50 protein-coding genes, 4 tRNA genes and 1 pseudogene (1 of these 55 running past the window's edge) are annotated in these 57,239 nt (G+C 61.0%); 31 read left to right on the forward strand and 24 right to left on the reverse strand.

The features are described 5' to 3' along the window. Positions 1-467: 467 nt before the first annotated feature. The 6 genes from msrQ to CGA22_RS25525 form a co-directional block, all read right to left on the reverse strand. The gene (gene msrQ / locus CGA22_RS25500) at positions 468-1,088 is read right to left on the reverse strand and encodes a protein-methionine-sulfoxide reductase heme-binding subunit MsrQ (protein WP_041020667.1); all 621 of its coding nucleotides are present in this window, start codon (positions 1,086-1,088) and stop codon (positions 468-470) included. After that, positions 1,088-2,101 (reverse strand): protein-methionine-sulfoxide reductase catalytic subunit MsrP, encoded by a 1,014-nt coding sequence (gene msrP, locus CGA22_RS25505; RefSeq protein ID WP_041020668.1) that lies wholly within the window; start codon positions 2,099-2,101, stop codon positions 1,088-1,090. Before msrP ends, msrQ begins: the two co-directional genes overlap by 1 nt. 63 nt (positions 2,102-2,164) lie before the next feature. Next, the gene (gene pssA / locus CGA22_RS25510) at positions 2,165-3,022 is read right to left on the reverse strand and encodes a CDP-diacylglycerol--serine O-phosphatidyltransferase (protein WP_041020669.1); all 858 of its coding nucleotides are present in this window, start codon (positions 3,020-3,022) and stop codon (positions 2,165-2,167) included. Positions 3,023-3,166: 144 nt separating this feature from the next. Further along, the gene (gene ilvC / locus CGA22_RS25515) at positions 3,167-4,183 is read right to left on the reverse strand and encodes a ketol-acid reductoisomerase (RefSeq protein ID WP_024779611.1); all 1,017 of its coding nucleotides are present in this window, start codon (positions 4,181-4,183) and stop codon (positions 3,167-3,169) included. 44 nt (positions 4,184-4,227) lie between these two features. Next, positions 4,228-4,719, reverse strand: a complete 492-nt coding sequence (gene ilvN / locus CGA22_RS25520; RefSeq protein WP_003205610.1) for an acetolactate synthase small subunit — start codon at positions 4,717-4,719, stop codon at positions 4,228-4,230. A gap of 2 nt (positions 4,720-4,721) precedes the next feature. Further along, positions 4,722-6,446, reverse strand: a complete 1,725-nt coding sequence (locus tag CGA22_RS25525; protein ID WP_041020680.1) for an acetolactate synthase 3 large subunit — start codon at positions 6,444-6,446, stop codon at positions 4,722-4,724. Between the two features lie 400 nt (positions 6,447-6,846). Between CGA22_RS25525 and CGA22_RS25530 the strand changes: the two genes are divergently transcribed. Continuing rightward, positions 6,847-7,269: a DUF4124 domain-containing protein gene (locus CGA22_RS25530; RefSeq protein ID WP_041020670.1), complete on the forward strand. Its 423-nt coding sequence runs from the start codon at positions 6,847-6,849 to the stop codon at positions 7,267-7,269. A 6-nt stretch (positions 7,270-7,275) separates the two neighbouring features. Here the strand turns inward: CGA22_RS25530 and CGA22_RS25535 are convergent, their stop codons facing one another. From CGA22_RS25535 to mrcB, 3 genes are read right to left on the reverse strand one after another with little or no spacing between them, the layout of a single operon-like run. Further along, positions 7,276-7,605 (reverse strand): YqcC family protein, encoded by a 330-nt coding sequence (locus CGA22_RS25535; protein WP_055129265.1) that lies wholly within the window; start codon positions 7,603-7,605, stop codon positions 7,276-7,278. Continuing rightward, positions 7,605-8,324, reverse strand: a complete 720-nt coding sequence (locus CGA22_RS25540) for a tetratricopeptide repeat protein (protein ID WP_041020672.1) — start codon at positions 8,322-8,324, stop codon at positions 7,605-7,607. The genes CGA22_RS25535 and CGA22_RS25540 overlap by 1 nt, the downstream gene beginning before the upstream one ends. A gap of 16 nt (positions 8,325-8,340) precedes the next feature. After that, a complete protein-coding gene (gene mrcB / locus CGA22_RS25545; RefSeq protein WP_041020673.1) occupies positions 8,341-10,659 on the reverse strand; it encodes a penicillin-binding protein 1B in 2,319 nt (772 codons plus the stop codon). A gap of 140 nt (positions 10,660-10,799) precedes the next feature. Here mrcB and CGA22_RS25550 point away from each other — a divergent pair, with 140 nt between their 5' ends. The 3 genes from CGA22_RS25550 (at position 10,800) to CGA22_RS25560 (ending at position 13,272) form a co-directional block, all read left to right on the forward strand. Next, positions 10,800-12,356 carry an AAA family ATPase gene (locus CGA22_RS25550; protein WP_041020674.1) on the forward strand — a complete coding sequence of 519 codons (1,557 nt, stop codon included), beginning with the start codon at positions 10,800-10,802 and terminating at the stop codon, positions 12,354-12,356. Between the two features lie 91 nt (positions 12,357-12,447). Then, positions 12,448-12,789 carry a pentapeptide repeat-containing protein gene (locus tag CGA22_RS25555; protein WP_041020675.1) on the forward strand — a complete coding sequence of 114 codons (342 nt, stop codon included), beginning with the start codon at positions 12,448-12,450 and terminating at the stop codon, positions 12,787-12,789. A gap of 210 nt (positions 12,790-12,999) precedes the next feature. Then, complete coding sequence (locus CGA22_RS25560; protein WP_024779602.1) at positions 13,000-13,272, forward strand: TfoX/Sxy family protein; 273 nt, start codon at positions 13,000-13,002, stop codon at positions 13,270-13,272. Positions 13,273-13,489: 217 nt separating this feature from the next. Here the strand turns inward: CGA22_RS25560 and CGA22_RS25570 are convergent, their stop codons facing one another. Further along, a complete protein-coding gene (locus CGA22_RS25570; RefSeq protein ID WP_041020676.1) occupies positions 13,490-14,332 on the reverse strand; it encodes a ChaN family lipoprotein in 843 nt (280 codons plus the stop codon). Between the two features lie 152 nt (positions 14,333-14,484). On the opposite strand from CGA22_RS25570, the gene CGA22_RS25575 reads away from it, so the two are divergent. After that, positions 14,485-14,802, forward strand: a complete 318-nt coding sequence (locus tag CGA22_RS25575) for a Rieske (2Fe-2S) protein (RefSeq protein ID WP_041020677.1) — start codon at positions 14,485-14,487, stop codon at positions 14,800-14,802. Here the strand turns inward: CGA22_RS25575 and sfsA are convergent. Then, entirely contained in the window at positions 14,758-15,513 is a 756-nt protein-coding gene (gene sfsA / locus CGA22_RS25580) for a DNA/RNA nuclease SfsA (protein ID WP_041020678.1), read from the reverse strand. The genes CGA22_RS25575 and sfsA overlap by 45 nt on opposite strands. Next, the gene (locus tag CGA22_RS25585; protein ID WP_188258745.1) at positions 15,513-16,685 is read right to left on the reverse strand and encodes a pyridoxal phosphate-dependent aminotransferase; all 1,173 of its coding nucleotides are present in this window, start codon (positions 16,683-16,685) and stop codon (positions 15,513-15,515) included. Before CGA22_RS25585 ends, sfsA begins: the two co-directional genes overlap by 1 nt. Positions 16,686-17,035: 350 nt before the next feature. On the opposite strand from CGA22_RS25585, the gene dksA reads away from it, so the two are divergent. From dksA to CGA22_RS25660, 15 genes are all read left to right on the forward strand, one after another. Then, the gene (dksA, locus tag CGA22_RS25590) at positions 17,036-17,479 is read left to right on the forward strand and encodes an RNA polymerase-binding protein DksA (protein WP_024779597.1); all 444 of its coding nucleotides are present in this window, start codon (positions 17,036-17,038) and stop codon (positions 17,477-17,479) included. A gap of 208 nt (positions 17,480-17,687) precedes the next feature. Beyond that, on the forward strand, positions 17,688-18,578 hold the full coding sequence (gluQRS, locus tag CGA22_RS25595; RefSeq protein WP_041024895.1) for a tRNA glutamyl-Q(34) synthetase GluQRS: 891 nt from the start codon (positions 17,688-17,690) through the stop codon (positions 18,576-18,578). Positions 18,579-18,655: 77 nt separating this feature from the next. Further along, positions 18,656-18,832, forward strand: coding sequence for a hypothetical protein (locus CGA22_RS25600; RefSeq protein WP_003176118.1), 177 nt, complete (start codon positions 18,656-18,658; stop codon positions 18,830-18,832). Further along, positions 18,816-21,770 carry a sensor histidine kinase gene (locus CGA22_RS25605; protein WP_177329297.1) on the forward strand — a complete coding sequence of 985 codons (2,955 nt, stop codon included), beginning with the start codon at positions 18,816-18,818 and terminating at the stop codon, positions 21,768-21,770. Before CGA22_RS25600 ends, CGA22_RS25605 begins: the two co-directional genes overlap by 17 nt. Before the next feature lie 22 nt (positions 21,771-21,792). Then, positions 21,793-23,226 (forward strand): sigma-54-dependent transcriptional regulator, encoded by a 1,434-nt coding sequence (locus tag CGA22_RS25610; protein WP_041024897.1) that lies wholly within the window; start codon positions 21,793-21,795, stop codon positions 23,224-23,226. A gap of 816 nt (positions 23,227-24,042) precedes the next feature. Further along, positions 24,043-25,440, forward strand: coding sequence for a polynucleotide adenylyltransferase PcnB (locus CGA22_RS25615; protein ID WP_041024898.1), 1,398 nt, complete (start codon positions 24,043-24,045; stop codon positions 25,438-25,440). A gap of 3 nt (positions 25,441-25,443) precedes the next feature. Then, entirely contained in the window at positions 25,444-25,929 is a 486-nt protein-coding gene (folK, locus tag CGA22_RS25620) for a 2-amino-4-hydroxy-6-hydroxymethyldihydropteridine diphosphokinase (protein ID WP_041024899.1), read from the forward strand. A 365-nt stretch (positions 25,930-26,294) separates the two neighbouring features. After that, the gene (gene panB / locus CGA22_RS25625; RefSeq protein ID WP_041024900.1) at positions 26,295-27,095 is read left to right on the forward strand and encodes a 3-methyl-2-oxobutanoate hydroxymethyltransferase; all 801 of its coding nucleotides are present in this window, start codon (positions 26,295-26,297) and stop codon (positions 27,093-27,095) included. Further along, on the forward strand, positions 27,092-27,949 hold the full coding sequence (panC, locus tag CGA22_RS25630) for a pantoate--beta-alanine ligase (RefSeq protein ID WP_188258746.1): 858 nt from the start codon (positions 27,092-27,094) through the stop codon (positions 27,947-27,949). The genes panB and panC overlap by 4 nt, the downstream gene beginning before the upstream one ends. A gap of 203 nt (positions 27,950-28,152) precedes the next feature. Further along, positions 28,153-28,533: an aspartate 1-decarboxylase gene (gene panD, locus CGA22_RS25635; protein ID WP_007963888.1), complete on the forward strand. Its 381-nt coding sequence runs from the start codon at positions 28,153-28,155 to the stop codon at positions 28,531-28,533. A 351-nt stretch (positions 28,534-28,884) separates the two neighbouring features. Next, positions 28,885-30,549 (forward strand): glucose-6-phosphate isomerase, encoded by a 1,665-nt coding sequence (gene pgi / locus CGA22_RS25640; protein WP_041024902.1) that lies wholly within the window; start codon positions 28,885-28,887, stop codon positions 30,547-30,549. Positions 30,550-30,742: 193 nt separating this feature from the next. Next, entirely contained in the window at positions 30,743-32,680 is a 1,938-nt protein-coding gene (gene acs, locus CGA22_RS25645; RefSeq protein ID WP_041024903.1) for an acetate--CoA ligase, read from the forward strand. Positions 32,681-32,855: 175 nt separating this feature from the next. Beyond that, on the forward strand, positions 32,856-33,872 hold the full coding sequence (locus tag CGA22_RS25650; protein ID WP_041024904.1) for a class I SAM-dependent rRNA methyltransferase: 1,017 nt from the start codon (positions 32,856-32,858) through the stop codon (positions 33,870-33,872). A gap of 117 nt (positions 33,873-33,989) precedes the next feature. Further along, positions 33,990-36,923, forward strand: coding sequence for a DUF748 domain-containing protein (locus CGA22_RS25655; protein ID WP_041024905.1), 2,934 nt, complete (start codon positions 33,990-33,992; stop codon positions 36,921-36,923). A 1-nt stretch (position 36,924) separates the two neighbouring features. Continuing rightward, positions 36,925-37,221, forward strand: coding sequence for a DUF2845 domain-containing protein (locus tag CGA22_RS25660; protein WP_041024906.1), 297 nt, complete (start codon positions 36,925-36,927; stop codon positions 37,219-37,221). Positions 37,222-37,521: 300 nt separating this feature from the next. Here the strand turns inward: CGA22_RS25660 and CGA22_RS25665 are convergent, their stop codons facing one another. Together CGA22_RS25665 and CGA22_RS25670 are read right to left on the reverse strand one after the other, a co-directional pair. Further along, positions 37,522-37,875, reverse strand: coding sequence for a BON domain-containing protein (locus tag CGA22_RS25665; RefSeq protein ID WP_041023147.1), 354 nt, complete (start codon positions 37,873-37,875; stop codon positions 37,522-37,524). Positions 37,876-38,160: 285 nt separating this feature from the next. Next, entirely contained in the window at positions 38,161-38,565 is a 405-nt protein-coding gene (locus CGA22_RS25670) for a pilin (protein WP_041023155.1), read from the reverse strand. Between the two features lie 224 nt (positions 38,566-38,789). Here CGA22_RS25670 and pilB point away from each other — a divergent pair, with 224 nt between their 5' ends. The 5 genes from pilB to yacG are packed head-to-tail and all read left to right on the forward strand — an operon-like array spanning position 38,790 to position 43,418. After that, on the forward strand, positions 38,790-40,490 hold the full coding sequence (pilB, locus tag CGA22_RS25675) for a type IV-A pilus assembly ATPase PilB (RefSeq protein WP_188258747.1): 1,701 nt from the start codon (positions 38,790-38,792) through the stop codon (positions 40,488-40,490). A gap of 2 nt (positions 40,491-40,492) precedes the next feature. Next, entirely contained in the window at positions 40,493-41,710 is a 1,218-nt protein-coding gene (locus CGA22_RS25680; protein WP_041023149.1) for a type II secretion system F family protein, read from the forward strand. 1 nt (position 41,711) lies between these two features. After that, positions 41,712-42,581, forward strand: coding sequence for a prepilin peptidase (locus tag CGA22_RS25685; protein ID WP_041023150.1), 870 nt, complete (start codon positions 41,712-41,714; stop codon positions 42,579-42,581). Positions 42,582-42,591: 10 nt separating this feature from the next. After that, on the forward strand, positions 42,592-43,215 hold the full coding sequence (coaE, locus tag CGA22_RS25690; protein ID WP_041023151.1) for a dephospho-CoA kinase: 624 nt from the start codon (positions 42,592-42,594) through the stop codon (positions 43,213-43,215). Next, positions 43,212-43,418 carry a DNA gyrase inhibitor YacG gene (gene yacG, locus CGA22_RS25695; protein ID WP_024779578.1) on the forward strand — a complete coding sequence of 69 codons (207 nt, stop codon included), beginning with the start codon at positions 43,212-43,214 and terminating at the stop codon, positions 43,416-43,418. The genes coaE and yacG overlap by 4 nt, the downstream gene beginning before the upstream one ends. A 39-nt stretch (positions 43,419-43,457) precedes the next feature. On the opposite strand, the gene CGA22_RS25700 is transcribed toward yacG, so the two are convergent. Next, positions 43,458-44,144, reverse strand: a complete 687-nt coding sequence (locus tag CGA22_RS25700) for an energy-coupling factor ABC transporter permease (RefSeq protein WP_041023152.1) — start codon at positions 44,142-44,144, stop codon at positions 43,458-43,460. Positions 44,145-44,351: 207 nt separating this feature from the next. On the opposite strand from CGA22_RS25700, the gene CGA22_RS25705 reads away from it, so the two are divergent. From CGA22_RS25705 to CGA22_RS25715, 3 genes are all read left to right on the forward strand, one after another. Next, complete coding sequence (locus tag CGA22_RS25705) at positions 44,352-44,978, forward strand: DUF1780 domain-containing protein (RefSeq protein ID WP_003185538.1); 627 nt, start codon at positions 44,352-44,354, stop codon at positions 44,976-44,978. Between the two features lie 98 nt (positions 44,979-45,076). Further along, the gene (locus CGA22_RS25710) at positions 45,077-45,250 is read left to right on the forward strand and encodes a DUF3094 domain-containing protein (RefSeq protein WP_003185543.1); all 174 of its coding nucleotides are present in this window, start codon (positions 45,077-45,079) and stop codon (positions 45,248-45,250) included. A gap of 81 nt (positions 45,251-45,331) precedes the next feature. Continuing rightward, positions 45,332-46,630, forward strand: a complete 1,299-nt coding sequence (locus tag CGA22_RS25715) for an NAD(P)/FAD-dependent oxidoreductase (RefSeq protein ID WP_041023153.1) — start codon at positions 45,332-45,334, stop codon at positions 46,628-46,630. 366 nt (positions 46,631-46,996) lie between these two features. On the opposite strand, the gene CGA22_RS27610 is transcribed toward CGA22_RS25715, so the two are convergent. From CGA22_RS27610 to rluD, 9 genes and pseudogenes are all read right to left on the reverse strand, one after another. Then, positions 46,997-47,860, reverse strand: a complete 864-nt coding sequence (locus tag CGA22_RS27610; protein ID WP_370444523.1) for a methyl-accepting chemotaxis protein — start codon at positions 47,858-47,860, stop codon at positions 46,997-46,999. Next, positions 47,852-48,622 (reverse strand): annotated as a pseudogene (locus CGA22_RS27615) (MCP four helix bundle domain-containing protein); the annotation flags it as partial. The gene CGA22_RS27610 and the pseudogene CGA22_RS27615, both read right to left, overlap by 9 nt. A 148-nt stretch (positions 48,623-48,770) precedes the next feature. Next, positions 48,771-48,847: transfer RNA gene (locus CGA22_RS25725), tRNA-Pro, on the reverse strand. A 94-nt stretch (positions 48,848-48,941) separates the two neighbouring features. Next, positions 48,942-49,017: transfer RNA gene (locus CGA22_RS25730), tRNA-Lys, on the reverse strand. A gap of 5 nt (positions 49,018-49,022) precedes the next feature. Beyond that, positions 49,023-49,099 (reverse strand) — tRNA-Pro (locus tag CGA22_RS25735). Between the two features lie 7 nt (positions 49,100-49,106). Beyond that, a tRNA-Asn gene (locus CGA22_RS25740) sits at positions 49,107-49,182 on the reverse strand. A 310-nt stretch (positions 49,183-49,492) separates the two neighbouring features. Beyond that, positions 49,493-52,057, reverse strand: coding sequence for an ATP-dependent chaperone ClpB (gene clpB / locus CGA22_RS25745; RefSeq protein ID WP_139649803.1), 2,565 nt, complete (start codon positions 52,055-52,057; stop codon positions 49,493-49,495). Between the two features lie 450 nt (positions 52,058-52,507). Further along, positions 52,508-53,233, reverse strand: a complete 726-nt coding sequence (pgeF, locus tag CGA22_RS25750) for a peptidoglycan editing factor PgeF (protein ID WP_041021342.1) — start codon at positions 53,231-53,233, stop codon at positions 52,508-52,510. Beyond that, positions 53,230-54,192 (reverse strand): 23S rRNA pseudouridine(1911/1915/1917) synthase RluD, encoded by a 963-nt coding sequence (rluD, locus tag CGA22_RS25755; protein ID WP_041021343.1) that lies wholly within the window; start codon positions 54,190-54,192, stop codon positions 53,230-53,232. Before rluD ends, pgeF begins: the two co-directional genes overlap by 4 nt. A gap of 150 nt (positions 54,193-54,342) precedes the next feature. Between rluD and CGA22_RS25760 the strand changes: the two genes are divergently transcribed. The 3 genes from CGA22_RS25760 to CGA22_RS25765 all read left to right on the forward strand — a co-directional run. Then, the gene (locus tag CGA22_RS25760; protein WP_041021344.1) at positions 54,343-55,359 is read left to right on the forward strand and encodes an outer membrane protein assembly factor BamD; all 1,017 of its coding nucleotides are present in this window, start codon (positions 54,343-54,345) and stop codon (positions 55,357-55,359) included. Between the two features lie 125 nt (positions 55,360-55,484). Further along, positions 55,485-55,718, forward strand: a complete 234-nt coding sequence (locus tag CGA22_RS27225; protein ID WP_084213721.1) for a PP0621 family protein — start codon at positions 55,485-55,487, stop codon at positions 55,716-55,718. Next, a protein-coding gene (locus CGA22_RS25765) for a two-component system sensor histidine kinase NtrB (RefSeq protein ID WP_041021346.1) crosses the window boundary here: on the forward strand, positions 55,708-57,239 show its 5' portion. Its footprint extends 58 nt past the window's final position; only the first 1,532 of its 1,590 coding nucleotides appear in the window; the start codon lies at positions 55,708-55,710; its stop codon lies off the right edge, out of view. Before CGA22_RS27225 ends, CGA22_RS25765 begins: the two co-directional genes overlap by 11 nt.

Genomic DNA, 57,239 nt, shown 5'->3' on the forward strand with positions numbered 1-57,239 from the left:
ATGCTGATAATCTGTTGACTAGCAGTCTGACTCCACAAGCACCCACACGAATTGCTTGATTCAGTTGTTAAAGAGCGGTGGGTTGAGCCTTTCGTCTCAACCGAGGCGCGCATTCTACAGCGCCTTGCGTATCTGTCAAGCGGTTATTTTGGAAGTTTTCAAAGTTTTGCTTTTCAAAACCTCAACAACTTCAACCACTTGCGCTTTCGATCTCTCGTCAGCGGGAGGCGAATTCTACAGCGTTAGTCGCTGCTGTCAACACCTCTTTTTCACCGCTTTCGACCGAGAAGATCGAACCGTCAACCGAGCCCAATAACGCACCCTGCCGACTCCTTCCGGACTTCGATGAACTGAAGCCCTGCGCCGCCTTAAACGTCTAACTCATTGAAACTCAAGGAGTTTTCCGTTTCGACTGCGCCGGAAGTGGGGCGAATTATAGAGACTCAGAATCTGCCGTCAACCCTTAATTACGCTTTTGTTGCAGAAGACACTTTCTTACCCATCAAACGCGGGATCCGACGCGTAATCGAAGGAATCCTCAGCATCATCAAGACACCCCCAATGAAGGCGTAGATTGCCCACTCCTTCAGATCCGCCCGCACGATCCACAGCATGTGCAGCAACCCAAGTCCGAGGACCAGGTAAACCAGGCGATGCAGCTTCTTCCAGCGGATGCCGAGGCGCCGCTGGCTATAACGGTTGGACGTGACGGCCAAAGCCAACAAGCCGAGAAACCCAAGTACGCCGACGATAATGTACGGTCGCTTGCTCAACTCGACACCCAACTGCGACCAGTCGAATCCCAAGATGAAGGCCAAGTAGCTACTCAGGTGCAGCACCACATAGGCGAAGCACCACAATCCGAGTTGACGCCTGACCGCGATCCACCCCGCCCACCCTGTCAACTTCTGTAAAGGGGTCATGCTCAAAGTGATGAGCAGTAGGATCAGCGTACCCAACCCCAACCGATCCACCAGCACCTTGCCGGGGTCGGGGCCCAACGCATTCATCAACGCCTCGTAAAGCCAGAGCAACGGCCAGATCGCCGCCGCAACGAAGACGCCCATCCGCCACACTGGAAAACGCATCAGTAGTCCTTCCTCAGGTCCATCCCTGCATATAAAGAAGCGACTTCATCCTGATAGCCGTTGAACATCAATGTATCGCGTACATTGGGACTGAACAGTCCACTCGGCAGGCGCCGCTCATGCGCCTGGGTCCAGCGCGGGTGATCGACCGTCGGGTTGACGTTGGCATAGAAGCCGTATTCGTCCGACGCAATGCTTTGCCAGGTCGTCTTGGGTTGTTCGCTGACCAGACTGATACGCACAATGGATTTCACGCTTTTGAAACCATACTTCCATGGCACCACCAACCGCAGTGGTGCGCCGTTCTGGTTCGGCAACTCCCGCCCATACATGCCAACCGCCAGGATGGCCAGCGGGTTCATTGCCTCATCCAATCGCAACCCCTCTACATAAGGCCAGTCGATCAAGGCGAAGCCGGAGCGTTGGCCGGGCATGGTCTTCGGATCCTGCAGCGTTTCAAAACGGATGAACTTGGCCTTGGAGGTCGGTTCAACCTGCTTGAGCAGCGCAGAGACAGGGAAGCCGATCCATGGAATAACCATCGACCAGGCCTCCACACAGCGCAGTCGATAGATCCGCTCCTCCAATTGATAAGGCTTCATGAAGTCTTCCAGGGCGTAGCGCCCTGGCTTGCCCACCTCGCCATCCACCACCACGCTCCAGGGCTCGGTTTTCAAGGACCCGGCATTGGCCGCAGGATCGCCCTTGTCGGTTCCGAACTCATAGAAATTGTTGTAATGGGTTGCATCCTTGAACGGCGTAATCGGTTCATTCTTGACCGTCACCGCGCCCCACTGGGTCGAGGGTAGCTTCTCGGCAAACCAGGACGGCGCCTTGCCCGGCTCTACGTCAGGGTAGCGCGCCACATCGGCGGCGCTGGCCCAGCGCGGCAGGCTGCTCACGGCAAGGCCAGCCATGGTCGCTCCCAGCATCTGGCGACGGGATAGATAGAAGGATTCGGGCGTGACGTCCGATTCACGGCAGTCGGACGACTTGGGGATCTTGATCAGCATGACAACTCCGCAGTATTGGAGGGCAGGTGCACCAATAGACTGCGGAGTATGGGGGAAATTACATCACTCGGCGCTTTTGTGACGACGCAGGCGCAACAGATACTGAACCGGGCCGGACGCGGCGTAGGCAAGGAATACCAGCAGCAGGATGCGCGGCGGATCGCTGAAGACCACCGCGAACACCAGCACCACCGCCAGGATGGCCACGAACGGCACACGCCCTTTCAGATCCAGCTCCTTGAAGCTGTTGTACTTGATGTTGCTGACCATCAGCATACCGGCCGCCGCCACCAGCAGTGCCACCAGGAAGGACATCTTCGAACCCTGGATGCCATAGTCGCTGAACGCCCAGACCACCCCCGCCACGACGCCTGCCGCAGCCGGACTCGCCAGGCCGATGAAGTAACGCTTGTCGGCCTTGCCGACCTGGGTGTTGAAACGCGCCAGACGCAACGCGGCGCCTGCCACATAAATGAAGGCGACCATCCAGCCAACCTTGCCCATGTCCCCCAGCGCCCAACCGAATGCCAGCAGCGCCGGGGCCACGCCGAAAGCGACCATGTCCGACAGCGAGTCGTACTCGGCACCGAATGCGCTCTGGGTATTGGTCATGCGAGCCACGCGCCCGTCCAGACCATCGAGCACCATGGCGACAAAGATCGCAATGGCGGCGAAAGCGAAATAGCGGCTCGCCCCCGCGCTATCGCCAGCGCTCAACGCAGCCTGGGCGCTCATGGAACTGATGATGGAGTAGAAACCGGCAAACAGGTTGGCGGTGGTAAACAGATTCGGCAGCAGATAGATGCCACGATGCCGGACCTTACGGCCTTCAGCGTCATGACCTTCCTCGACGTGTTCATCGATGGGCAACATGCTTTCGGCGTCAGGAGCCTGGTTTGGCTCGTCGGGACGTTCGCTCATGGACAGTACCTTGCAACGGTGTGAAAAAATTCGACAGGCGTCTGGGACGACGGTTCGGCCGCAAACGATGCAGCTTTATACCAGAAGCCATCGCCCAAACGAAAAAACGCGGCCGAGGCCGCGTTTTTCGATCAAGTCCGCGACTCAGTTCTTGGCTTTGTCGACGATCTTGTTGGCGCTGATCCAAGGCATCATCGAGCGCAGTTGCTCGCCGATGATCTCGATGCCGTGGGCAGCGTTGTTGCGACGCTTGGCGGTCATCGAAGGATAGCCGGTAGCGCCTTCGCTGATGAACATCTTGGCGTATTCGCCGTCCTGAATACGTTTCAGGGCGTTGCGCATAGCCTGGCGGGACTCGGCGTTGATCACTTCCGGACCGGTCACGTACTCGCCGTATTCGGCGTTGTTGGAGATCGAGTAGTTCATGTTGGCGATACCGCCTTCGTACATGAGGTCAACGATCAGCTTCAGTTCGTGCAGGCACTCGAAGTAGGCCATTTCCGGCGCGTAGCCAGCTTCAACCAGGGTTTCGAAACCGGCTTTCACCAGCTCGACGGTGCCGCCGCACAGAACGGCCTGCTCGCCGAACAGGTCGGTTTCAGTCTCGTCCTTGAAGGTGGTTTCGATGATGCCGGTACGACCGCCGCCAACGCCGGCAGCGTAGGACAGGGCCACGTTCTTGGCGTTGCCCGAAGCGTCCTGGTAGATCGCGATCAGGTCAGGGATACCGCCGCCCTTGACGAATTCGGAACGCACGGTGTGACCCGGAGCCTTCGGCGCGATCATGATCACGTCGAGGTCAGCGCGCGGCACGACCTGGTTGTAATGGATCGAGAAACCGTGGGAGAAGGCCAGGGTAGCGCCCTTCTTGATGTTCGGTTCGATTTCGTCACGATACAGCGCGCCCTGGAATTCGTCCGGGGTCAGGATCATGACCAGGTCGGCGGCGGCAACGGCGGAAGCCACGTCAGCCACTTTCAGGCCATGGGCTTCTGCCTTGGCAACGGTGGCCGAGCCTTTGCGCAGGCCGACGGTCACGTCAACGCCGGAGTCCTTCAGGTTGCACGCCTGGGCGTGACCCTGGGAACCGTAGCCGATGATGGCGACTTTCTTGCCCTGGATGATCGACAGGTCGCAATCTTTATCGTAGAAAACTTTCATGAATTTCCCCTATATCCGGCCGTTCAGGCCATTCGCTAATTTGGTTAGATGCTCAGTACTTTGTCGCCACGGGCAATCCCGGTGACGCCACTGCGTACGGTTTCCAGAATCGAGGCAGTGCCGATCGATTGGATGAAGCTGTCGAGCTTGTCGCTGGTACCGGTCAACTGAACGGTATAGACGCTGGCGCTGACATCGACGATCTGCCCACGATAAATATCGGTAGTGCGCTTGATCTCGGCGCGCTGGGCGCCGGTGGCCTTGACCTTGACCAGCATCAGTTCGCGCTCGATGTGAGCACTTTCCGACAGGTCCACGAGCTTGACCACCTCGATCAGCTTGTTCAGGTTCTTGGTGATCTGCTCGATGATTTCATCGTGGCCCACGGTGGTCAGCGTCAGACGCGACAAGGTCGGGTCTTCGGTTGGTGCCACCGTCAGGCTTTCGATGTTGTAGTTGCGCTGCGAAAACAGGCCCACTACGCGAGACAGAGCACCCGGTTCGTTTTCCAGAAGCAGGGAAATAATATGCCGCATGATTAGGTACGCTCCGTCTTGCTCAGCCACATATCGCGCATGGAACCGTCTTTAATCTGCATCGGGTAGACGTGTTCGCTGGTGTCGACCGCAATATCGATGAGCACCAGGCGATCCTTCATGGCGAACGCCTCTTCCATCTTCGACTTCAGGTCCTTCGATTCGGTGATGCGCACGCCGACGTGACCATAGGCCTCGGCCAGCTTGACGAAATCAGGCAGCGATTCCATGTAGGAGTGCGAGTGACGGCTGCCGTAGCTCATGTCCTGCCATTGGCGGACCATACCCAGCACGCCGTTGTTCAAAATCACGATCTTCACCGGCAAACCGTATTGCAGGCAGGTGGACAGTTCCTGGATGTTCATCTGGATGCTGCCCTCGCCGGTAACACAGGCGACGTCGACATCCGGGAAGCTCAACTTGATGCCCATCGCCGCCGGGAAACCGAAGCCCATGGTGCCCAGGCCACCGGAGTTGATCCAGCGGTTGGGCTTGTTGAACTTGTAGTATTGCGCGGCGAACATCTGATGCTGGCCCACGTCGGAGGTCACGAAGGCATCGCCCTTGGTCACTTCGCAGAGGGTTTCGATCACGGTCTGCGGCTTGATCACGCTGCCGTCGCCCTTGTCGTAGGGGAACAGACCACGGTCGCCACGCCACTCATCGACCTGCTTCCACCAACTGGCCACGGACTCCTTGTTCGGGGTCTCGCCGATTTCCTTGAGGATCGCGACCATTTCGGTCAGGACGCTCTCCACGGGACCGACAATCGGCACGTCTGCCTTGATGGTCTTGGAAATGGACGCAGGGTCGATGTCGATGTGGATGATCTTGGCGTTCGGGCAGAACTTCGCCGCACCGTTGATGACCCGGTCATCGAAACGCGCGCCGACGGCCAGGATCACATCGGCATGGTGCATCGCCAGGTTGGCGGTGTAGCTGCCGTGCATGCCGAGCATACCGATGAACTGACGGTCGGTGCCCGGAAAGGCGCCCAGGCCCATCAGCGTATTGGTGACCGGCAGGTTGAGCATCTTCGCTAGTTCGGTCAGCGGCGCGGAGCCACCACCGAGGATCACGCCGCCACCCGAATACAACACGGGACGCTTGGCCGCCAGGAGCATTTCGGCTGCCTTGCGGATCTGCCCGGAGTGACCACGTACGGCCGGACTGTAGGAGCGCAGCTTGGCCTTTTTCGGGAAAATGTATTCGAACTTCTCGGCCGGGTTGGTCATGTCTTTCGGGACATCGACCACCACAGGGCCCGGACGACCGGATTCGGCCAGGTAGAAGGCCTTCTTCATGACTTCCGGGATTTCCGACGGGTGCTTGATCATGAAGCTGTGCTTCACGATCGGCCGGGAGATACCGATCATGTCGGTCTCCTGGAATGCATCGGTGCCGACCATGGTGCTGGGCACCTGGCCGGAGATGATCACCATCGGGATGGAGTCCATGTAGGCGGTGGCGATACCGGTGATGGCGTTCGTGGCGCCTGGACCGGAAGTCACCAACACCACGCCGGCCTTGCCGGTGGCGCGGGCGTAGCCGTCAGCCATGTGGGTCGCCGCCTGCTCGTGACGAACCAGGATGTGGGTCACTTCCGGTTCTTTGAACAGGGCATCATAGACATGAAGAAGAGCACCACCCGGGTACCCGTAGATATATTTGACGCCTTCGTCACGCAAGAAGCGGACGAGCATCTCACCGCCAGATAAAAGCTCCACGTTGTTCACCTCTAAAACGCCAGAATACCGGCCCTCAAAAGGGGACGGGTCTTAATAGGTTTACTTCTCGGCAGAGCATGAGCGACGGTGGTCGCCGACTACGTCAGCACTGACTGAGCAAGTATTGGGATCGTCCCAAGTGTTGCGGGCCTTTCCCACCCAGCGCGAGGTAACGCGTTGCGGGTGTAACAGGTCGACGCGGATATGCGCCTCATGATCTGCCGAGTGGGCCTGCTTCTGGCAGTCCCTCTACAGCGGACTTTGGATTCTTCTGTTTCGCCTTCTGCAAGTCAAGTCGTCTATGTGCTTTATTCGAAGTAAGCGCATGAGAACGCAAGAAAAAACCTTTAAACGGCAACTGTGTTAGCTTCAATTGCGCAATCCATGACAAGGAAACAGCATGCGAATGTTCCTACTGACGGCCAGCCTGCTGGTTGGCCTGAGCCCGATATGCATGGCCGGTCAGATCTACAAATGGGTAGACGCCCAGGGGGTGACCCACTTCAGCGCCCAGCCACCCGACGGCACAGGGGCTACGACCGTGATCAAATCCTCACCGCCCGTCGGCAAACCGCCCGCGCCACCACCCGCCGGCACCATTGGCGATCAAAAGGCCATCGACGCCCAGGTCAAGCAGCAGGTGGCTGACCAGGAAGCCCAGCTCAAGGTGTTCTGCGAGCAAGCCCGGACCAACCTCGCGCAATTGAAGAACAACCCGCGGGTCCGTGAAGACGTAGAAGGGGAAATGCGCCGCCTCACTGACGAGGAACGACGCCAGCGAATCGACGAGACGAGCAAGCAGATCGAGGAACACTGCCAGTGACGGCAATCAGCTGACGTCGCTGATCAACCGATCGAACTGCGACAGCAGCCGCTGCAACTCGATGCCCTGCCCTGGTCGTTGGGCATAGACCATTTCCGCCATGGCAAGGATGCCCGAGGCGTTGGGCAGCGGCAGGTCATTTTCCAGGATGGCTTTCATCCGCGGCAGGAAAATCCACTGCAGCCATTGCTCGAAGTCCAGGGTGTCGACCGCGAACGGCTCGACACTGGCCAGCGCTTCGACCGAAGGCGAAACGCTGCTCCACCAGCCCTGGACCCGCAACTCCCGCTCGATCAGCAGCAACTGATCGGCGATCTGGGGAAAACGCGTATCCATCAGAGCGAAACCTTGGCCTTCTGACGGGCCAGCGCCGCGCCGGCCGAATCGCCTTGTTTCTCACGCGCCTGGGCGATCAGTTCCCACAGGCTGGCCTGAAGGGCCGGACGACCGCTGGTGAACGTCAGACCGCGACGGGCCAGTTGTTCGGCTTGCGGCGCATCGCCCTGGGCCATGCGTACCTGGGCCAGGCGATAAAGAACCTGGGGTTCACGCGGCGCTACGCGTTGGGCACGTTCCAGGCTGGAAGACGCGCCGTTGAGGTCACCACTGGCTTGTTGCTGTTGGGCGGTGGTCAGCAGGGCCAACACCGGGCCATCCAGCTGTTCATCGGCGGACAGGCCACCGGAGCCGGCCGACGGAATGCTGCCTGGCGACGCCGGCATGCTGTAGCTGCCCTGATTGATCGGCGAAGTTTCGATAGGCCCCGGCGTGATGGGCCCGGGCGTGATCGGCGTAGTGCTGATCGGCGCCGAGGTCGTGGCACCGCCACCGGGTACCATCACGACCACACCGGTGTCGCCTTGAGGAATCGCCTGGGCCTGGCCCTGCACCGGCCGTTTCACCGTCGTTTGACGGAAACCGCCGTTGGCCGACACCCTTTCACTGTTGGAAACGGCAGTGCCGGAGTCGACAACCGGAATCGAACCGCGCTGTACGGTCGAGCAACCACTGAGCAAAGCCACGGCAGTTACCGCTGGAATCAACCACTTGTTCACGTGAAACCCTCTTTGCTTAATTCATCCAGTCCTTGACCCAATCCATCACCGACTCGGCTGGATTCTGTCCGCCACAGGCGGCACCGGGTGGTGGTTCGCTGCCGCGAATATACGGCATCTGCACCGCGCCCGGGCAATTGGCATCGGAGCCCTGTCCGGTGCGCGAATCGACCCAGGCCTGAACAACGTTGTCCGGCTGCGGCATGTCCAGCGGCAATGGGTCGGCCTTGCGCATGAAGCTGGTCCAGACCTGCAATGCGCCAGTGGCGCCGGTGAACGGCGTCTTGCCGTTGTCATCGCGACCGAGCCAGACCACGGCCAGCAGGTCCTGGCTGAAACCGGCGAACCAGCTGTCACGGGAATCGTTACTGGTACCGGTCTTGCCCGCCAGCGTCAGGGTCCGGGGCAGCACGTTATAGACCGAGCTGCCGGTGCCTTCACGCATGACCCGCTGCATGGCGCTCTGAATCAGGTAGATGGAGCCTGGATCGAAACGCTGCTGGATCTGGAACGGATAACGCTTGAGCGGCTCGCCGTCAGCGGTGAGCACGCTGCGGATCCCGCGCATCGGGGTATTGAAGCCGCCGTTGGCCAGCGTCTGGTACATGGCCGCGACCTCGATCGGCGTGAGGCCACCGGCCCCCAGCAGCATCGACGGGAAGGCCGGCAGTTCGCGGCTCACCCCCAGGCGCGCCAGCGTCTTGAGCACATTCGGCACACCGACTTCCAACCCCAGGCGAGCCGTGGACAGGTTGTAGGAATGCGCCAGCCCCTGATACAGGAAAACCGTGCCGTGGGAACGCCGGTCATAGTTCTGCGGTTTCCACACCTGGCCGTCCGCGCCCTTGACCGAGAACACCTCGTCCGACAGCCAACTGGTCAGTGTGTACTGGCTTGGTTTCTCCAGAGCGGTGAGGTACACCGCCGGCTTGATCAGCGAGCCGATCGGGCGCACGGCATCCAGGGCCCGGTTGAAACCGGCGAAGCTGGCCTGGCGGCTGCCGATCATGGCCTGGACTTCACCGGTTTCCGGGTTGGTCACCACCATGGCGGCTTCCACGTCCTCGGCACCCTTGCGCGCGCCCAGGCGCTTGAAAGTGTCCTCGACCGACGCTTCGGCTTTCATCTGCAGGATCGGGTCGAAACTGGTGAAGATCCGCAGGCCCTCTTCGGTCAAGTCCTCGTCACGATAGTCTTCACGCAATTGCCGTTTGACCAGGTCGAGGAAACCGGGGAACGAGCTGTCCGCCAGGCTGCCGCGCTTGGTCACGCCCAATGGCATCTTCTTCGCCGCTTCGACCTGCTCGGCCGTCGCCACGCCTTGTTGTTGCAGCAGGTCGAGCACCAGGTTGCGACGCTCGAGGGCCCGCTCCGGGTTACGCCGCGGGTTGTAGGAGGACGGCCCCTTGACCATGCCCACCAACAGTGCCACCTGATGCAGCTTGAGCTCGGACAATGGCTGGCTGAAGAAGAACTGGCTGGCGAGGCCGAAACCGTGCACCGCCCGCTGACCGTCCTGACCGATGAAGACCTCGTTGAGGTACGCCTCGAGGATCTCCTGTTTGTCGTAATGCAACTCCAGCAACAGCGCCATCATGGCTTCGGTGAGCTTGCGGGTGAGGCTGCGCTCGTTGGTCAGGTAGAAGTTCTTGACCAACTGCTGGGTCAGGGTACTGCCGCCCTGGCGCATGTGCCCCGAGGACGTGTTGACCCAGACGGCCCGGGCAATCGACTTGGGCGAGACGCCGAAGTGATGGTAGAAATCCCGGTCTTCGACGGCGACCAGCGTGTCGATCAGGAACGGCGGCACCTGGTCGATCTTGATCAGGATCCGGTCTTCGAGGTTCTTCGGGTACAGGCCGCCGATCAACAACGGCTCGAGGCGCACCACCGAAAGACTGGCATTGTTGGCGCCCGTCAGCGCGGCCACGTAGTCGCCGGAAAACCGCACGCGCACCGCTTGCGCCTGTTCCATGCCTTCATAGAACTGGAAGCCACGGGTATTGAGATCGACAGTATTGCCATTGACGGAAGCTTCGCCCGGGCCGTTGGCCACGCTTTCACGGCGATAGCCCAGGGCATCGAGCTCGGTGAGGAAATCGTCCTTGCTCAGTTTCTGTCCGACGAACAGCTCCAGCGGCCGGGCGTAGACCTTGGCCGGGATCGTCCAGCGCTTGCCGGAGAATTTTTCCTGGACCACCGCATCGAGGTAGACGGCAAAACCGGCAAGCACGACGAGGCCTACCAGGCCGAGTTTAAGGGCCCAGCCCAGCCAGGGCCGCAGGCGGCTGGCGGGTGGTTTCTTGGGGGTACGAGGGGATCGGGTACGAGTCATGGCGGCGGATTATACGCACTTTGCGATGGTTCAACATGAGCCCGATAAGCTGCGTGATGCACAGGTCATCCGGTTTGCGTTAGCGCAGCTTGTCGCCATAATGACGGCCTTGAATTTTTCCAGACTCTGAAGGATCGCCTGTGAGCCAGTCCCTGATCGCCGCCCTGCAAAACCCGGCCCTCTACCCGCACCCCGTCGAAGGGTTCCAGGTCATCGAAACCCACATATCCTGGGTCTTGCTCACCGGTCCTTATGCCTACAAGTTCAAGAAACCGGTCAATTTCGGCTTCCTCGATTTCACAGAGCTCGACGCCCGCAAGCATTTCTGCAGCGAAGAGCTGCGCCTGAACCAGCGCCTGACCCAGGACCTGTACCTGGAAGTGTTGCCGATCACCGGCAGTGCCGAAGCGCCACAACTGAATGGTGACGGACCGGCGATCGAATATGCCCTGAAAATGCGTCAGTTCCCGCAAAGCCAGCTGCTCAGCACATTGCAGGCCAATGGTGAACTGACCACCGCCCACGTCGACGAAATGGCCGAACAGATCGCCCGGTTCCACCTCTCCACGCCCAAGGTTCCCGCCGAAAACCCGGCCGGCACCCCGGACAGCGTGATGGCACCGGTGCGGCAGAATTTCGAACAGATCCTTCCGTTCCTCAGCGACAAGGCTGACCTGGCGCAACTCGAAGCCCTGCAAGCCTGGGCTGAAAGCAGTTTCGAACGCCTCAAGCCACTGTTCATCCAGCGCAAGACCGAAGGCTTCATCCGCGAATGCCACGGCGACATTCACCTGGGCAACGCCACCGTGATCGATGGCAACGTGGTGATTTTCGACTGCATCGAGTTCAACGAACCGTTCCGTTTCACCGACGTCTACGGCGACACCGCGTTCCTGGCGATGGACCTGGAAGACCGCGGGCTCAAGTCCCTGGCCCGGCGATTCGTCAGCCAATACCTGGAGTTGACCGGCGACTACCAGGGCCTGGAACTGCTGAACTTCTACAAAGCCTACCGGGCCCTGGTCCGGGCCAAGATCGCATTGTTCAGCATGCCGGCCGAAGCCGACCCGGTGCAACGCGCCACCACCCTGCGCCAATACCGCAACTACGCCAACCTGGCGGAGAGCTACAGCACCATTCCTTCGCCATTCCTGGCCATTACCCACGGTGTTTCGGCCGTAGGCAAAAGCCACGTCGCGATGCGCCTGGTGGAAGCGCTGGGGGCGATTCGCCTGCGTTCGGACGTGGAACGCAAGCGCCTGTTCGGTGAGCAACAGGTGCCGAACGATCCCCAGGCCGGCATCTATAGCAGCGATGCCAGCAGCGCCACGTATGCGCGCTTGCATGAAATCGCCGGCGGGATCCTGCGCGCCGGGTTCCCGGTGGTCATCGATGCCACTTACCTCAAGCGCGACCAGCGTGAAGCCGCAGCGAAAATCGCCGAAGCGACGGGCACCCCGTTCCTGATCCTCGATTGCAATGCGCCGCAAGCGGTCGTCGAAAACAGGCTGGCGCAGCGTCAAGCCGATCAAAAAGACCCTTCCGACGCGACCCTGGCCGTCATCGCCGCGCAGCAGGCCAACCGCGAAGCGCTGACGCCGGAGGAAATCCTCCGCAGCAAACCGGTCCAGACCAATGAAAGCGGCACGCTCGACAACGTCGTCGCGCAGATCCGCCAGCGCCTGCCAGGTCTGTAAACAACTATTTCGACCGTGAAGCGACACTCGGCTTCACGGTCGCCAAATGGTGGCACTATACTGGCGTCATAAAACCAACAGGTGACATGACATGAACCGCCCAAAGATTCTCGACACTCCGCTGTATGCCTTGCTGCGCAAAGACGACATTGCAGGCTTCAATAAAGAGCGCCCTCAAGGCCCCGTCGACCTGTGCGGCGGCGACTTTCGCGGGCTCGACCTGCGGGAACTGAACGTGGACGACATCGACTTCACGGACGCTTACTTCCGTTCCGCCGATCTGCGTGGGGTCGATTTCCGCAAGTCGAAACTGGAAGGCGCGAGCCTGGCCCATGCGCAGATCTCCGGTGCCTATTTCCCCCCTGAGCTATCGGCCGATGAAATTCTGATGTCGATGAACTTCGGCACCCGGTTGCGCTACCGCACCCGCTGATTCGCCAGACAAGACAGGCCCACACGACGCCCTCCAGCGCCCCCGCCCGCGCTGGAGGAAGGTGGGTGCGTTGCCGCTGTTTTCCTTCATCGTGCGTTATGCCTTAGAAGCTTTTGCGACAATCCTGCCAAAGAATCACGCTTTTCCTACTGAGCGCTACACTCCTGAGAAGCTTGCCCACTGAACAGTCGGCCGTCGCAAGGAGGCTCGATGAATGATGAACTGCAGCACCTGAAAAATCTGGGCAAGACATCGGCCCAATGGCTACACGCTGTGGGGATCCACAGCGCCTCGGATCTGCGTCGACTCGGAGCGGTCGACGCCTATCGTGCCGTACGCACACGTGGTTTCCGGGCCTCCAAGGTGTTGCTGTACGCGATTGAAGGCGCGCTGATGGACATGCACTGGAATGACATCCCCGCCGAACGCAAGGAAGCATTGAACAAGCAATTGGACGCCATTTCGACACGCCACAAAGCCTGATGCTCTCGGTTGTCGACATAAGCCATCACGCTTATTTCGACGAACAGAAAAACAACGTTTGACATGGTAATGAGAATCGCTATGATTACCACATCCGGTCGCGAGACTGGTCGATATTTGAAAAGCCCTTGGTTCGGACTCTCAGATATCTCCTCATCAGGCTAATCACGGTTATTTGACCCGGCTCTTGCCGGGTCTTTTTTTGTCCGCGAGAAGCCTACGGCTGTCCGCGCATTTGCGCGCAATAGTCCACGGGCGGCGTAGCCGGCGTGTACCAGACGTAATCCGCCATGGCCGATGTGACCTCGCTGCCCTCCTCGGCCAACATCAGGACTACCGGCGCCTCATCAGCCCCGAGGTCCAGGACGTGCAGCGGTACGCCGACATCCTTGCGTCCATGCCAGGCGCCTGCAAACAACCATGCAGGCGTTGGCGCGGCCAGTAATCGCTCGGCCATGCGTCGGTCACGCTGTTGCTGGACGGCCACCATCGCCGGCATATGCGATTCCGGTAGCAGGCCGCAGTGGGCGTCGCGAATCTGCCCCAGCAGCTCGTCTTTTACCGCCGCCCCATTGGAGCGAACACCACTCAAGCCTGGCGCTTGTCGGTAGAAGCGCTGGATTTCGACAGCATCCAGGTTCGCGGCCAACAATGGATAAGGTTGCGCCAAGGCGTATTCGACAACAGGCCCATACAGACTCCAATCCCAACCCGGCGACCAATCCAGCGCGTCAGGCAGATTTTCCGGCATGGCCGCTAGCTGGCGAACCCCATCGACCCGCGACTGTTGGCTCGGCGTCAGCATTTCCAGCAACAGACTGCCTTGCGCCCGTTGTCCGGCCAGGGCCTGGAGCAGCCATAATTGCAGCGCATGGTGATCCGGGTTGTCATGCTGCTCGCCCACGATGAGCCGAGGTGCCTTCGCCAGACGTTCGACCAGCTCCCCGGGCGCAACCGCCTGACCGTTGTGCAGGTCACGGATCCGCCCGTTGATCGGTGGCGGTGCGATGCTCTGGCAAGCGGTCAAGGCACTCAAGACCAGAATCAGGATCAGGCGCATCGGGTGGCGTTCTCGACGAAGTGGTTCACGGATAGGCATGGAATCGTCAGGCCGAGTACTCTCGACCCGACATTTGATGAATACTTTCATCTGACCGTCAACTGTGAAATCACTCCCACAGGGAGGCATTCAATATCAGCATCGAGACTCACATGAAATTTCTGTGCAGTAACGCCGAACTGCCCGACAACGACAGTCGCGGTTTCGACATCGAGGGGCGCAAAGTGCTGGCGGTACGGCGTGCGGGTCAGGTCCACGTGTATCTCAACCGCTGTCCGCACCGCGGCGTCCCTCTGGAATGGCAACCCGACCGCTTCCTCGACGCCAGTGCCAGCCTGATCCAGTGCGCCACCCACGGCGCACTGTTTCTGATCGAAAGCGGCGAATGCGTGGCCGGTCCTTGTGCCGGTCAGTTCCTGGAGGCGTTAGACAGCCGGGAGGACACGCAAGGCATCTGGGTCCAGATGTAGCGGCTCGAGCAACACCGGCAACGCACGGTCCACCCACATCTGTTCGGGCGTCAGCGTGACGCCGTAGGCCAGCACCTCCACACCCGCCGCAGCCGCTTCGCGCAAGGCCGCCGCGTAGCCCGGGTCGATTTCCTCGGCCGGGCGCACGGCATCGATGCCGCTCAGGTTCACGCAATACAACTGCACCGCACGCACACCTTCGCGGGCTAGGCAGGCCAGTTCCCTCAAGTGCTTGGCGCCGCGCTGGGTCACGGCATCGGGAAACGCGGCGACGCTCGTGCCATCGAAGCCCAGGGTAACGCTCTTGACTTCGACCCAGGCCGAACCGTGCTCGTAGTCCAGGCGAAAATCGATACGACTGTTCTCCACGCCGTAGGCTACTTCCCGCTTCAACCCGATGAAACCATTGAGTTCGCTGATCACCCCGGCACGCAACGCCTCCTCGATCAAGCCATTGGCCCGCCCGGTATTGATGCAGGCCAGGCGCCCCTGAGGGGTTTCGCCGACCTCCCAGGTCCCGGGCAGCTTGCGTTTGGGGTCGCCGGAGCGACTGAACCAGACCCGCGCGCCTTCGGCCATGCAATTGAGCATCGAGCCGGTATTGGGACAGTGGATAGTCAGCTGTTCGCCATCAAGGGTTTCGATATCGGCAAGGAAACGCTTGTAGCGCCGAATCAGTCGACCCTCTTCCAAAGCGGGAGAAAAGCGCATCAGCCTTGCCAGCTCCGCAGTCCACGCGCGATTCGCTCCACCGCTTCCTGTAGCCGCGGCAGGCTCTGGGTGTAGGCGAAGCGCACATGGTGCCCGGCCTGATGGCGGCCGAAGTCCAGGCCGGGGGTGAACGCCACGTGTTCGGTCTCCAGGAAGTGCTGGCAGAAGGCAAAGGCATCGCCACCGAATGCGCGGATATCGGCATAGAGGTAGAACGCGCCTTCCGGCTCGACCGCAATGCCGAAACCCAGTTCACGCAAGGCCGGTAGCAAGAAGTCGCGACGTAGCGCGAATTCGGCCCGACGCTGCTCGAAGATCTCGATGGTCGCCGGCTCGAAACAGGCCAGGGCCGCGTACTGGGCCATGCTCGGCGCACTGATGTAGAGGTTCTGCGCAAGTTTTTCCAACTCACTGACGGCGGCCGAAGGCGCCACCAGCCAGCCCAATCGCCAGCCGGTCATGCCGAAATACTTGGAAAAACTATTCAGGACGAAGGCATCGTCGTCGACTTCCAGCACGCTGGCGGCCTCGGTGCCATAGGTCAGGCCGTGATAGATCTCATCCACCACCAGATGGCCCTTACGCGCCTTGATTGCCTTCGACAGCCCGGCCAGTTCATCCCGGGAGAGGAGCGTCCCGGTCGGGTTGGCCGGCGACGCCACCAGCGCACCGACGCTGTCCTGGTCCCAATGCCGGTCCACCAGCTCGGGGGTCAACTGGTAACGCACCTCCGGCCCCACCGGCACCAGCTGCGCCGCGCCTTCCACCAACCGCAGGAAGTGACGGTTGCAGGGGTAGCCCGGGTCCGCCAGCAACCAGTGTTTACCCGGGTCTACCAGCAAGGCACTGGCCAGCAGCAATGCCCCGGAGCCGCCCGGCGTAATCAGGATACGTCGGGGGTCGATGCTCACCCCGTAGCGCTGCCCATAGAAGCCAGCGATGGCTTCACGCAGCTCGGGGATGCCGCGCGCGGCGGTGTAGCGGGTCTTGCCCGCCGCCAGCGCGGCCTGGCCGGCCTGGATGATCGGCTCAGCCGTGGTGAAGTCCGGCTCGCCGATCTCCAGGTGGATGACGTCGTGTCCGGCGGCCTGCAATTCATTGGCACGGGCCAGCAACGCCATCACATGGAAAGGTTCGATGGCGCGACTGCGCGCACTGTAGGGCTGAGCCATTAGCCTTCCTTCGTATAAAAAAGAACCGATTCTACCCAACTCTCTGCCCAAGTCAGAAACAACTGCGGAACGAGCGCGAGCAGGAAGAGGTCATAGCCCCCGGATTGCAGGAAATGACTCCGGCGATTGGCCCAGGCTTGACTAGAATCAAGCATTGAGCAGGATGACCTCTTCACCGAACCGAACCCGGCCATGCCTTGCGAGGCCACGCCCGCCACAGGCTCGACAACCGGGAGTGGCGCGGCCCGATTCGATCTGGTAAGTTCGCCCGCTTGCAGCCGCAGGGCCGGCAGGTGTCGGTGATGGAGCAATCCTGCGTAGTGGATTACAAGAGTAGAGGCGGTCCATTCATGCCCACCCAAGCAAAGCAAAATCAAAATCAGTCGCTCAGCGGGTTTGAGCCTTATGTCCCTAAAGCGGGCGAAGAGTACATGGGCGCCCCCATGCGCGCGCACTTCACCAAGATCCTGAACAAGTGGAAACAGGACTTGATGCAGGAAGTCGACCGCACCGTGGACCACATGAAAGACGAAGCGGCCAACTTTCCCGACCCGGCCGACCGTGCCAGCCAGGAAGAAGAATTCAGCCTGGAACTGCGTGCACGTGACCGTGAGCGCAAGCTGATCAAGAAAATCGACAAGACATTGCAGCTGATCGAAGACGAAGAGTACGGCTGGTGCGAGTCCTGCGGCATCGAGATCGGCATCCGCCGGCTGGAAGCCCGCCCGACGGCCGACTTGTGCATCGACTGCAAGACCCTGGCTGAAATCAAGGAAAAACAAGTCGGCAAGTGATTGCCAGGGCTGTTACCGAAAAACGGAGCGTTCACACGCTCCGTTTTTTGTTTGCACCAGGTCCCCTACTCAGAACGTGTGAACCCCTTGTGGGAGCGAGCCTGCTCGCGATAGCGCCGGATTAGTCACCTCTGCGGTGACAGGCATACCGCTATCGCGAGCAGGCTCGCTCCCACAAGGGACGGTGTTCCTCCATTATCATGTCCCTATGACTGCCACCTCTCCCTACATCGGACGCTTCGCCCCCACACCCAGCGGCCACCTGCATTTCGGTTCACTGGTCGCCGCGCTCGCGTCGTACCTGGACGCCAGGGCCGCGGGCGGACGCTGGCTGTTGCGCATGGAAGACCTCGATCCGCCCCGGGAAGAACCCGGCGCGCAAGCGGCGATTCTCAAAGCCCTGGAGAGCTACGGCTTCGAATGGGACGGCGAGATGGTCCGCCAGAGTGAGCGCCACGAGGCCTACGATCAGGTGATCAACCGCCTGTTCAGCCAAGGCCTGGCTTATGCCTGCACCTGTTCGCGCAAACAACTGGAGGCGTATCAGGGTATTTATCCGGGGTTATGCCGCAACGCCGGGCACGGTACCGAAGACGCCGCCATCCGCCTGCGCGTCCCCGAGCTCGAGTACCACTTCATCGACCGGGTACAAGGCGAGTTCCGCCAGCACCTGGGTCGCGAGGCCGGCGATTTTGTCATCCGTCGCCGCGACGGGCTCTATGCTTATCAACTGGCCGTGGTGCTGGACGACGCCTGGCAAGAAGTGACCGATATCGTGCGCGGCGCCGACCTGCTGGATTCCACCCCCCGCCAGCTCTATCTGCAAGAGTTGCTCGGGCTGCCACAACCGCGCTACCTGCATGTGCCGTTGATCACCCAACCGGACGGACACAAACTGGGCAAATCCTACCGTTCGCCGCCACTGACGGCCGACCAGGCCACACCGTTGCTGCTCAGGGCCTTGCGGGCACTGGGCCAGGAATCCGGCGTCGAACTGGTCGATGCCAGCCCTCGGGAGCTGCTGGCCTGGGGCGTTCGCCACTGGGACGCGGCAAGGATCCCGCGCACAATGACCCTGCCCGAAGCGCAAATACGCTGACGGCCCTTGCAGCTTGGCGCCCATCCGTTACCATCGCCGCACGTTTTCGGGCACGCGCTTAAAAAAGAGAGGCCGGGATGTACATCTATCGCTTGGTCCTGCTCCTGGTAGTGGGGATTTATCTGTTTTCCCCGGCCATCATGGATTGGTGGATCGATGCCACGGGTGCCTGGTATCGGCCGTACCTGCTCTGGCTGATCCTGATCGTCGTGACCTTCATCCTGCAGAGCCAAAAAGATGCCGATGAGCTTTAGCCTGACCCAGATGATCCTGATCAGTGCGGCCTACCTGGCGGTACTGTTCGGCGTGGCCTGGATCAGCGAACGAGGCATGATCCCCCGGGCGATCATCCGCCATCCGCTGACCTACACCCTGTCGCTGGGCGTCTACGCCAGTGCGTGGGCGTTCTACGGCACGGTCGGTCTGGCCTACCAGTATGGCTATGGCTTCCTGTCCAGTTACCTGGGTGTGTCGGGAGCCTTCCTGCTGGCGCCGGTGTTGCTTTACCCGATCCTGAAAATCACCCGCACCTACCAGCTGTCATCCCTGGCCGACCTGTTCGCCTTTCGTTTCCGCAGCACCTGGGCCGGTGCGCTGACCACGATCTTCATGCTGGTGGGCGTGTTGCCGTTGCTGGCCTTGCAGATGCAGGCCGTGGCCGACTCCATCAGCATCCTGACCCACGAGCCGGTACAGCACCGGGTGGCGCTGAGCTTCTGCGTCCTGATCATCCTGTTCACCATTTTCTTCGGTTCCCGGCACATCGCCACCCGGGAAAAACACGAAGGTCTGGTGTTCGCCATCGCCTTCGAGTCGGTGATCAAGCTGATCGCCATCGGTGGCGTCGGCCTCTATGCGTTGTACGGGGTGTTCAACGGCCCGCAACAGCTCGAACTGTGGCTGCTGCAGAACCAGACCGCCCTCGCCGCCCTGCACACGCCGTTGCAGGAAGGCCCGTGGCGCACGCTGCTGCTGGTGTTCTTCGCCTCGGCGATCGTGATGCCGCACATGTACCACATGACCTTCACCGAAAACCTCAACCCGCGCTCGCTGGTGAGCGCGAGCTGGGGCCTGCCGCTGTTCCTGCTGCTGATGAGCCTGGCGGTGCCACTGATCCTGTGGGCCGGGTTGAAGCTGGGGGCCAGTACCAATCCCGAATACTTCACCCTCGGCATCGGCATCGCCGCCAACAACCAGGCCCTGGCATTGCTGGCGTATATCGGCGGCCTGTCGGCGGCCAGCGGCCTGATTATCGTGACCACCCTGGCGCTGTCGGGCATGGCCCTCAACCACCTGGTGCTGCCGCTCTACCAACCACCGGCCGAGGGTAATATCTACCGCTGGCTGAAATGGACCCGGCGGGCACTGATCGTCGCGATCATCATGGCCGGCTACGGCTTCTACCTGATGCTGGGCGATGGCCAGGACCTGGCCAACCTGGGCATCGTCGCCTTCGTTGCCACCTTGCAGTTCCTGCCGGGCGTGCTGTCGGTGCTGTACTGGCCGACCGCCAACCGCCGTGGCTTTATCGCCGGCCTGCTGGCAGGCATCCTGGTCTGGCTGGTTGCCATGCTGTTGCCGCTGCTGGGCAACCTGCAAGGCTTCTATATCCCCTTGCTGAACATGATCTATGTGCTCGACGACACCAGTTGGCACATGGCCGCTATCGCCTCGCTGGCGGCGAACGTACTGATGTTCACCCTGATCTCGCTGTTCACCAACGCCAGCAGCGAAGAAGCCAGCGCCGCCGAAGCCTGCGCGGTGGACAACGTTCGCCGCCCGCAACGCCGTGAACTGCACGCGGCCTCGCCCCAGGAGTTCGCCACGCAACTGGCCAAGCCCCTGGGTGCGAAGGCCGCGCAAAAGGAAGTCGAACAGGCCCTGCGGGATCTTTACCTGCCTTTCGATGAGCGTCGCCCTTATGCCTTGCGTCGCCTGCGGGACCGGATCGAAGCCAACCTGTCCGGCCTGATGGGCCCCAGCGTGGCCCAGGACATGGTCGAGACGTTCCTGCCCTACAAGGCCGGCGGCGAAAACTACGTCACCGAGGACATCCATTTCATCGAAAGCCGCCTCGAGGATTATCACTCGCGCCTCACCGGCCTGGCCGCCGAGCTGGATGCCCTGCGCCGTTATCACCGCCAGACCCTGCAGGAACTGCCGATGGGCGTGTGCTCCCTGGCCAAGGACCAGGAGATCCTGATGTGGAACAAGGCCATGGAAGAACTGACCGGAATCGCCGCCCAGCGTGTGGTCGGTTCACGCCTGAGCACCCTGGGCGAGCCATGGAAAGGTTTGTTGCAAGGTTTCATCGACTTGCCGGACGAGCATTTGCACAAGCAGCACCTGGCCCTCGACGGCCAGACCCGCTGGCTGAACCTGCACAAGGCGGCCATCGACGAGCCGCTTGCACCGGGCAACAGTGGCCTGGTGTTGCTGGTGGAAGACCTGACCGATACCCAGATGCTCGAAGACAAACTGGTCCACTCCGAACGCCTGGCGAGCATCGGCCGGCTGGCAGCCGGGGTGGCCCATGAAATCGGCAACCCGATCACCGGCATCGCCTGCCTGGCGCAGAACCTGCGCGAAGAGCGCGAGGAGGATGGCGAACTGACGGAAATCAGTAGCCAGATTCTCGAGCAGACCCGACGCGTGTCGCGTATCGTGCAGTCGCTGATGAGTTTTGCCCACGCTGGCGGACACCAGCACAACGACGAGCCCGTCTGCCTGGCCGAAGTGGCTCAGGATGCCATTGGTCTGCTGGCCCTCAACCGGCGCAATTTCGAAGTGCAATTCTTCAATCTGTGCGACCCGGATCATTGGGTCGACGGCGATCCCCAGCGGCTCGCCCAGGTCCTGATCAACCTGCTGTCCAACGCCCGCGATGCCTCACCGGCCGGCAGCGCCGTGCGGGTCAAGAGCGAAGCCAGCGAACACACGATCGATCTGATCGTCGAAGACGAAGGCAGCGGTATTCCACAGAACATCATGGATCGGTTGTTCGAACCCTTCTTCACCACCAAGGATCCTGGCGAAGGCACCGGACTGGGCCTCGCACTGGTCTATTCCATCGTTGAAGAGCATTATGGACAAATCACCATCGACAGCCCGGCCGATGTACAAGGCCAACGCGGCACCCGTATACGGGTGACCTTGCCGCGTCATGTCGAAGCGACGTCCGCTGTGAACTGAGACCGTCGAGAGAATCGAATCAATGCCGCACATTTTGATCGTCGAAGACGAAACAATTATCCGCTCCGCCTTGCGCCGCCTGCTGGAACGCAACCAGTACCAGGTCAGCGAAGCCGGTTCTGTGCAGGAAGCACAAGAGCGATTCAGCATCCCAACGTTTGACCTCATCGTCAGCGACCTGCGCCTGCCGGGGGCACCCGGTACCGAGCTGATCAAGCTCGGCCAGGGCACGCCGGTGCTGATCATGACCAGCTACGCCAGCCTGCGCTCGGCAGTCGACTCCATGAAAATGGGTGCGGTGGACTACATCGCCAAGCCGTTCGACCATGACGAGATGCTCCAGGCCGTGGCCCGTATCCTGCGTGACCGACAGACGGCTACCGGCAACGCTCCGGAGCCGACGAACGGTAAAGCTGCCGCCACCAAAGGTGCTGCGGGTAACAATAATGGCGAAATCGGCATCATCGGTTCCTGCCCTCCCATGCAGGATCTGTACGTCAAGATCCGCAAGGTCGCGCCGACCGACTCCAACGTGCTGATCCAGGGCGAGTCCGGGACCGGCAAGGAACTGGTGGCCCGTGCCCTGCATAACCTGTCACGCCGGGCCAAGGCTCCGATGATCTCGGTGAACTGCGCGGCAATTCCGGAAAGCCTGATCGAGTCCGAGCTGTTCGGTCATGAAAAAGGCGCCTTCACCGGGGCCAGCGCCGGGCGCGCCGGTCTGGTGGAAGCCGCGGACGGCGGCACGCTGTTCCTCGACGAAATCGGCGAACTGCCGCTGGAGGCCCAGGCACGGCTGCTGCGGGTCCTTCAGGAAGGCGAAATCCGTCGGGTCGGCTCGGTGCAATCACAGAAAGTCGACGTGCGCCTGATCGCCGCGACCCACCGCGACCTCAAGAGCCTGGCGAAAATTGGCCAGTTCCGTGAGGACCTGTATTACCGCCTGCACGTCATTGCGCTGAAACTGCCGGCCCTGCGCGAACGGGGCGCGGACGTCAACGAAATCGCCAATGCCTTCCTCGCCCGCCAGAGCGCGCGGGTCAACCGCACCGACCTGAAGTTTGCTCCCGACGCAGAACAGGCCATTCGTCATTACGCCTGGCCGGGTAACGTCCGGGAGCTGGAAAACGCAGTGGAGCGGGCAGTGATCCTGTGCGAAAGCCCGGAAATCTCCGCCGACCTGCTGGGGATCGATGTCGAACTCAGTGATCTCGACGATGAAGAGTTCATCGGCCTGGCACCGCAACAGGGGGGCGCTGCCAACAACACCAGCCACGAGCCTACCGAGGACCTGTCCCTGGAAGACTACTTCCAGCATTTCGTCCTGGAACATCAGGACCATATGACCGAGACCGAACTGGCACGCAAGCTAGGGGTGAGCCGCAAGTGCCTGTGGGAACGTCGCCAGCGCCTGGGGATTCCGCGTCGCAAGACCGGCGTGGCCAGCGAAAGCTGAGATCAAGGGTGGGAGCGAGCCTGCTCGCGATAGCGGTGTATCAGCTTGCACTCAGGGCGACTGGCACAGCGCAATCGCGAGCAGGCTCGCTCCCACAGAGGTAGACGGTTACAACGCCGTGAATGTGAAAAAACTGTTACCTCAGCTTTTTTCACGTAACAGAAGCCGGGGTTTACGGTAACGAAATCCCGGCTTTTTTTCGCCCCAAAAAAAGCGGCATAACCTTAGAACCCCCGGTTTCACTGCCTCTCGCAAAAGTTGGCACGCACCCTGCTATAGCTTTGGTACAAGAACAATAACAAGCAATGCACAAGACAATAAAAATAAGACGAATCGACTCACGCACAATAAAAACAAGACGGCGAGAGGCGCAGCTAACTGATTCTTTTGGAGAGGCGTTGTATTTGGGGCTTGCCCCACAACCAGGCCGAGAACAATAAAAACTGTCTCAAGACAGGTGCCTGAACTGGTTGGATCGATAGATCACTGCAACACAGCGACCAAAGCAATCCGTTTGCTCTTGGCTCCCGATTGGGAGGGTCACGCAGGGAAAACCTCGTGACGCGGGCACTCAACAAAAACAAGAAGCCCGAAACCAATAATAAAAACAGAGCACGCAACTAATTCTGGGGGAGCTTCGGCTCCCCTTGTGGTTTCCGACGTTCCGCCACCCCGAAGCCTACAAGGCTTGCCGCTTAAAGCTTGCAGCTCAAATCTGCTGCGTCCTACACGATCCCCAGACTAAATGCTAGAATCCCCGCCCATCATGCGGTCATTCTTCGTTTTGGCCGAACATTCCTTCAAACAGTGCATCCCATGCTGAAGAAGCTGTTCCAGTCACTCCGTTCTCCTTTGCGTCGTACGCAACACATCCGCAGCACGCCTGAAGTGCTCAACAGCGGCCAGCACTCATTGCAAAAGGCCCAGTTCAGCCGTTATGCGGTGAACATCGTCGAACGCCTGCAGAACGCCGGCTACCAGGCTTACCTGGTCGGTGGATGCGTGCGCGACATGCTGCTCAACATCACTCCCAAGGATTTCGATGTGGCCACCAGCGCCACGCCGGAACAGGTCCGGGCCGAGTTTCGCAACGCGCGGATCATCGGCCGGCGCTTCAAGCTCGTCCACATCCACTTCGGCCGCGAAATCATCGAAGTGGCGACGTTCCGCGCCAACCACCCGCAAAACGATGAAGAGGAAGACAGCAATCAGTCTTCTCGCAACGAGAGCGGGCGCATCCTGCGGGATAACGTCTACGGCACGCTGGAAGAAGACGCGCAGCGCCGCGACTTCACCATCAATGCCCTGTATTACGATCCGGTCAGCGAACGCATCCTCGATTACGCCAACGGCGTACACGACATCCGCAATCACCTGATCCGCCTGATCGGCGATCCCAAGCAGCGTTACCAGGAAGACCCGGTACGGATGCTGCGGGCCGTGCGTTTCGCCGCCAAGCTGAACTTCGGCATCGAAAAACACAGCGCCGCCCCGATTCACGACCTGGCACCGATGCTGCGGGAAATTCCTTCGGCCCGGCTGTTCGAAGAAGTGCTCAAGCTGTTCCTCTCGGGCAATGCGGCGGACACCTTCGAAATGCTGGTGGACCTGCAACTGTTCGACCCGCTGTTCCCGGCCAGTGCCGAGGCGTTGGAGCACAACCCGACCTACACCCACACCCTGATCAGCGAAGCGCTGGTCAACACCGACCTGCGCATCAAGCAGAACAAGCCGGTGACCCCGGCCTTCCTGTTCGCCGCCCTGCTCTGGCCGGCCCTGCCGGCCCGGGTACTGCGCCTGCAGGATCGCGGCATGCCACCGATTCCGGCCATGCAGGAAGCTGCCCACGAGTTGATCGCAGAACAGTGCCAGCGCATCGCGATTCCGAAGCGCTTCACGATGCCGATCCGCGAGATCTGGGACATGCAGGAGCGCCTGCCCCGTCGCAGCGGCAAGCGTGCCGACCTGCTGCTGGACAACCCGCGCTTCCGCGCCGGCTACGACTTCCTGCTGCTGCGCGAAAGCGCCGGCGAACAGACCAACGGCCTGGGCGAGTGGTGGACCGATTACCAGGACGCCAATGACAGCGAGCGCCGCGAGATGATTCGCGAGCTCAGCGGCAAGGAAGACGGCGCCAGCGGCCCACGCAAGCGTCGTCGCAGCAGCGGCGCCAAGCGTAAGCGCGCCGGTGTGCCGAGCGCGTCGGGCGAGTAATCGGTGGAACGTATCTACATCGGCATGGGTAGCAACCTGGCCGAACCCGCGGCCCAACTGCGCAGCGCCCTCCAGGCGCTGGCAAGCCTGCCCGATAGCCGATTCGTCGGCGTCTCGGCGTTCTATCAAAGCGATTCACTGTTGCCAGGCCAGCCGCGCTACACCAATGCCGTGGCGGCGCTGGACAGCCAACTGACGCCGCTGGACCTGCTCGACGCACTGCAAGCCATCGAAACCGACCAGGGCCGCGAACGCCTGGAGCGCTGGGGCCCGCGCACCCTGGACCTGGACATTCTGTTGTACGGCGATCGGCTGATCGACGAGCCTCGGCTCAAGGTTCCCCACTACCATATGCACGCCCGGGCCTTTGTGCTGTACCCGCTGGCGGAACTGGCCCCCGCCGACCTGCGTCTGGCCGACGGGCGCCTGCTCCAGGATCTGCTGGCCGCGTGTCCATTCGCCGGTCTGGAACGCCTGCCGCCTATCTGACAAAGACCATCCCCTGTGGGAGCGAGCCTGCTCGCGATAGCGGTGTATCAGCCGACATTCATATTGACTGGCCTACCGCTATCGCGAGCAGGCTCGCTCCCACAGGGGTCAGTACTGGACGGTCATGTTTCAGACGCTCCCCACGGCTGAAACGCATCAGTCACCTCGGTAACACCCGCCGGTAACACATCCAATTGACTTCCCCGGTGCTCCTCACGACTATAGGCGTCCCGTTGCCGCCAACGCGGCATTGAAGGGCGCAATCCAGGCCTTACAAGCACCACGCATAGAGGGTGCGCCTGTATAAATGACGAATCATGCGCGTTACTCGCAGTAGTTCACGAGCGCCTAATGAGGACTTTTTCATGCCAGCTATTACCCTGACCACGCTGCAAGGTCTCAAGCAGAAAGGCGAAAAGATCGCCATGCTGACCTGCTATGACGCAACCTTCGCCCACGCCTGCAACGAGGCCGGTGTCGAAGTGCTGCTGGTGGGCGATTCCCTCGGCATGGTGTTGCAGGGCCACGACAGCACGCTGCCGGCGACCACCGCAGACATGGCCTACCACGTGGCCTGCGTCAAACGCGGTAACACCGATGCACTGATCCTCGCCGACCTGCCATTCATGGCCTACGCCACCCTCGACCAGACCATGACCAACAGCGCCTTGCTGATGCAGGCCGGCGCCCACATGGTGAAAGTCGAAGGTGCGTTGTGGCTGGCCGAGTCGATCCGGTTGCTGGCCGAGCGCGGCATCCCGGTGTGCGCGCACCTGGGCCTGACACCGCAGGCGGTCAACGTGCTCGGCGGCTACAAGGTCCAGGGTCGCAATGAAAACCAGGCGCGGCAGATGCGCGCCGACGCCATTGCGCTGGAGCAGGCCGGAGCGGCGATGCTGTTGCTCGAATGCGTGCCCAGCGAGCTGGCCGAAGAAATCACCCAGGCGGTGAAGATTCCAGTCATCGGGATTGGCGCCGGCAACGCCACCGATGGTCAGGTACTGGTGCTGCACGACATGCTGGGGCTGTCGCTCACGGGGCGCGCGCCAAAGTTCGTGAAGAACTTCATGGCCGGGCAACCCAACATCCAGGCCGCCCTGAGCGCTTACGTGGCTGAGGTCAAAGCGGCCACCTTCCCTGGCGCCGAACACGGATTCTCTGCATGAACACCGTCAAGACCGTACGTGAACTGCGGGCCGCCGTGGCTCGTGCCCGCAGCGAAGGTAAACGAATCGCCTTCGTGCCGACCATGGGCAATCTGCACAGCGGCCACGTGGCGCTGGTCACCAAAGCGGCGCAGCGAGCCGACTTCGTGGTGACCAGCATTTTCGTCAACCCGCTGCAGTTCGGCGCGGGCGAAGACCTCGACAAATACCCGCGCACCCTCGCCGCCGACCAGGAAAAACTGCTCCAGGCCGGCTGCCATCTGCTGTTCGCCCCGTCCGTCGAAGAGATGTACCCCGACGGCATGGCCGGGCAGACCCGGGTCAGCGTGCCGCAATTGTCCGAAGGCCTGTGCGGCGCCAGCCGTCCCGGGCACTTCGAGGGCGTGGCGACGGTGGTCAGCAAGCTGTTCAACATGGTCCAGCCCGACCTGGCGGTGTTCGGCCAGAAAGACTTCCAGCAACTGGCGGTGATCCGCGCATTGGTCCACGACCTGAATATGCCGATCCAGATCATTGGCGAACCGACCGTTCGCGCCGAAGATGGCCTGGCGCTGTCGTCGCGCAATGGCTTCCTCAGCCCTGAACAACGTGCCGTGGCGCCCGTGGTCTACCGCAGCCTCAGCTGCATTGCCGAGGCGATCCGACAAGGGCAACGGGACTTCCCGGCCCTGGTTGCCGAGCAGGTCACGCAACTCGAAGCCGCGGGGTTGCGCCCCGATTACCTGGAGATCCGCCAGGCTCGGACCTTGCGCCCGGCCACGCCTGAAGACCGCGATCTGGTGATTCTGGTCGCCGCGTTCCTCGGCACCACCCGACTGATCGACAACCTGCACCTGGACCTCGACGCCGCCTGACACCATTCCCTCTGTGGAAAAAACTGTGGGAGCAAGGCTTGCCCGCGACGAAGGCAACGCGGTCGGCCCTGGAACCGAGGTGACTGTATCGCGAGCAAGCTTTGCTCCCACGGGCTCACCCACAGGGGATGGTGGAGTCATTGCCGCCTCGGTGGCCTTCGGGCAAACTGCCCGCCGTTCGGACCCGACCAGAGGAGAAAACCATGCACGCCATCATGCTCAAGGCCAAGCTGCACCGCGCCGAAGTCACTCACGCCGTGCTCGACTACGAAGGCTCCTGTGCCATCGATGGGGAGTGGCTGGACCTGTCGGGGATCCGTGAATACGAGCAGATCCAGATCTACAACGTCGATAACGGCGAGCGCTTCACCACCTACGCCATCCGTGGCGAAGAAGGTTCGCGGATGATCTCGGTCAACGGTGCCGCAGCCCACAAGGCCAAGGTGGGTGACCGCGTCATCATCTGCGCCTACGCCCACTACAGCGAAGCCGAGCTGGTCAACTTCAAGCCCCGCATGCTGTACATGGCGCCGGGCAACGAGCTAAGCCACACCAGCAATGCCATTCCGGTGCAGGTCGCCTGATCGCCCCCGCACATTCCCCTGTGGGAGCGAGCCTGCTCGCGATTACGGTAGTGAGGTTGACCTTGATGCCAACTGACACACCGCCATCGCGAGCAGGCTCGCTCCCACAGTGAGTATTCTGTGTTCTTAAGCGTGCATCGCTTTCCGTCTGTCGGCCCTTTCCTGCACCCGTTGTATAAAAAAGTACCGGGAACCGGTCTGACAAAGCCAAGACAGATCGCAACGCGAGGTTTACTGTAGTCGCCCTGCGCCCGCAGATCGTGTCGACGCAGGTGTCCGGACGCCCTCCGCGGGCCATGCCGGAATTTTTAGTGTACAAAAGGTCGTTCAAGTAAAAGGAAACCCGCAGCGATGGCGTACTACCGAAACCCTCATGACGTGACCGCCCTGCCCGCCTGGCAGGCGCTGAATGACCACCGCAAGGCCATGCAGGATTTCAGCATGCGCGAAGCGTTCAATGCCGATCCGCAGCGTTTCAACCAATTCACCCTGTCGAGCTGCGGCCTGTTTCTCGATTATTCAAAAAACCTGATCACCGCCCAGACCCGCGACCTGCTGGTGGGCCTGGCCAATGAAGTCGACCTCAAGGGCGCGATCAAGGCGCTGTTCGAAGGCGAAATCATCAACGCCTCCGAAAACCGCCCCGCCCTGCACACCGCCCTGCGTCGGCCGGTGGGCGACCGGTTGCTGGTGAACGGCGTCAACGTGATGCCGGATGTGCACAAGGTGCTGAACCAGATCACTGACCTGGTGGGCCGAATTCACGATGGCTTGTGGCGCGGCTATACCGAGAAGCCGATCACCGACGTGGTGAACATCGGTATCGGTGGCTCCTTCCTCGGCCCGGAACTGGTGTCCGAAGCCCTGTTGTCCTACGCGCAAAAAGGCGTTCGCTGCCATTACCTGGCGAACATCGACGGCAGCGAGTTCCATGAGCTGACCATGAAGCTGCGCGCCGAGACCACGTTGTTCATCGTCTCGTCGAAATCCTTCAATACCCTCGAAACCCTGAAGAACGCCCAGGCCGCCCGCGCCTGGTACCTCGCCCAGGGCGGTTCCGAAGCGGAGCTGTATCGCCACTTCATCGCCGTATCGAGCAACAACGCGGCGGCCGTGGCCTTCGGCATCCGCGAAGAAAACATCTTCCCGATGTGGGACTGGGTCGGCGGGCGTTACTCGCTGTGGTCGGCCATCGGCCTGCCGATCGCCCTCGCCATCGGCATGTCGAACTTCAAGGAACTGCTGTCCGGCGCCTATTCCATGGACCAGCATTTCCAGAGTGCGCCATTCGAACAGAACATGCCGGTGCTGCTGGCCTTGCTGGGCGTGTGGTACGGCAATTTCTGGGGCGCGCAAAGCCACGCGATCCTGCCGTACGACCATTACCTGCGCAATATCACCAAACACTTGCAGCAACTGGACATGGAATCCAACGGCAAGAGCGTGCGCCAGGACGGTACACCGGTGTCCACCGACACCGGCCCGGTGATCTGGGGCGGCGTCGGCTGCAACGGCCAGCACGCCTACCACCAGTTGCTGCACCAGGGCACCCAATTGATCCCGGCCGACTTCATCGTGCCGGTTGTCAGCTTCAACCCGGTTTCCGATCATCACCAGTGGCTGTACGCCAACTGCCTGTCACAAAGCCAGGCACTGATGCTCGGCAAGACCCGCGCCGAAGCCGAAGCCGAGCTGCGGGACAAGGGCGCCAGTGAAGAAGACGTGCAGAAGCTGGCCGCCCACAAGGTCATCCCGGGCAACCGTCCGAGCAACACACTGGTGGTGGAACGTATCAGCCCGCGGCGTCTTGGCGCATTGGTGGCGCTGTACGAACATAAAGTGTTCGTACAAAGCGTGGTCTGGGGTATCAACGCTTTCGACCAGTGGGGCGTGGAGCTGGGCAAGGAGCTGGGCAAGGGTGTCTACAACCGCCTGGTGGGTAGCGAAGAAAGTGCTGCCGAAGACGCTTCGACCCAAGGTCTGATCAACTACTTCCGTGGACGTCATCGCGGTTAAGCCCTAGGCCTGCGTTACCCTCTGTGGGAGCGAGCCTGCTCGCGATAGCGGTAGATCAGTCAACATCCCCATTGACTGATACGCCGCCATCGCGAGCAGGCTCGCTCCCACAGTCGTTTGTGCATGGCTTGAACCCTCCGGCTACTCGGCGCATCTTTATGACTTGTCGCAAAAACAAGAATAGGGAACCGTCATGTTCGATATCAGCCAGTACCCCCAAGCCGATGCCGTCCGCCGGGCTGCGCAACTGAGTCAAGACGAATACCAGCGGCTCTACCAGGAATCCATAGAACACCCCAGTACCTTCTGGGCTGAACAGGCCACCCGGTTTCTCGACTGGATGACGCCCTGGCAAACCGTCCAGCGCTATGACCTCAAGAACGGCGACGCCACTTGGTTCGCGGGTGGCAAACTGAACGTCAGCGCCAATTGCATCGACCGCCATCTCGAAAAACGTGGCGACCAGACGGCAATCATCTGGGAAGGCGACGACCCCGCCGAGTCGGCGGAAATCACCTATCGAAAACTCCACAACCATGTGTGCCGACTGGCCAACGTCCTGAAAAGCCGTGGCGTGAAGAAAGGTGACCGGGTCTGCATCTACATGCCGATGATTCCGGAAGCGGCCTACGCCATGCTCGCCTGCACCCGCATCGGCGCGGTGCATTCGGTGGTGTTCGGCGGGTTTTCGCCGGACTCGCTGCGTGACCGGATTCTCGATGCCGATTGCCGCACCGTGATCACCGCCGACGAAGGCGTGCGCGGCGGGCGATTCGTCCCGCTCAAGCGCAACGTCGACAAGGCCCTGGAAAGCTGCCCGAACGTCAGCACGGTCTTGGTGGTCGAGCGTACCCAGGCCGAGGTGAGCTGGGCCGAAGGTCGCGACCTCTGGTATCACCAGGCTATGCATGACGCCAGCGACGACTGCCCGCCCGAGCCGATGGACGCCGAAGATCCGCTGTTCATCCTCTACACCTCCGGCAGCACCGGTAAACCCAAGGGCGTGCTGCACACCACCGGCGGCTATCTGCTGCAAGCGGCCATGACATTCAAGTACGTGCTGGACTATCGCGACAACGAAGTGTTCTGGTGCACCGCCGACGTTGGCTGGGTCACCGGGCACAGTTACATCGTCTACGGCCCGCTGGCCAACGGCGCCACCACGTTGATCTTCGAAGGCGTCCCCAGCCATCCCGACAGCTCGCGTTTCTGGCGGGTGATCGACAAGCACCAGGTCAACATCTTCTACACCGCTCCCACCGCCCTGCGCGCGCTGATGCGCGAAGGTTCCGGGCCCTTGCAGGCCACGTCGCGCAAAAGCCTGCGCTTGCTCGGCAGCGTCGGTGAACCGATCAACCCGGAAGCCTGGGAATGGTATTTCAACGCGGTGGGCGAGCAGCGCTGCCCGATTGTCGATACCTGGTGGCAGACCGAAACCGGCGGCATCATGCTCAGCCCGCTGGTGAGCGCCCCGCGACTCAAGCCGGGTTGCGCCACCCGCCCGATGTTCGGCGTGCAACCGGTCCTGCTGGATGAAACGGGCAAGGAAATCAGTGGGCCCGGCAGCGGCGTACTGGCGATCAAGTCCAGCTGGCCGGGACAGATCCGCAGCGTCTATGGCGATCATCAACGCATGGTCGACACCTACTTCAAGCCCTACCCCGGCTATTACTTCACCGGCGACGGCGCCCGCCGTGACGAGGACGGCGATTACTGGATTACCGGACGCATCGATGACGTGATCAATGTCTCCGGCCACCGCATTGGCACCGCCGAGGTGGAAAGCGCCCTGGTGTTGCACGACAGCATCGCCGAAGCGGCGGTCGTCGGTTACCCCCATGACCTCAAGGGTCAGGGCATCTATGCGTTTGTCACGCCGATGAACGGGGTCGAGGCCAATGATGAATTGAAGAAAGAATTGCTGGCCCACGTCAGCAAGGAAATCGGCAGCTTCGCCAAGCCGGAACTGATCCAGTGGGCGCCGGCCCTGCCCAAGACCCGCTCGGGCAAGATCATGCGGCGCATCCTGCGCAAGATCGCCTGCAACGAACTGGATAGCCTTGGCGACACCTCGACCCTGGCCGACCCGAGCGTGGTGGAGGGACTGATCGACAAACGCCTGAATCGCTAAACGACCACCGTACTGATCGTTCCCACACTCTGCGCGGGAACGCCGCAACGGACGCTCCGCGTTCGGCCTCTGGGGACGCGGAGCGTCCCTGGCTGCATTCCCACGCAGAGCGTGGGAACGATCCTTCCCGAAGCTGCTAAACTCCCGCGCCTCATTTCCTTAAGGCGCGTGTGGCATGTCTTCCTTGAATCAGGCGCTGCGCGCCGCCCTCGACCAGCGTCAGGACCTGCTCAGCCAGTTGCACCAGCAAGGCACCGATTGTTATCGCCTGTTCCATGGCAGCCAGGAAGGCGCCCCCGGCCTGACCGTCGACCGCTACGGCCCGCAATTGCTGGTGCAGAGTTTCCATCAGTCGCTGGAGCGCGAGGCCTTGTTGCAGTTGCACGGTATCGTCAACGAAGCCCTGGGCGTCGACACCCTGCTGGTCTACAACGACCGCGCCCGAGGCAACTCGCGGATCGACCGCCAGGACACGGTCTACCAAGCCGAAGAAGCCGCCCTGCAAGACCTGGTCGGCCACGAATGGGGCCTGAATTATCGCGTCCGTGGACGCCATGCCGGACAGGATCCATTGCTGTTTCTCGACCTGCGCAATGCCCGGGGCTGGGTCAAGGAACACAGCCGCAACAAAAGCGTGTTGAACCTGTTCGCCTACACCTGCGGCGTTGGCCTGAGCGCCGCGGCCGGTGGCGCACGGGAGGTGTGCAACCTGGACTTTGCCGAAGGCAACCTGGCGGTAGGTCGCGAAAACGGCCTGCTCAATCCCGCGTTACTCCCCATGGAGTTCGTGCAGTCGGACTACTTCCCGGCGATCCGCCAACTGGCAGGCCTGCCCATCAGCCAACGGCGCGGGCAGAAACTACCCAGCTATGTACGCCTGGAGCAACGCCAGTACGATCTGGTGCTGCTTGACCCGCCAGCTTGGGCCAAGAGCGCCTTCGGCACCGTCGACCTGCTGCGGGACTACCAGAGCCTGCTCAAACCGGCGCTGCTCACCACCGCCGACAATGGCGTGCTGATCTGCTGCAACAATCTGGCAAAGGTGTCCATGGACGACTGGCGCGAACAGGTGTTGCGCTGCGCGGAAAAAGCCGGCCGACCGGTGCGCGAATGGAGCGTGCTGACGCCCGGCGAGGACTTTCCTTCCATGGACCGAAATCCTCCGCTCAAGACACTGATCCTGCAGTTCTGAGCCAACCTCAGCACTCCTACGGGAAAAACGGACAAATCTCATAAATACCAGTGGCTTCGGAACCGTAAACGCGTGCCATACTCCAAGGCACTCCGATTCCACCAGATGAAGCCACACATGCTCAAAGGATTGCTGCGCGCCCTTGGCGCCCTGTTCACCGCACTGGCCCTCTACAGCCTGCTGGGTTTCCTGATACTGCCAGGCATCGCCTTGCGCATCGCCAATCAACAACTGGCCAACCATGCCACGGTACCCGCTCAGATCCAGCGCATCGAACTCAATCCTTTCAGCCTTGAAGTCACCGTCTGGGGCCTGAACATCGGTGAACCGGGCAAGGAACAGGTGGGCTTCGAACGGCTGTACGCCAACCTGCAGATCGACAGCCTGTGGTCCGGCGCCCTGCACCTGGCCGACATCGAACTGGACAAGCCCCGGACCGAGGTGCTGTTCGCCAAGGACGGCCAACTGAACCTCCTGGGCTTGTTCAAGCTGCCACCCAGCGAACCGACCCCAGCCAACCCCGAGGCCAAGCCGTTTCCCCTGCGGGTCGACCGGATCAAGCTGGCCACCGGCTATGTCCATTTCCAGGACCTTCGCCCCAGCGAACCCATCGAATTTCTCTACGACACCCTTGATTTCGAGCTGAAGAACCTCAGCACCCTGCCCGACGACAGCGCCGACATGACCCTGGTGGCCGCCGGTCCCGAAGGTGGGAAGGTCGACTGGACCGGTAACTTCAGCCTTTCGCCGATCGCGTCCGAGGGCAAACTGAAGGTCTCCGATGGCCAGATGAAGTTCTGGTGGCCTTACGTCCGCGACGCGGTACCGCTGGTGCTGGAGAACGGCATCCTCAACCTGAGCACCGACTACAAGCTCAACCTGGCCAAGGGCACCGAGCTGCTGCTCAACAACGTGGCCGTCAGTGTCGCGCCTTTTGCCATCAAGGCCCCCGATGGCCGTCCGCTGGCGAAGCTCGAACGCCTGGATGTCAGCGAAACCACGGTGGACCTGGCTAAACAGCAGGTGGTCGTGGGCAAGATCCGCAGCCAGAAACTCGAAACCTGGGCGGCACGCGAAGCCGATGGCCAGTTGGACTGGCAGAAACTCTTCGCCAGCCAGCCGGCCAAGCCGCAGGTCAAGGTCGAACCGGCATCGGCCCCGGCAGCGGCCGATTCGCCCAAACCCGAGCCCAAGGCAGCCGCCAAACCCTGGCAGGTGCTGTTGAAGGATGTGCAACTGCGCGATTACCGGGTGCATCTGGCCGACCGCCAGGCGCAACCCGCCGTGGCACTGGACGTCGGCCCGCTGAACCTCGACCTGCAGAACTACGACACCCTCAACGGCTCGCCTTTTACCCTCAAGCTTGATACCGGCGTGGGTAAACAGGGCAAGCTCATGGCCGACGGCGAAGTCAACCTGAACCCGATCACCGCCAGGCTCAAGGTCAAGACCCAGGACATCGACCTGCGTGTCGCCCAGGCCTATATCACCCCGTTCATTCGCCTGGAGCTGCGCTCAGGGATGCTCGGCAGCGATCTGGCGGTCGACCTCAAGAGCACCGCGCCGCTGGCCTTCGCGGTCACCGGCCGCGCCCAGGTCGACCAACTGCACACCCTCGACACCCTCAAGACCCGCGATTTCGTCAAATGGCAAAGCCTGGTGCTCGAAGGCCTCAATTATCAGCATGGCGACAGCCTGTCCATCGACAAGGTCAACCTGTTCCAACCTTATGCCCGCTTCATGATCAACGACGATCGCACCACCAACGTCGATGACTTGCTGATCCCACAGCCGCCGGACAGCGGTACGAAGAGCACTGCAGCAAAACCGGCGTCCCAGGAAAAACCGCTGGGTATTCACGTCGGCGCGATTGCCATCAACGACGGTTCGGCCAACTTCGCCGACTTCAGCCTGACGCCGAATTTCGCCACGGCCATCCAGCAGCTCAACGGCCAGATCGGCACCATCGACAGCCGCCAGGCCAAACCGGCCAGCGTAGACGTCAACGGCAAGGTCGACCGCTATGCGCCGGTAACGATCAAGGGTGCTCTCAACCCGTTCGACCCGATGGCCAGCCTCGATATCGCCACCAGCTTCAAACGGGTCGAGCTGACGACGCTGACGCCCTACTCCGGCAAATTCGCCGGTTATCGCATCCGCAAGGGCCGACTCAATCTCGACCTGCATTACCGGATCACCAAGGGTCAGCTCCAGGCCGAAAACAAGGTGGTGGTCGAGCAACTGCAACTGGGGGAAAAGGTCGACAGCCCGGACGCAGTGAGCCTGCCGTTGAAACTGGCCGTCGCGCTGCTGAAGGATTCCCAGGGCAGGATCTCCATCGAGCTGCCGGTGTCCGGCAATCTCAACGACCCGCAATTCAGTGTGATGCCGATTGTCTGGCAAACCCTGCGCAACCTGGTGGTGCGGGCTGCCCAGGCGCCGTTCAAACTCATCGGTGGGCTGGTGGCCGGCGGTGGCTCGGAAGACCTGGGCAGCGTGGCCTTTGCACCGGGCTCCAGCGACCTGAGCCCGGAAAACGAAGGCGTGCTGCTCAAGCTCTCCGAGGCGCTGGCCAAGCGTCCGGAACTGCGCCTGGAAATCGAAGGCACTGCCGCCGAAAGCAGCGACGGGCCGCTGCTCGCCGGCCAGCGCCTGGAACGTGAATACCAGTACAACTACTACAAGATGCTGCAACGCCGGGGCGACAAGGTTCCCGCCAAGGCGGCGCTGCTGCAGGTGCCGGAAGACGAAAAGGCACCGCTGCTGGAAGGCATCTATCGAACCCGTCTCAAGACCCAGCCGCCGGCCGAATGGACACAACTGGATAAAAAGGCCCGCATCGAGAAACTGCGTGAAGGCGTTATCAAATTCTGGAGCGCCAGTGACGTATTGCTGCGCGAGTTGGGCCAGGAGCGGGCCAGCAGCATCAAGGACTTCCTGGTGGACAAGGGCAAGTTGGCCGATGACCGTGTCTATTTCATCGACGCCAGCCTCGGCCAGGCCGAAAGCGACGGGCGTGTGATCACCCCTCTGCATCTGGATGCCGAATAGGATGAAGCGTCTCTACTGGCTCGGCTTGGGCTTGCTGCTCACCACCGCTCACGCATCGGCTGCCGACACATTGCGCTGCGGCAGCCAGTTGATCAGCGTCGGCGACCGCTCGAGCGAAGTGCTGCAAAAGTGCGGGCAACCGGTGGCGCGGGATGACCTGGGCTACAAACGCAGCGTCAATCGCCGGGAGGAATACCCGGTGGAAGAATGGACCTACGGTCCTAACAGCGGCATGTACCAGTTCTTGCGTTTCGAGGGTAATCGGCTGGTGCAGATCAACAGTCGGCGTGGGCACTGAGGCTGGCAATGACACCGCTATCGCGAGCAGGCTCGCTCCCACAGGGGATCGGTGCCCGCCTTTGGATTTTGAGAACACCCCAGCCCCATGTGGGAGCGAGCCTGCTCGCGATGGCAGTAGCCTAGCCAACACAAGTGTCGGCTGACTCTCACCCAAAATAAAACAGGCCCCCGGAAAAATTCCGAGGGCCTGTGGCGGCCACGTCCCTGTGGCCTTTCGCATGAACTCCAAAGCAACGGCAAACGTATGACTCAGCCCGTCTGCCGTGCCCTCTCCCAGTCCAGGCGAGAAGTCTTGGCCTTATTCGGCCTTCAGGCCATCAGCCGATACGGCTTTGACGCCTTTGATTTTCTTGGCGATGGCCACGGCGGTGGTTTTTTGAGCTGCGGTAACAGCAACGGTCGAAGACAGGGATACGACGCCTTTGTTGGTTTCAACCTTGATGTCGGAGCCTGGGATACCTTTTTCGGTCACCAGGTCGGCTTTGACCTTGGTGGTGATCCAGGTGTCCTTGGTTTCTTCCTTGGCTTTAGTCACTTCACCAGCAGCCAACATCATCGGAGCCTGGGTCGCTTGAGCAGTCTCGGCAAATGCGTTAGCCATGGTCAAGGTCAGTGCGGCAGCAGTAGCGGCAGTGATAGCGAACTTCTTCATACGAGTAACTCCTGTTTTTCTCAGAAACTGCCGGAGGTGATTCCCGGCAGGGTTATCAGGAGTAGTGCGAAGGGTGTGCCAGTTTTGAGAAATTAATTAATTTGTTTAAAATCAAAGTGTTAAGCGAAGCGGTCATTTTCATAATCTTGCAAAATGCATGACCTGCCAGTTATCTACATGCAACTTACCGGTTCTGTGTCCAACTTCTAAGCTTATGAATCGCGAAGACTTTATGTGACGGGAAGTGAATCCCGCCACATGACCGACTCCAAATCACGGCGCTGCTCAAGTGCCGGTGCAACCCGCCGGCAGAAACTCTTGGGCGGCAGTCGAGCCGCATGACCAGGCACCTGCCGCCGTGCGAGTGAGCGTGATGGTCTTGCCCATTACCTGACTGGGTGCTTTCGTGAGGGTACATACAAGGGTTCCCCCGGCGGCGGCCGTTCCCGAGACGGAAAACGTGCAGTTACTGGACGTCGGGAAGTTCATAAGGGCCGCTGTCGGGTCGGTACCTTGATTGACCAGATCCTCGTACTGCACCTTCATCGCGCTGATTTCCCCAAGCCCCGCCGTGGCCTTCGCCCGCGCCTGATACTTGGAATACTGCGGCAACGCAAACGTCGCCAGAATGCCGATAATCGCCACGACGATCAGCAGCTCGATCAACGTGAAACCATTCTGCTTGCTCATAGACATCTCCATTAACATGAGGCGAAATCTCATGCTTGGAGGGTGTATTGCACGGCACATGCCAATCCCCGCGACCCTGCCAGCAAGAGCTTCTGGCCCAAGGAAGCCCAACGTCCTACCCCAACATCCGCACTATCTGACGTTTTTTGTCACCCGACCCCGCTGGTTTGGCGTCGATGCTTGACTAGGCTATAAGTCATGAACTGTCAGCAGTCGGTATCCCCATGAATGACATCGCCCTCAGCGGCCTGACCAAGCAACTGGTGCTGGCCGAGCTGATCACCGAGCAAAGCGCGCAGCAGGCGCAGCAGCAAGCCCAACGCAACCGCATGCCCCTGGTCAGCTATCTGGTGCAGAACAAACTGGTCCAGAGTCGCCAGGTTGCGGAAATCGCCTCGGAGCATTTCGGCGTCGCCCTGCTGGACCTCAACAGCCTGGACAAGGAAAGCCAGCCCACCGGCCTGGTCAGTGAAAAACTGGTCCGGCAACACCATGCCCTGCCGCTATGGCGGCGCGGCAACAAGCTGTTCGTGGGGATCTCCGACCCCACCAACCACCAGGCCATCAACGACATCCAGTTCAGTACCGGCCTGACTACCGAAGCCATCCTGGTGGAGGACGACAAACTCAGCGACGCCATCGAGAAGTTTTTCGAATCCAGCACCACGGGCCTGGAAGGCATGGGTGATGTCGACCTCGATGGCCTGGACATCGAGTCGGATGACGATCGCAAGCAGGACGCCATCGCCGGCCAGGACGCCGACGATGCGCCGGTGGTGCGGTTCGTCAACAAGATGCTGCTGGACGCGATCAAGGGCGGCTCTTCCGACCTGCACTTCGAACCCTATGAAAAATCCTACCGGGTGCGGGTGCGTACCGACGGCATGCTGCGGGAAGTGGCCAGGCCGCCGACCCAGCTAGCCAGCCGCATCGCCGCGCGCCTGAAGGTCATGGCCAGCCTGGATATTTCCGAGCGGCGCAAGCCGCAGGACGGCCGGTTGAAGATGCGCCTGTCGAAAACCAAGTCCATCGACTTCCGGGTCAATACCCTGCCCACGCTCTGGGGCGAAAAAGTGGTGATCCGGATCCTCGATCCTTCCAGCGCCCAAATGGGCATCGATGCCCTGGGCTACGAACCGGATCAGAAAGAGCTTTACCTCGCGGCGCTCAAACAACCACAAGGGCTGATCCTGGTCACCGGGCCGACCGGCTCGGGCAAGACGGTCTCGCTCTACACCGGCCTGAATATCCTCAATACCGTGGACATCAATATTTCCACCGCCGAAGACCCGGTGGAAATCAACATGGAAGGCATCAACCAGGTCAACGTAAACCCACGTCAGGGAATGGACTTTGCCCAGGCCCTGCGCTCGTTCCTGCGCCAGGACCCGGACGTGATCATGGTGGGCGAGATCCGCGACCTCGAAACGGCCGAAATCGCCATCAAGGCGGCCCAGACCGGGCACATGGTGCTCTCCACCCTGCACACCAACAGCGCCGCCGAAACCCTGATCCGCCTGCAGAACATGGGCATTCCCGGCTTCAACATCGCCACGGCGGTCCACCTGATCATCGCCCAGCGCCTGGCGCGAAAACTGTGCAGCCAATGCAAGAAAGCCACGGAGATTCCCGAGGAAACCCTGCTCAAGGAAGGCTTCCCCAAGGAACGCATCGGCTCCTTCACGATCTATGAGCCGGTCGGTTGCGAACAGTGCAACAGCGGCTACAAAGGACGCGTGGGGGTTTATGAAGTGGTGAAAAACACACCCGAACTGCAACGGCTGATCATGGCCGAGGGCAATTCCCTGGAAATCGACCTGCAAATGCGCAAGGACGGGTTCAACGACCTGCGCACTTCGGGGCTGCTCAAAGTGATGCAAGGCTTGACCAGCCTCGAAGAAATCAACCGGGTCACCAAGGACTGAACATGGCGGTCAAGGCAGTAAAAACCGACACCTACACCTGGGAAGGCAAAGACCGCAAAGGCACGAAGGTGTCCGGTGAGCTGACCGGCCAGAGCCCGGCCCTGGTCAAGGCGCAACTGCGCAAACAAGGTATCAACCCGGAAAAGGTGCGCAAGAAGTCCACCTCGATATTCGGCAAGGGCAAACGCATCAAGCCGCTGGATATTGCCCTTTTCACCCGCCAGATGGCGACGATGCTCAAGGCCGGTGTTCCCCTGCTGCAAGCCTTCGACATCATTGGCGAGGGCTTCGACAATGCCAACATGCGCAAGCTGGTGGAAGAGGTGAAACAGGAGGTCGCCGCCGGCAACAGTTTCGCTGCGTCGTTGCGCAAGTGCCCGCAGTACTTCGACGAGCTGTACTGCAACCTGGTGGACGCCGGTGAACAGGCCGGCGCCCTGGACACCTTGCTGGACCGGGTCGCGACCTACAAGGAAAAGAGCGAAGCCCTCAAGGCGAAGATCAAGAAAGCCATGACCTATCCAACGGCCGTTGTGCTCGTCGCGGCAGTGGTCACGGGCATTCTGCTGGTAAAGGTGGTGCCGCAGTTCGAATCGGTGTTTTCCGGGTTCGGCGCGCAGTTGCCTGCCTTCACCCTGATGGTCATCGGCCTGTCGGAGTTCATGCAAGAGTCGTGGTGGTTGCTGCTGGGCGGGGCGGTGGGCGCGTTTTTTGGTGTGAAGTACGCGCTCAAACGCTCCCAGGGCTTTCGTGACTGGCGCGATAAATGGTTGCTCAAGCTGCCGCTGGTAGGTGCCCTGATGTACAAATCCGCGGTCGCCCGCTACGCCAGGACGCTGTCCACTACCTTCGCCGCCGGCGTACCACTGGTGGAGGCGCTGGATTCAGTCTCCGGTGCCACCGGCAACGTGGTGTTCAAACGTGCGGTCCAGCGCATCCGGCAAGATGTCTCGACCGGCATGCAGTTGAATTTTTCCATGCGCGCCTCAGGCATATTTCCGAACCTGGCGATCCAGATGACTGCCATCGGCGAGGAATCCGGGGCGCTGGACGATATGCTCGACAAGGTGGCAGGTTTCTATGAGGCCGAGGTCGACAACCTGGTGGACAACCTCACCAGCCTGATGGAACCGTTCATCATGGTGGTCCTGGGGGTGGTCGTCGGCGGCCTGGTGGTTGCCATGTACCTGCCCATCTTTCAACTCGGCTCTGCGATCTGACATGCCCCTGACCGAATTCTTCGTGATTTATCCCCTGGCCTTTGTGCTGGCGGCGCTTTTGCTCGGGCTGATCGTCGGCAGCTTTCTCAATGTCCTGGTGTGGCGCCTGCCCAAGATGCTCACCCGGGAATGGCGGCTGCAAGCCCACGACCTGCTGGGCCTGCCTGCCGAAACACCCGGCCCGGCCTACAACCTGATGCTGCCTCATTCCCAATGCACCCATTGCGGCCACCGCATCCGGGCCTGGGAAAATATCCCGTTGTTCAGCTACCTCCTGCTGCGTGGCCGCTGCTCCAGTTGTGCCACCCCCATTGGGCGACGTTACCCCCTGACCGAACTGGCCTGCGGTGTGCTGTCGGCGTTCGTCGCCTGGCAGTTCGGCTTCGGCTGGCAGGCCGCGCTGGTGATGGTCTTGAGCTGGGGCCTGCTGGGCATGAGCCTGATCGATGCCGAGCATCAACTGCTGCCCGATACCCTGGTGCTGCCCTTGTTGTGGCTGGGACTGATCGTCAACAGCTTCGGGCTGTTCGTCTCGTTGAACCAGGCGGTTTGGGGAGCGGTGGCCGGTTATCTGGCGCTGTGGTCGGTATTCTGGATCTTCAAGTTGATGACCGGCAAGGAAGGCATGGGCTACGGAGACTTCAAGCTGCTGGCGATGCTGGGGGCCTGGGGCGGCTGGCAGATCCTGCCGCTGACACTGCTGCTGTCGTCGCTGGTGGGCGCCGTGGTCGGCGTCATTGTGTTGCGCATGCGAAATGCTCCGGCTTCGACCCAGATCCCCTTTGGGCCCTATTTGGCCATTGCCGGCTGGATTGCCTTGCTCTGGGGTGGTCAAATAACCGACTTCTATTGGCACTCTGTCGGTTTCTAATGATTTCCTTATGAACAATCCCGTGGAAAAACCCTGGATTCTTGGCCTGACCGGCGGTATCGGCAGCGGCAAAAGTGCTGCGGCCCAGCATTTCATCGACCTGGGTGTGCATGTGATCGACGCCGATCATGCCGCGCGCTGGGTGGTCGAACCGGGGCGTCCGGCACTGGCGAAAATCGCCGAACACTTCGGCCCGGACGTGCTGCAGGCCGACGGAACGCTGGATCGCGCGGCCCTGCGCAAACTGATTTTCGAGAACGCCGATGAGCGTCGCTGGCTCGAAGCGCTGCTGCATCCGTTGATCGCCGACGAAATTGCCCATCACCTGGCCCAGGCCCGCTCGTCATACGCAATCCTCGTATCGCCGCTGTTGATCGAGTCAGGGCAGTACGCCATGACCCAACGCATCCTGGTGATCGACGCACCCGAACAACTTCAGATCGAACGGACCTTGCAGCGCGACCAGATCAGCGAGCAACAGGTCCAGGCGATCCTCAAGGCACAGTCCAGTCGCCAGGATCGCCTGAACCATGCCGACGATGTGGTGGTCAACGACCGCGACCTCGCCTGGCTGCACAGCGAGGTCGAACGCCTGCATCACTCTTACCTTACATTGCGTGGAGGCCAGTCATGAGCCAGACCCCAACCGTTGATTGCCCGACTTGCGGCGCCCCTGTCGAATGGAGCCCGGAGAGCAAGTTCCGGCCATTCTGTTCCGATCGCTGCAAACTCATCGACCTGGGCGCCTGGGCGTCGGAAGAACACAAGATCCCCGTCAGCCCCGATGCCGAGGACGAGCTGTTCAGCGAAGACTTCAATCCTCGCTCACACCATTGAAGCCGTCGTCCTGGACACTGCGCACGGCCTTGGCATGAATCAAGGCTTGTCGTTGTCGTTCCAGGGTGCCGACAGATAGCGCGTGCGGTTGAAGGTTTCCAGCCATTCGGGGCTGAATACCACCAGCGCGCTGATCACCATGCCGTTGATGAACGCTTCGGGAAAAATGATCAACCAGAGGTAGCCGACGAAATCGCTCAGCCAATAAGGCATGGCGAACACCCCGTCGTACCACAGCAGGCACAGCCCCAGCAGCAGGCACAGCAACGCCGACAGGGCGGCGGCGAGAAATCCCGAACAGAAGATATACACAAACAGATTACGCGGTTGGGCACGCTCCACCAGGATCGCGCAGCATTCGGTGACCAGCACCGGTAGCAGGATCAACAGCACCCCGTTCACACCCAGTGCCAGCATGTCCTGGCGCCCCAGCAGCACCAGCGCAAGCTGGGCAATGAGGCCACCAAGGATCGCCAGCGGCCAGTCCAGCAGCAGTGTCACGGCGGTCATGCCAATGAAGTGATAAGACACACCGGTGTCGAAATCCCGTCGCACCAGCCACAACATGAACAACGCCAGCACCGTGCCGAACAGCAGGTGCTGGCGACGGCTGTCCGTAAACAGCTCCACCCACGGCGCCCGCCACGCCGCCCAGGCCAGCATCGGGACATAGATCAACCAGCCAACCGCAAGCGTCTGGGGTGAGAGCAGTTCGGCTCCGATCATGTGACTACACCTTTTTACCCTTGTGTTCCGTGGCGAGGGAGCTTACTCCCGCAGAGCAGTGCAGCAGCCCCCTTCCCAGGGGCTTCGCCCGCAAGCGGGGTCTTCCTCGCTACCGTCGTTTCATGTCGGCAGTCTACACCGGCTCGGATAACCACTAATCAACGCAACGCTTCCAGCTTGTCGCAATTGAACGCTAAGCTTGAGTTCATGGATGATTCCGATTATTTACGCCTGCTGACCATCGCGGCCGAGCAAGCCAACGCCTTTCTCTCCAATGCCCGCAAATGGGAGCGTGAGCGTTGGGTCTGCCAGCGACTGCTGCAAGGGCTGAACGTGCCCTACCGCGCCGACGAGTTCGCCCCCGCCGGGGAACCACCGGACGTGTTGTTCCGTGATGCCAACTTCGAAGTGTTCTTCGTCCTCGACGAGGGTCGGCGGCTCAATGACGAATGGCGTGACGAACTGCAACGCCGTCGCAGCGCATTCTCCCTGAGCCAACTGGTGCGCCGCGAAGCCAAGCCCAGGCGGATCCCGGCCAATGAATTCCTGCTGAGGTTGGCACCGACCCTGCGCAAGAAAGCCCATAACTACACCGAACGCGGCATGGACCTGGGAGAGCTGGATATCATTGCCTTCGCCAGCCTCAAGCGTGAAGTGCTGGACCTCAACAGCCATTTCCCGCCCCCCACCGAATACCTGCGCCAGGGCTGGCGCTCGCTGTCGCTGGTAGGGCCGACCTTCGCCCGAGTGTTGTTCGCCCACCCCGATGCGCCGGATTTCCTGCGGGGCAACCTGGGACGCAGCATCGTGTTCGATGTGGGGATCAGCCTGTAAAGCATCACCGCGTCCACCGAACGGCTATGCTGTTCGCAGCCGCAAGCAATCCCCTGTAACGTACGCACACTTCGCAACGTCTACCTGACGAGGCCTTTATGACCAGCCGCCTGAACCCTGACGACCAGAAGCATGTCGAAGAGTACCTGCAACTGTCCCAGCACCGAGTCGAGCGCCGGCCTTTCCGGCCGTGGATGCTCCTGGTGGTGGTACTGGCCGTGACGATCGGCCTGGGCCTGTTGAGCCGACTGATCAGTTACCTGACGCTATGAGCGGCCTGCTATCGAGGGATACGACACTGGCGCTCGCGAGGGTAACGACACCGATTTCCTTTAGCCTTGCGAGATATCCCCATGACTCATCGTATTGTCATCGTTGGCGGCGGCGCCGGCGGCCTGGAGTTGGCTACCCGTCTGGGTAAGACCCTGGGCAAACGAGGCACGGCCAGCGTGATGCTGGTCGACGCGAACCTGACCCACATCTGGAAACCCTTGCTGCACGAAGTGGCGGCCGGCTCCCTGAACTCCTCCGAAGACGAACTCAACTACGTCGCCCAGGCGAAATGGAACCACTTCGAGTTCCAGCTCGGGCGCATGAGCGGCCTGGATCGCGAACGAAAAAGTATCCAACTGGCCGCCACCTACGACGAAGCCGGCGTGGAACTGCTGCCGGCCCGCGTGCTGGGCTACGACACCCTGGTGATTGCCGTCGGCAGTACCACCAACGACTTCGGCACAGAGGGCGCGGCGCAGCATTGCCTGTTCCTCGATACCCGCAAACAGGCCGAGCGCTTCCATCAGCAATTGCTCAATCATTACCTGCGCGCCCACGCCGGCCAGACCGATACCGTGGAGCGTATCAGCGTCGCCATCGTCGGTGCCGGTGCCACCGGCGTCGAACTGGCGGCCGAGCTGCATAACGCCGCCCATGAGCTGGCGGCCTATGGTCTGGACCGGATCAAGCCGGAAAACATGCACATCACCCTGATCGAAGCCGGGCCACGGGTGCTGCCGGCATTGCCGGAGCGTATCGGCGGGCCCGTGCACAAGACCCTGGAAAAGCTCGGGGTCAATGTCATGACCAACGCCGCGGTCGGCCAGGTAACGGCCGACAGCCTGATCACCGTCGATGGCCAGGTGATCGACGCCAGCCTGAAAGTCTGGGCTGCCGGGATTCGCGCCCCGGAGTTCCTCAAGGACATCGACGGGCTGGAAACCAACCGGATCAACCAGTTGCACGTACTGCCCACTCTGCAGACCACCCGCGACGAGAACATCTTCGCCTTCGGCGACTGCGCCGCCTGCCCGCAACCGGACAGCGACCGCAACGTACCGCCCCGCGCCCAGGCGGCGCACCAGCAGGCATCGCTGCTGGCCAAGTCCTTGAAGCTGCGGATCGAAGGCAAGGCGTTGCCGCATTACAAGTACACCGACTACGGCTCATTGATCTCGCTGTCGAAGTTCTCGGCGGTGGGCAACCTGATGGGCAATCTCACCGGCAGCGTGATGCTCGAAGGCTGGCTGGCGCGGATGTTTTATGTGTCGCTGTACCGCATGCACCAGATGGCGTTGTATGGGATGTTCCGTACGGCGATGTTGATGCTGGGCAGCAAGATTGGACGTGGGACCGAGCCGCGGCTCAAGTTGCACTGAAAATAGCAGTGGCCTGACACAGCGCTTTCGCGAGCAGGCTCGCTCCCACAAGTTCTGGTGGCGTATGCCCAATGTGGAAGCGGGCAGGCCTTAATGTAGTCAGTTAAGCCACAAACCTGTGGGAGCAAAGCTTGCTCGCGATTGCGGTAAGTCAGTCACAATGTTGACTGGCCCATCGCTATCGCGAGCAAGCTTTGCTCCCACAGGTGTTGCGCCGTTTGATCCTTTACTGACTAACATTAGGGAGCCCGGCTCCCACAGGGTCCGGTGGCGTACACTAATACTGCATCCACCCCGGATCCCATGTGGGAGCGAGCCTGCTCGCGAAGACGGCGGTGCTGTCGGCGCCGATCTACAACCCCGCACTCAAACCTGAAACCGCTGCACCATCGTGCGCAACGAATTCGCCAGTTGCGACAGCTCATGGCTGGACGCGCTGGTCTGGTCCGCGCCAGTGGCCGAGCGCACCGACAGATCACGGATGTTCACCAGGTTGCGATCGACCTCGCGGGCCACCTGGGCCTGCTCTTCGGCCGCGCTGGCGATCACCAGGTTGCGCTCGTGGATTTCGCTGACCGACGCGGTGATGGTCTGCAACGCCTCCCCCGCCCGTTCCGCCATCGCCAGAGTGCTGGCGGCGCGGGTCGAGCTGGCCTGCATGGAATCCAGGGCCTGGGTGGCTCCGCTGCGCATGCCCTGGACCATTTGTTCGATTTCCTGGGTCGATTGCTGCGTGCGATAAGCCAGCGCTCGCACTTCATCAGCCACCACCGCAAACCCACGACCACTTTCGCCGGCCCGGGCCGCTTCAATGGCCGCGTTGAGGGCCAGCAAATTGGTTTGCTCGGCAATGGCCCGGATCACATCCAGAACCTTGCCGATATCCTGCGACTGGTTGGCCAAGGATTGCACCAGCCCACCCGTCACCTGCACGTCGCTGGCAAGGGCGCCAATCGCGTCAACCGTGTCGCTGACCCGCTGCTGTCCGAGGGATGCCGACTCACTGGACTGACGCGTGGCGTCGGAGGTGGAAACGGCGTTGCGCGCCACTTCTTCTACGGCAGTGGTCATTTCGGTGACAGCCGTGGCGGCCTGTTCAATTTCGTTGTTTTGTTGTTGCAGGCTCTGGGTGCTGTCAAGGGTGACGGCGTTCAGCTCATCGGCTGCCGTTGCCAACTGCGCCGCCGAACCGCTGATGCTCTGCAACGTATCGCGCAGGTTTTTCTGCATGGTCGTCAGGGCCTTGAGCAAGCGGCTCACTTCGTCGTTGCCATGGGTTTCGATTGGCCGGGTCAGGTCACCTTCAGCCACGCTTTCTGCGGCGCTCAGCGCCTCACCCAGGGGCTTGACGATGCTGCGCGTCAGCAACATCGCGAGGGCCACCGTAGCCAGGGCGGCCAGCACGATGAAAAGGCTGACAATCATGCGGGAATTGGCGTAATGCTCCTGGGACTTCTGGCTCTCGATGGACACCTGCTTGGAAAACAGCTCAGCCAGATCGTTGAGCTGCTTGCCGGAGCCGTCCACGACGGTTTTCATGTCCACCAGCAGCAGTTTGATCAGCTCGTCGCGGCGCCCCTGCTCCGCGAGGACGAAGGATTGCGCGATACCCGCGCGGTAGGCGGCAAAAGTCTGCTTGAACTGATCGTAGAGCGCTTTGCCTTCAGGGGTCACGACGAGTTTTTCGTAACTGGCGATTTTTTCGCTCAGTTCCTTGTCACGGACGTCCATTTGCCCGCGGTAGATCGAGGTGTTCTTGGGATCCTGATCCAGGGCCATGCGCAGGGAGATGGTACGAATACGCAGCATCCATTCACGAATCTCGTCACCGCCGCGAATGCTCGGTAGCCACTGGGTTTCCACCGCCACCTCACTGTCACGGATACTCGACATCTGCCCCAGCGCAAACATCCCGAGCAGTGCCACCAGCACGGCGATCAAGGCAAAACCCAGCGCCGCGCGAGGGGCGATATTCAGTTGACGAAGAAACATAACGGGCGCCCTTTTTTGTTATTGGCCTGGAATGGGGACGTGCCCCTGTCGGTGAGCTATCGGCAAGTTGTACGATAACTTAAGACTTTCCAGCTTTTTTCGCGGGCAAAAAAAATCCCCGTATCTTTCGATACGAGGATTTTCAATATGGTCGGGGTAAGGGGATTCGAACTCCTGACATCCTGCTCCCAAAGCAGGCGCGCTACCGGACTGCGCTATACCCCGGTAATAAAAAGGCGACCCTTTCAAGTCGCCTTCCTCGATCAGCGCTTTTGGCCTCTGATCTTAAGATTCGATTCCAGCGAACTGGTCTCAAAAATGGTGGGTCGTGTGGGATTCGAACCTACGACCAATTGGTTAAAAGCCAACTGCTCTACCAACTGAGCTAACGACCCAAATATGGTCGGGGTAAGGGGATTCGAACTCCTGACATCCTGCTCCCAAAGCAGGCGCGCTACCGGACTGCGCTATACCCCGATTGAAATGGCTCCGTGACCAGGACTCGAACCTGGGACCCAATGATTAACAGTCATTTGCTCTACCGACTGAGCTATCACGGAACTGATATTTCAAGTTGCAACCTTGAAGCTTGATTGAAGCCAGCTTCAACCTCTTCTACCCGCCTGCATCGCTGCGTTCGTGTGTCTGAGGCGCGCTATTCTACAATCTTAAAAACCTCTGTCAACCCCTTAAATTGCTTTCAAGACAATGATTTGCAACTTATTTTGGATTCCTTCTCAGGGAGAAGTGATCCTAGGGGGTGACTGACTGCGGGGCGCACTTTACAAGCCTTTTCCTTTGAGTTCAACGGCCTGATGAAAAAAATGGCCTCGCAATGCGAGGCCATTCGGTCAACGACGGTGCAGCCTGTCAGTTGAAGACGATTTCGTCGTTTTCCACCGTTCCGGTTACGGTTTCGCCCGGCATGAAGCGACCAGACAGGATCAACTGCGCCAACGGGTTTTCGATCCAGCGCTGGATGGCCCGCTTCAATGGCCGTGCCCCATAGACCGGGTCGTAACCCACGGCAATCAACTTATCCAGGGCTTCGTCGCTCAGTTGCAGCTTCAGCTCCCGCTCGGTGAGGCGGCTACGCAGGCGACCCAGCTGGATTTCGGTGATGCCGGCAATCTGGTCGCGGGCCAGCGGTTCGAAGATCACCACCTCGTCGACCCGGTTGATGAATTCCGGCCGGAAGTGGGTAGAGATCGCGTCCATCACCGCCGCCCGTTGCGCCTCGCGATCCCCCACCAGTTCCTGGATCTGCGCCGACCCCAGGTTGGAGGTCATCACAATCACGGTGTTGCGGAAATCCACAGTGCGCCCGTGGCTGTCGGTCAGACGACCGTCCTCCAGCACTTGCAGCAGGATGTTGAACACATCCGGATGGGCTTTCTCGACCTCATCGAGCAGGATCACCGAGTACGGCTTGCGTCGCACGGCTTCGGTCAGGTAACCGCCCTCTTCATAGCCGACATAACCCGGCGGTGCGCCGATCAGCCGGGCCACGGAGTGTTTCTCCATGAATTCGGACATGTCGATGCGCACCATCGCCTCCTCAGTGTCGAAGAGAAACTCGGCCAACGCCTTGCACAGCTCGGTTTTACCAACACCGGTCGGGCCGAGGAACATGAACGAGCCACTCGGCCGGTTCGGGTCCGACAACCCGGCACGGGACCGACGCACGGCATTGGCGACCGCCACGACCGCTTCGTCCTGGCCGATCACACGCTGGTGCAGCAGGCTTTCCATCTTCAGCAGCTTGTCGCGTTCGCCTTCGAGCATCTTCGACACCGGAATCCCGGTCCACTTGGAGACTACTTCAGCGATTTCTTCCTCAGTGACCTTGCTGCGCAACAGCTGGTTTTCACTCTTGCCGTGCTGGTCGACCATCTGCAGGCTGCGCTCCAGGTCCGGGATCACCCCATATTGCAGCTCGGCCATGCGGTTGAGGTCGCCCTTGCGGCGGGCCGCCTCCAGCTCCTGGCGGGACTGTTCGATTTTCTGCTGGATCTGCGCCGAACCCTGGACTTCGGCCTTTTCCGAGTTCCAGATTTCCTCGAGATCGGAATACTCGCGTTCGTGACGAACGATTTCTTCCTGCAATTTCTCCAGGCGTTTCTTCGCGGCTTCGTCGCTTTCTTTCTTCAGGGCCTGGGATTCGACCTTGAGCTGGATCAGGCGCCGCTCCAGGCGATCCAGCACTTCCGGCTTGGAGTCGATTTCCATACGGATACGGCTGGCGGCCTCGTCGATCAGGTCGATGGCCTTGTCCGGCAATTGACGATCGGTGATGTAGCGGTGGCTGAGCTTGGCCGCCGCGATGATCGCGCCATCGGTGATCGCCACCTTGTGGTGGACTTCATAGCGCTCCTTGAGGCCACGCAGGATAGCGATGGTGTCCTCTTCGCTCGGCTCGTCCACCAGTACTTTCTGGAAGCGCCGCTCGAGGGCTGCGTCCTTCTCTATGTACTGACGGTACTCGTTGAGCGTGGTCGCGCCGACGCAATGCAACTCACCACGGGCCAGCGCGGGCTTGAGCATGTTGCCGGCGTCCATCGAGCCTTCGCCTTTGCCGGCGCCGACCATGGTGTGCAATTCGTCGATGAACAGAATGATCTGTCCTTCCTGCTTCGACAGCTCATTGAGCAGGGCCTTGAGCCGCTCTTCGAACTCGCCCCGGTACTTGGCACCGGCGATCAGCGCCCCCATGTCCAAGGACAACAGGCGCTTGCCCTTGAGGCCGTCCGGTACTTCACCGTTGATGATCCGTTGGGCCAGACCCTCGGCAATGGCGGTCTTGCCCACGCCTGGCTCACCGATCAACACCGGGTTGTTCTTGGTGCGGCGTTGCAGCACCTGGATCGTGCGGCGGATCTCGTCATCGCGACCGATCACCGGGTCGAGCTTGCCTTCTTCGGCGCGCTTGGTCAGGTCAACGGTGTATTTATCCAGCGCCTGACGGGACTCCTCGTGGTTGGCGTCGTTGACGGCTTCGCCGCCACGCAGGTTATTGATGGCATTTTCCAGGGCCTTCTTGCTCACGCCCTGGCCGAGCAGCAACTTGCCCAGCTTGCTGTTCTCGTCCATGGCGGCGAGTAGCACCAACTCGCTGGAAATGAACTGGTCGCCCTTCTGTTGAGCCAGGCGATCGGCCTGGTTGAGCAGCCGCGCCAGGTCCTGGGACATGTTTACGTCGCCGGTCGGATTCTGGATCTTGGGCAACTGGTCGAGTTCTTTCGCCAGCTCTTTTCGCAGGCTGTTGACGTCGAAGCCTACCTGCATCAGCAAAGGCTTGATGGAGCCGCCCTGCTGTTCGAGCATGGCCTGCATCAGATGCGCCGGTTCGATGGCGGGATGGTCCAGGCCGACGGCCAGGGACTGAGCATCGGACAGCGCCAATTGCAACTTGCTGGTTAAACGGTCAATACGCATAAGGTCACCTTCCTTTTGAGCAGGCCGGACCGAAAAACATCCTGAATGAAGAAACCTGCCAGATACCGATATAGATGTGGTCGATTATGGAAGATTCAAGCAGGCTCTGTTGATACAGATCAGTCAAATGTGGGCCTGTGGGAGCGAGCCGGCTCGCGGTATAGGTGTGCCAATCGATTAAAGGTTAGCTGACACGCCACTTTCGCGAGCAAGCTCGCTCCCACAGTGGATTTGCGGTGCATGCAGTATTGATGGACGACGCCGGACCGGTGGGAGCCGAGCTTGCTCGCGATAGCGGTGGCACATTCAACATGGGTGCAAGCAGACAGGACGCCATCGCGAGCAGGCTCGCTCCCACAGTGGGTCTGTGGTGTATGTAGTATTTGTGCACGGCGCGGGACTTGTGGGAGCGAGCCTGCTCGCGATGGCGGCGGCACGCCAAACAGCCTTCTACTGTTCGATCCAGACCAGGGAGGCGAAGCGACCGGTGCGCGGGCTGCGACGGTAGGAAAAGAAGCGAGGATCGGTCACGGTGCACAACCCGCCGCCGTAGACTGTCGAGACACCCCGCGCGGCCAGCCGCAGGCGCGCCAATTCATAGATGTCGGCAAGAAACTTTCCGGCGTTGTGGCTGGGTACGAAGGCCTGTTCTGCCCGGGGCAATTGCGCGATGAACGCTTCACGCACTTCCGGCCCGACTTCGAAGGCTTGCGGTCCGATGGCCGGGCCAAGCCAGGCGATAATCTCATCCGCCGGCGTTGCCAGGCTGTCGAGGGTGGCTTCCAGTACGCCGTTCGCCAGCCCGCGCCAGCCGGCATGGGCGGCCGCGACGCGCGTACCGGCGCGGTTGCAGAACAGCACGGGCAGGCAGTCCGCCGTCATCGCCGTGCAGGCGATACCCGGCGTGGCGGTCCAGCTGGCATCAGCGGTCGCGACCAAGGCCGGGTCGGCCTCGACCACGGCAATCCCGTGGACCTGCTGCAGCCAGGCCGGACGGATGGCGAATCGATCGGTGAGACGACGCCGATTTTCGGTGACGGCCCCTGGGTCATCATCGACATGGTCGCCGAGGTTGAGGCTGTCGAACGGCGCCAGGCTGACGCCGCCCGCACGGGTGGTGACGCAGGCCTTGACCCGGGCCGGTGCGGGCCAGTCGGGGATCAGCCAGTCACTCATCCGATGAACGCCTCTCGGTCCTGCTTGAGCAGCGTCAGCAGCCAGACGAAGTCATCCGGCAACGGCGACTCCCAGCTCATGCGCTTACCGGTGGTCGGATGATCCAGTTCCAGGAAACGCGCATGCAGCGCCTGACGCGGGAAGTGCTTCAGGGACTCGACCATGGTCACGCTGGCGGCCGGCGGAATGCGGAAGCGGCCGCCATAGGCCGGGTCGCCCACCAACGGGAAGTTGATGTGGGCCATGTGCACGCGGATCTGGTGGGTACGACCGGTTTCCAGCTTGACCCGCACATGGGTGTGGGAGCGGAAGCGTTCAAGCACGCGGTAATGACTGACCGCCGGCTTGCCGCCTTCCATCACCGCCATGCGCTGGCGTTGCTGGCCGTGACGACCGATGGGGGCGTTGATCTTGCCGCCAGCGGTCACTACGCCGATCACGATGCATTCATAGATGCGGCTGACACTGCGGCTTTGCAGTTGTGCGACCAGTTGGGTCTGCGCCTGAATGGTCTTGGCCACCACCATCAGACCGGTGGTGTCCTTGTCGAGGCGGTGCACGATACCGGCCCGGGGCACATTGACGATATCCGGCACGTGATGCAGCAAGGCATTGAGCAAGGTGCCGTCGGCGTGACCGGCGGCCGGGTGCACCACCAGGCCCGCAGGCTTGTTGATCACCAGGATATCGTCGTCTTCATAGACGATGTCCAGGGCAATGTCCTGGGCAACCCATTCTCCCTGGGCTTCCTGTTCGGCGGTCAGCTCGAGGATGGCGCCGCCATGGACGATGTCGCGCGGACGGATGACCGCCCCATCCACCGTCAGGCGGCCGTCCTTGATCCAGGCGGAAAGGCGCGAGCGCGAATGCTCGGTGAAGAGTTGGGCGGCGACTTGATCGAGGCGTTGGCCGCCCAAATCGGACGGCACCTCTGCGCGAAGTTCTATTTTATCGGACATGCTCGGACTGGGCGTCGGCACAGCCTTTGGTTTCGGCTGCGCGCTTGTGGTTAAATACGGCGTCTTTTGCCCCGAGGCTTTCAACGGGGCGCTCATCATAACAGGACGGCCCCGCCCAAGACAGCGGCCGTCATAGGGACGCAAGCCGCCATGCAAGTGAAACACCTGCTGCTGATCGCCATCCTCGCATTGACTGCTGCTTGCTCGTCGAAGGAAGTCGTAGACGAAAACCTGAGCGAAGTCGAACTGTACCAACAGGCGCAGAAGGACTTGGACAACAACAGCTACACCAGCGCCACCGCCAAGCTCAAGGCCCTGGAGTCGCGGTACCCGTTCGGCCGCTACGCCGATCAGGCCCAGCTGGAGCTGATCTACGCCAACTACAAGAACGCCGAGCCGGAAGCTGCGAAATCTGCCGCCGAACGTTTCATTCGCCTGCATCCACAGCATCCGAACGTCGACTACGCCTATTACCTCAAGGGCCTGACGTCTTTCGACCAGGACGTCGGCCTGCTGGCGCGCTTCCTGCCGCTGGACATGACCAAGCGTGACCCGGGCGCCGCGCGCGACTCGTACAACGAGTTCGCACAACTGACCAGCCGCTTCCCCAACAGCCGCTACTCGCCGGATGCCAAGCAGCGCATGATCTACCTGCGCAACCTGCTGGCCTCCTACGAAATCCACGTGGCCGACTACTACCTGACCCGTCAGGCCTACGTCGCCGCCGCCAACCGTGGCCGCTACGTGGTGGAAAACTTCCAGGAAACCCCTTCGGTGGGTGACGGCCTGGCGGTGATGACCGAGGCGTACCAACGCCTGCACCTGGACGAACTGGCGGCCAGCAGCCTGGAAACCCTGAAGCTGAACTACCCGGATCACCCTTCCCTGGTCGACGGCCAGTTCACCCCACGCGTCGCAGAAGCCGACAACCGTTCGTGGCTGAGCAAGGCGACCCTGGGCCTGATCGAGTCCCGTCCTCCCCTGCCACCGGGCGAAACCCGCGCCAACCAGGACGTACAGCGTCAGTTCCAGGATGCCAAGGAAGCCATTCCGAACGAGCTCAAGCCAAAGGATGAAAATGGCGATGTGATCGAAGAACCGGAGCCTGAGGACAAATCCAGCGACCGTTCCTGGTTCAGCCACCTGACCTTCGGCCTGTTCGACTGAGTACAGTGCTTCAGCAAAAAGGGAGACCCGACGGTCTCCCTTTTTTGTGCCTGGATCCTATTGAACTGTGCGCAGCCCCAGTCCTTGGCTAAACTGCCTCATCTCTCGCCAGAAAGCCGCCTATCATGCTCCGTCTATTGATCTTGTTCGCCGTCGTTGCTTCAGCCATATGGATCTTTCGCAACGTGAAGCCCAAGGCGTCCGCGGCAAGCTCCTCCCGGGAACAGGATGCACCGCCCATGGTCCGCTGCGCCCATTGTGGCGTGCACCTGCCGCGTGACCGGGCACTCCCCCTCCAACAACAGTGGTATTGCAGCCAGGCTCACCTCGAGCAAGGCCCGGACCCTCGTGATCGCTGAGGCTCCAAGCCCCCGAGTCAGACAGACGCAGCGCCTGCTGCGTCTCTATCACCTGTACCGCTTGAGCATCGGCATCACCCTGGTGCTGCTGATCTCCAGCAACATGGACAACCGTCTGCTGGCATTCGCCAATGACGACCTGCTGCGCAGTGGCAGCTGGTTGTACCTGGTATTGAACATCCTGCTGGTGGTGTTCCTGGAAAACACCCGTCGCCCTGCCCGGCTGTTCGGCCTAGCCCTGACCGATGTGTTGCTGCTGTCGTGGCTGTTCTTCGTTGCAGGCGGCGCGCCCAGTGCCATCGGCAACCTGCTCATCGTCTCGGTGGCCATCGGCAATACGCTGCTACGCGGTCGAATCGGCCTGTTGATCGCCGCCGTCGCCACGATCGGCATTGTCGGCTCGAGCTTTTTCCTTGGCCTGAACGACTCGAACCCTCCCGGCAGCTATCTACAGGCCGGTACCCTGGGCGCGCTGTGCTTTGCCGCCGCGCTGCTGGTGCAGGGCCTGACCCGGCGACTGGAAGCCAGCGAAACCCTGGCCGAGCAGCGGGCCAGCGAGGTGACCAGCCTCGAAACCCTCAACGCCCTGATCCTGCAACGCATGCGCACTGGCATCCTGGTGCTCGATCGTCAACGCCGGGTGCAACTGGCCAACGAAAGCGCTTTGAACCTGTTGGGCATGCACGACCTGGTAGGCCAACAGATCGACGACTATTCCAGCGCCCTGGTCGAACGGCTGCAACAGTGGTTGAACAACCCCAGCCTGCGCCCAGCAAGCCTGACCATTGCCGGCACGGGACTGACCTTGCAGCCGAGCTTCATCGTCCTTGGCCACAATGAACAGCATCAGATCCTCGTATTCCTCGAAGACCTGGCCCAAGTGGCCCAACAGGCCCAGCAACTGAAGCTCGCCTCGCTGGGACGCCTCACCGCCGGCATCGCCCATGAAATCCGCAACCCCCTGGGGGCAATCAGCCATGCGGCGCAATTACTGCGCGAGTCCGAGGAACTGAACGGCGCCGACCGGCGTCTGACGCAGATTATTCAAGATCACTCCCAACGAATGAACCGCGTCATCGAAAATGTCCTGCAGTTGTCCCGTCGCCAGCAAACCACGCCCCAGCGCCTGAACCTGCGGGTCTGGCTCGAGCAGTTCGCCCGGCAAGCCCATGAAAACGCGGCCGGGCACCAGCAGTTGCACCTGAGCATCGAACCGGGCGACTACATTACCCTCATGGACCCGGACCAACTGACCCAGGTCCTCGACAACCTGCTGCGCAATGCCTGGCGCCATAGCGCAATGCTCCATGAAGAAGCCGAGGTCTGGCTGAAACTGTTCATCGATCCCCACAGCCGTTTAGCCACGCTGGACATCATCGACAACGGCCCCGGCGTCCCCCCGGAACAGCAGGCGCATCTGTTCGAACCGTTCTTCACCACCAGCAGCCAGGGCACCGGCCTTGGGCTCTATCTGTCCCGTGAGCTGTGCGAAAGCAACCAGGCCCGCCTAGACTTCAAACC

Origin of the sequence: Pseudomonas sp. PSB18 (assembly GCF_014596565.1) — a bacterium.
GTDB lineage: Bacteria > Pseudomonadota > Gammaproteobacteria > Pseudomonadales > Pseudomonadaceae > Aquipseudomonas.

Excerpts from the sequence above, each read along its gene's own strand:
- CGA22_RS25570 (WP_041020676.1), bottom strand. The coding sequence starts at position 14,332 with ATGCGCCTGATCCTGATTCTGGTCTTGAGTGCCTTGACCGCTTGCCAG.
- msrQ (WP_041020667.1), bottom strand. The coding sequence starts at position 1,088 with ATGCGTTTTCCAGTGTGGCGGATGGGCGTCTTCGTTGCGGCGGCGATC.
- CGA22_RS25715 (WP_041023153.1), top strand. The coding sequence starts at position 45,332 with ATGACTCATCGTATTGTCATCGTTGGCGGCGGCGCCGGCGGCCTGGAG.
- pilB (WP_188258747.1), top strand. The coding sequence starts at position 38,790 with ATGAATGACATCGCCCTCAGCGGCCTGACCAAGCAACTGGTGCTGGCC.
- gluQRS (WP_041024895.1), top strand. The coding sequence starts at position 17,688 with ATGACTGCCACCTCTCCCTACATCGGACGCTTCGCCCCCACACCCAGC.
- pgi (WP_041024902.1), top strand. The coding sequence starts at position 28,885 with ATGGCGTACTACCGAAACCCTCATGACGTGACCGCCCTGCCCGCCTGG.
- clpB (WP_139649803.1), bottom strand. The coding sequence starts at position 52,057 with ATGCGTATTGACCGTTTAACCAGCAAGTTGCAATTGGCGCTGTCCGAT.
- coaE (WP_041023151.1), top strand. The coding sequence starts at position 42,592 with ATGAACAATCCCGTGGAAAAACCCTGGATTCTTGGCCTGACCGGCGGT.
- dksA (WP_024779597.1), top strand. The coding sequence starts at position 17,036 with ATGCCCACCCAAGCAAAGCAAAATCAAAATCAGTCGCTCAGCGGGTTT.
- pgeF (WP_041021342.1), bottom strand. The coding sequence starts at position 53,233 with ATGAGTGACTGGCTGATCCCCGACTGGCCCGCACCGGCCCGGGTCAAG.
- CGA22_RS25600 (WP_003176118.1), top strand. The coding sequence starts at position 18,656 with ATGTACATCTATCGCTTGGTCCTGCTCCTGGTAGTGGGGATTTATCTG.
- CGA22_RS25670 (WP_041023155.1), bottom strand. The coding sequence starts at position 38,565 with ATGAGCAAGCAGAATGGTTTCACGTTGATCGAGCTGCTGATCGTCGTG.
- pssA (WP_041020669.1), bottom strand. The coding sequence starts at position 3,022 with ATGAGCGAACGTCCCGACGAGCCAAACCAGGCTCCTGACGCCGAAAGC.
- CGA22_RS25650 (WP_041024904.1), top strand. The coding sequence starts at position 32,856 with ATGTCTTCCTTGAATCAGGCGCTGCGCGCCGCCCTCGACCAGCGTCAG.
- CGA22_RS25655 (WP_041024905.1), top strand. The coding sequence starts at position 33,990 with ATGCTCAAAGGATTGCTGCGCGCCCTTGGCGCCCTGTTCACCGCACTG.
- CGA22_RS25610 (WP_041024897.1), top strand. The coding sequence starts at position 21,793 with ATGCCGCACATTTTGATCGTCGAAGACGAAACAATTATCCGCTCCGCC.
- mrcB (WP_041020673.1), bottom strand. The coding sequence starts at position 10,659 with ATGACTCGTACCCGATCCCCTCGTACCCCCAAGAAACCACCCGCCAGC.
- ilvN (WP_003205610.1), bottom strand. The coding sequence starts at position 4,719 with ATGCGGCATATTATTTCCCTGCTTCTGGAAAACGAACCGGGTGCTCTG.
- CGA22_RS25605 (WP_177329297.1), top strand. The coding sequence starts at position 18,816 with ATGCCGATGAGCTTTAGCCTGACCCAGATGATCCTGATCAGTGCGGCC.
- CGA22_RS25555 (WP_041020675.1), top strand. The coding sequence starts at position 12,448 with ATGAACCGCCCAAAGATTCTCGACACTCCGCTGTATGCCTTGCTGCGC.
- CGA22_RS25700 (WP_041023152.1), bottom strand. The coding sequence starts at position 44,144 with ATGATCGGAGCCGAACTGCTCTCACCCCAGACGCTTGCGGTTGGCTGG.
- CGA22_RS25585 (WP_188258745.1), bottom strand. The coding sequence starts at position 16,685 with ATGGCTCAGCCCTACAGTGCGCGCAGTCGCGCCATCGAACCTTTCCAT.
- rluD (WP_041021343.1), bottom strand. The coding sequence starts at position 54,192 with ATGTCCGATAAAATAGAACTTCGCGCAGAGGTGCCGTCCGATTTGGGC.
- panC (WP_188258746.1), top strand. The coding sequence starts at position 27,092 with ATGAACACCGTCAAGACCGTACGTGAACTGCGGGCCGCCGTGGCTCGT.
- CGA22_RS25705 (WP_003185538.1), top strand. The coding sequence starts at position 44,352 with ATGGATGATTCCGATTATTTACGCCTGCTGACCATCGCGGCCGAGCAA.
- CGA22_RS25680 (WP_041023149.1), top strand. The coding sequence starts at position 40,493 with ATGGCGGTCAAGGCAGTAAAAACCGACACCTACACCTGGGAAGGCAAA.
- panD (WP_007963888.1), top strand. The coding sequence starts at position 28,153 with ATGCACGCCATCATGCTCAAGGCCAAGCTGCACCGCGCCGAAGTCACT.
- CGA22_RS25685 (WP_041023150.1), top strand. The coding sequence starts at position 41,712 with ATGCCCCTGACCGAATTCTTCGTGATTTATCCCCTGGCCTTTGTGCTG.
- CGA22_RS27610 (WP_370444523.1), bottom strand. The coding sequence starts at position 47,860 with ATGCAGAAAAACCTGCGCGATACGTTGCAGAGCATCAGCGGTTCGGCG.
- CGA22_RS25615 (WP_041024898.1), top strand. The coding sequence starts at position 24,043 with ATGCTGAAGAAGCTGTTCCAGTCACTCCGTTCTCCTTTGCGTCGTACG.
- CGA22_RS25575 (WP_041020677.1), top strand. The coding sequence starts at position 14,485 with ATGAAATTTCTGTGCAGTAACGCCGAACTGCCCGACAACGACAGTCGC.
- CGA22_RS25530 (WP_041020670.1), top strand. The coding sequence starts at position 6,847 with ATGCGAATGTTCCTACTGACGGCCAGCCTGCTGGTTGGCCTGAGCCCG.
- sfsA (WP_041020678.1), bottom strand. The coding sequence starts at position 15,513 with ATGCGCTTTTCTCCCGCTTTGGAAGAGGGTCGACTGATTCGGCGCTAC.
- CGA22_RS27225 (WP_084213721.1), top strand. The coding sequence starts at position 55,485 with ATGCTCCGTCTATTGATCTTGTTCGCCGTCGTTGCTTCAGCCATATGG.
- CGA22_RS25560 (WP_024779602.1), top strand. The coding sequence starts at position 13,000 with ATGAATGATGAACTGCAGCACCTGAAAAATCTGGGCAAGACATCGGCC.
- yacG (WP_024779578.1), top strand. The coding sequence starts at position 43,212 with ATGAGCCAGACCCCAACCGTTGATTGCCCGACTTGCGGCGCCCCTGTC.
- ilvC (WP_024779611.1), bottom strand. The coding sequence starts at position 4,183 with ATGAAAGTTTTCTACGATAAAGATTGCGACCTGTCGATCATCCAGGGC.
- CGA22_RS25665 (WP_041023147.1), bottom strand. The coding sequence starts at position 37,875 with ATGAAGAAGTTCGCTATCACTGCCGCTACTGCTGCCGCACTGACCTTG.
- CGA22_RS25535 (WP_055129265.1), bottom strand. The coding sequence starts at position 7,605 with ATGGATACGCGTTTTCCCCAGATCGCCGATCAGTTGCTGCTGATCGAG.
- msrP (WP_041020668.1), bottom strand. The coding sequence starts at position 2,101 with ATGCTGATCAAGATCCCCAAGTCGTCCGACTGCCGTGAATCGGACGTC.
- CGA22_RS25710 (WP_003185543.1), top strand. The coding sequence starts at position 45,077 with ATGACCAGCCGCCTGAACCCTGACGACCAGAAGCATGTCGAAGAGTAC.
- acs (WP_041024903.1), top strand. The coding sequence starts at position 30,743 with ATGTTCGATATCAGCCAGTACCCCCAAGCCGATGCCGTCCGCCGGGCT.
- CGA22_RS25660 (WP_041024906.1), top strand. The coding sequence starts at position 36,925 with ATGAAGCGTCTCTACTGGCTCGGCTTGGGCTTGCTGCTCACCACCGCT.
- panB (WP_041024900.1), top strand. The coding sequence starts at position 26,295 with ATGCCAGCTATTACCCTGACCACGCTGCAAGGTCTCAAGCAGAAAGGC.
- CGA22_RS25760 (WP_041021344.1), top strand. The coding sequence starts at position 54,343 with ATGCAAGTGAAACACCTGCTGCTGATCGCCATCCTCGCATTGACTGCT.